Annotated in this window: 50 protein-coding genes and 1 pseudogene (2 of these 51 only partly in view); 29 read left to right on the top strand and 22 right to left on the bottom strand. The window is 67.0% G+C overall.

All coding sequences use genetic code 11. From position 1 onward, the window contains the following. The 3 genes in view from IE243_RS12660 to IE243_RS12650 are tightly spaced (at most 2 nt apart) and all read left to right on the top strand, a layout consistent with a single transcriptional unit that may run on beyond the window. Positions 1-467, top strand: partial view of a microcin C ABC transporter permease YejB gene (locus IE243_RS12660; RefSeq protein WP_191319750.1) — the 3' portion only. The gene continues 622 nt to the left of window position 1, outside the view; the window shows 467 of its 1,089 coding nt (coding positions 623-1,089); its start codon lies off the left edge, out of view; the stop codon is at positions 465-467. A gap of 2 nt (positions 468-469) precedes the next feature. Further along, positions 470-1,654, top strand: coding sequence for an ABC transporter permease (locus IE243_RS12655; RefSeq protein WP_191319749.1), 1,185 nt, complete (start codon positions 470-472; stop codon positions 1,652-1,654). After that, the gene (locus tag IE243_RS12650) at positions 1,651-3,303 is read left to right on the top strand and encodes an ABC transporter ATP-binding protein (protein ID WP_191319748.1); all 1,653 of its coding nucleotides are present in this window, start codon (positions 1,651-1,653) and stop codon (positions 3,301-3,303) included. Before IE243_RS12655 ends, IE243_RS12650 begins: the two co-directional genes overlap by 4 nt. Positions 3,304-3,328: 25 nt before the next feature. Here IE243_RS12650 and IE243_RS12645 read toward each other — a convergent pair whose 3' ends face one another. Further along, positions 3,329-5,611: a heavy metal translocating P-type ATPase gene (locus IE243_RS12645; protein ID WP_210319854.1), complete on the bottom strand. Its 2,283-nt coding sequence runs from the start codon at positions 5,609-5,611 to the stop codon at positions 3,329-3,331. A 96-nt stretch (positions 5,612-5,707) separates the two neighbouring features. Here IE243_RS12645 and IE243_RS12640 point away from each other — a divergent pair, with 96 nt between their 5' ends. The 4 genes from IE243_RS12640 (at position 5,708) to IE243_RS12625 (ending at position 9,194) form a co-directional block, all read left to right on the top strand. Beyond that, a complete protein-coding gene (locus IE243_RS12640; RefSeq protein ID WP_191319747.1) occupies positions 5,708-6,127 on the top strand; it encodes a MerR family transcriptional regulator in 420 nt (139 codons plus the stop codon). Positions 6,128-6,376: 249 nt separating this feature from the next. Next, the gene (locus IE243_RS12635) at positions 6,377-6,556 is read left to right on the top strand and encodes a hypothetical protein (RefSeq protein WP_191319746.1); all 180 of its coding nucleotides are present in this window, start codon (positions 6,377-6,379) and stop codon (positions 6,554-6,556) included. Between the two features lie 220 nt (positions 6,557-6,776). Next, on the top strand, positions 6,777-8,168 hold the full coding sequence (locus tag IE243_RS12630; protein ID WP_244643133.1) for a leucyl aminopeptidase family protein: 1,392 nt from the start codon (positions 6,777-6,779) through the stop codon (positions 8,166-8,168). A 93-nt stretch (positions 8,169-8,261) separates the two neighbouring features. Continuing rightward, the gene (locus IE243_RS12625) at positions 8,262-9,194 is read left to right on the top strand and encodes a C40 family peptidase (protein ID WP_191319744.1); all 933 of its coding nucleotides are present in this window, start codon (positions 8,262-8,264) and stop codon (positions 9,192-9,194) included. Positions 9,195-9,341: 147 nt separating this feature from the next. Here IE243_RS12625 and IE243_RS12620 read toward each other — a convergent pair whose 3' ends face one another. Continuing rightward, on the bottom strand, positions 9,342-10,415 hold the full coding sequence (locus tag IE243_RS12620; protein ID WP_191319743.1) for a BMP family lipoprotein: 1,074 nt from the start codon (positions 10,413-10,415) through the stop codon (positions 9,342-9,344). A 270-nt stretch (positions 10,416-10,685) separates the two neighbouring features. On the opposite strand from IE243_RS12620, the gene IE243_RS12615 reads away from it, so the two are divergent. Beyond that, on the top strand, positions 10,686-11,501 hold the full coding sequence (locus IE243_RS12615; RefSeq protein ID WP_191319742.1) for a HesA/MoeB/ThiF family protein: 816 nt from the start codon (positions 10,686-10,688) through the stop codon (positions 11,499-11,501). A gap of 19 nt (positions 11,502-11,520) precedes the next feature. On the opposite strand, the gene IE243_RS12610 is transcribed toward IE243_RS12615, so the two are convergent. The 7 genes and pseudogenes from IE243_RS12610 to IE243_RS12580 form a co-directional block, all read right to left on the bottom strand. Beyond that, the gene (locus IE243_RS12610; protein WP_191319741.1) at positions 11,521-11,934 is read right to left on the bottom strand and encodes a hypothetical protein; all 414 of its coding nucleotides are present in this window, start codon (positions 11,932-11,934) and stop codon (positions 11,521-11,523) included. Positions 11,935-12,199: 265 nt separating this feature from the next. Beyond that, complete coding sequence (gene pheT / locus IE243_RS12605) at positions 12,200-14,614, bottom strand: phenylalanine--tRNA ligase subunit beta (protein ID WP_191319740.1); 2,415 nt, start codon at positions 14,612-14,614, stop codon at positions 12,200-12,202. Between the two features lie 19 nt (positions 14,615-14,633). Then, positions 14,634-15,721, bottom strand: a pseudogene (gene pheS / locus IE243_RS12600) (phenylalanine--tRNA ligase subunit alpha). 286 nt (positions 15,722-16,007) lie between these two features. Continuing rightward, the gene (gene rplT / locus IE243_RS12595) at positions 16,008-16,370 is read right to left on the bottom strand and encodes a 50S ribosomal protein L20 (protein WP_191319739.1); all 363 of its coding nucleotides are present in this window, start codon (positions 16,368-16,370) and stop codon (positions 16,008-16,010) included. 43 nt (positions 16,371-16,413) lie between these two features. After that, positions 16,414-16,614: a 50S ribosomal protein L35 gene (gene rpmI / locus IE243_RS12590; RefSeq protein WP_191319738.1), complete on the bottom strand. Its 201-nt coding sequence runs from the start codon at positions 16,612-16,614 to the stop codon at positions 16,414-16,416. Positions 16,615-16,914: 300 nt separating this feature from the next. Beyond that, positions 16,915-17,439, bottom strand: coding sequence for a translation initiation factor IF-3 (gene infC / locus IE243_RS12585; RefSeq protein ID WP_244643131.1), 525 nt, complete (start codon positions 17,437-17,439; stop codon positions 16,915-16,917). Positions 17,440-17,650: 211 nt separating this feature from the next. Next, positions 17,651-18,856 carry a glycosyltransferase family 4 protein gene (locus IE243_RS12580; RefSeq protein WP_191319736.1) on the bottom strand — a complete coding sequence of 402 codons (1,206 nt, stop codon included), beginning with the start codon at positions 18,854-18,856 and terminating at the stop codon, positions 17,651-17,653. 402 nt (positions 18,857-19,258) lie between these two features. On the opposite strand from IE243_RS12580, the gene IE243_RS12575 reads away from it, so the two are divergent. Further along, positions 19,259-20,035 carry an alpha/beta hydrolase gene (locus IE243_RS12575; RefSeq protein ID WP_191319735.1) on the top strand — a complete coding sequence of 259 codons (777 nt, stop codon included), beginning with the start codon at positions 19,259-19,261 and terminating at the stop codon, positions 20,033-20,035. Positions 20,036-20,146: 111 nt separating this feature from the next. Here IE243_RS12575 and IE243_RS12570 read toward each other — a convergent pair whose 3' ends face one another. The 3 genes from IE243_RS12570 to IE243_RS12560 form a co-directional block, all read right to left on the bottom strand. Then, on the bottom strand, positions 20,147-20,398 hold the full coding sequence (locus IE243_RS12570) for a BQ00720 family protein (RefSeq protein ID WP_191319734.1): 252 nt from the start codon (positions 20,396-20,398) through the stop codon (positions 20,147-20,149). A gap of 170 nt (positions 20,399-20,568) precedes the next feature. Beyond that, positions 20,569-20,997: an Hsp20 family protein gene (locus IE243_RS12565; RefSeq protein ID WP_191319733.1), complete on the bottom strand. Its 429-nt coding sequence runs from the start codon at positions 20,995-20,997 to the stop codon at positions 20,569-20,571. A gap of 119 nt (positions 20,998-21,116) precedes the next feature. Next, positions 21,117-22,139 carry an NAD-dependent epimerase/dehydratase family protein gene (locus IE243_RS12560; protein WP_191319732.1) on the bottom strand — a complete coding sequence of 341 codons (1,023 nt, stop codon included), beginning with the start codon at positions 22,137-22,139 and terminating at the stop codon, positions 21,117-21,119. Between the two features lie 285 nt (positions 22,140-22,424). Here IE243_RS12560 and IE243_RS12555 point away from each other — a divergent pair, with 285 nt between their 5' ends. The 8 genes from IE243_RS12555 to phoB all read left to right on the top strand — a co-directional run bounded on the left by IE243_RS12555 (position 22,425) and on the right by phoB (position 31,294). Then, positions 22,425-23,516, top strand: coding sequence for a lysylphosphatidylglycerol synthase domain-containing protein (locus IE243_RS12555; protein WP_191319731.1), 1,092 nt, complete (start codon positions 22,425-22,427; stop codon positions 23,514-23,516). A 98-nt stretch (positions 23,517-23,614) separates the two neighbouring features. Continuing rightward, a complete protein-coding gene (locus IE243_RS12550; RefSeq protein ID WP_244643129.1) occupies positions 23,615-25,039 on the top strand; it encodes an ATP-binding protein in 1,425 nt (474 codons plus the stop codon). 274 nt (positions 25,040-25,313) lie between these two features. Beyond that, entirely contained in the window at positions 25,314-26,360 is a 1,047-nt protein-coding gene (pstS, locus tag IE243_RS12545; protein WP_280514596.1) for a phosphate ABC transporter substrate-binding protein PstS, read from the top strand. 204 nt (positions 26,361-26,564) lie between these two features. Beyond that, positions 26,565-27,536, top strand: coding sequence for a phosphate ABC transporter permease subunit PstC (gene pstC, locus IE243_RS12540; protein ID WP_191319795.1), 972 nt, complete (start codon positions 26,565-26,567; stop codon positions 27,534-27,536). Between the two features lie 4 nt (positions 27,537-27,540). Further along, a complete protein-coding gene (gene pstA / locus IE243_RS12535; protein ID WP_191319730.1) occupies positions 27,541-28,389 on the top strand; it encodes a phosphate ABC transporter permease PstA in 849 nt (282 codons plus the stop codon). A gap of 19 nt (positions 28,390-28,408) precedes the next feature. Further along, positions 28,409-29,254: a phosphate ABC transporter ATP-binding protein PstB gene (gene pstB / locus IE243_RS12530; RefSeq protein WP_191319794.1), complete on the top strand. Its 846-nt coding sequence runs from the start codon at positions 28,409-28,411 to the stop codon at positions 29,252-29,254. Between the two features lie 154 nt (positions 29,255-29,408). Continuing rightward, positions 29,409-30,119 carry a phosphate signaling complex protein PhoU gene (gene phoU / locus IE243_RS12525; RefSeq protein ID WP_191319729.1) on the top strand — a complete coding sequence of 237 codons (711 nt, stop codon included), beginning with the start codon at positions 29,409-29,411 and terminating at the stop codon, positions 30,117-30,119. A gap of 476 nt (positions 30,120-30,595) precedes the next feature. Beyond that, positions 30,596-31,294: a phosphate regulon transcriptional regulator PhoB gene (phoB, locus tag IE243_RS12520; protein ID WP_191319728.1), complete on the top strand. Its 699-nt coding sequence runs from the start codon at positions 30,596-30,598 to the stop codon at positions 31,292-31,294. A 369-nt stretch (positions 31,295-31,663) separates the two neighbouring features. On the opposite strand, the gene IE243_RS12515 is transcribed toward phoB, so the two are convergent. Then, a complete protein-coding gene (locus IE243_RS12515) occupies positions 31,664-32,227 on the bottom strand; it encodes a GcrA family cell cycle regulator (protein WP_191319727.1) in 564 nt (187 codons plus the stop codon). A 623-nt stretch (positions 32,228-32,850) separates the two neighbouring features. On the opposite strand from IE243_RS12515, the gene IE243_RS12510 reads away from it, so the two are divergent. The 3 genes from IE243_RS12510 to IE243_RS12500 all read left to right on the top strand — a co-directional run bounded on the left by IE243_RS12510 (position 32,851) and on the right by IE243_RS12500 (position 36,103). Next, a complete protein-coding gene (locus IE243_RS12510; RefSeq protein WP_191319726.1) occupies positions 32,851-34,053 on the top strand; it encodes an aspartate aminotransferase family protein in 1,203 nt (400 codons plus the stop codon). 74 nt (positions 34,054-34,127) lie between these two features. Continuing rightward, a complete protein-coding gene (argF, locus tag IE243_RS12505) occupies positions 34,128-35,069 on the top strand; it encodes an ornithine carbamoyltransferase (protein ID WP_244643128.1) in 942 nt (313 codons plus the stop codon). After that, on the top strand, positions 35,069-36,103 hold the full coding sequence (locus IE243_RS12500) for an Hsp33 family molecular chaperone (protein ID WP_191319724.1): 1,035 nt from the start codon (positions 35,069-35,071) through the stop codon (positions 36,101-36,103). The genes argF and IE243_RS12500 overlap by 1 nt, the downstream gene beginning before the upstream one ends. Positions 36,104-36,299: 196 nt before the next feature. Here the strand turns inward: IE243_RS12500 and argE are convergent, their stop codons facing one another. Both argE and apaG read right to left on the bottom strand, forming a co-directional pair. Beyond that, positions 36,300-37,448 carry an acetylornithine deacetylase gene (argE, locus tag IE243_RS12495; protein WP_280514595.1) on the bottom strand — a complete coding sequence of 383 codons (1,149 nt, stop codon included), beginning with the start codon at positions 37,446-37,448 and terminating at the stop codon, positions 36,300-36,302. A 200-nt stretch (positions 37,449-37,648) separates the two neighbouring features. Continuing rightward, entirely contained in the window at positions 37,649-38,056 is a 408-nt protein-coding gene (apaG, locus tag IE243_RS12490) for a Co2+/Mg2+ efflux facilitator ApaG/CorD (RefSeq protein WP_191319723.1), read from the bottom strand. A 650-nt stretch (positions 38,057-38,706) separates the two neighbouring features. On the opposite strand from apaG, the gene IE243_RS12485 reads away from it, so the two are divergent. Further along, complete coding sequence (locus IE243_RS12485) at positions 38,707-39,384, top strand: S24 family peptidase (RefSeq protein WP_191319722.1); 678 nt, start codon at positions 38,707-38,709, stop codon at positions 39,382-39,384. Between the two features lie 124 nt (positions 39,385-39,508). Here the strand turns inward: IE243_RS12485 and IE243_RS12480 are convergent, their stop codons facing one another. The 4 genes from IE243_RS12480 to IE243_RS12465 all read right to left on the bottom strand — a co-directional run bounded on the left by IE243_RS12480 (position 39,509) and on the right by IE243_RS12465 (position 44,594). Further along, positions 39,509-40,312 carry an enoyl-CoA hydratase/isomerase family protein gene (locus tag IE243_RS12480; protein WP_191319721.1) on the bottom strand — a complete coding sequence of 268 codons (804 nt, stop codon included), beginning with the start codon at positions 40,310-40,312 and terminating at the stop codon, positions 39,509-39,511. 414 nt (positions 40,313-40,726) lie between these two features. Next, positions 40,727-41,164 carry an FKBP-type peptidyl-prolyl cis-trans isomerase gene (locus IE243_RS12475; RefSeq protein WP_244643127.1) on the bottom strand — a complete coding sequence of 146 codons (438 nt, stop codon included), beginning with the start codon at positions 41,162-41,164 and terminating at the stop codon, positions 40,727-40,729. Between the two features lie 376 nt (positions 41,165-41,540). Continuing rightward, positions 41,541-43,292, bottom strand: a complete 1,752-nt coding sequence (locus IE243_RS12470; RefSeq protein WP_191319720.1) for a lysine--tRNA ligase — start codon at positions 43,290-43,292, stop codon at positions 41,541-41,543. Positions 43,293-43,631: 339 nt separating this feature from the next. Then, positions 43,632-44,594: a transporter substrate-binding domain-containing protein gene (locus IE243_RS12465; protein WP_244643126.1), complete on the bottom strand. Its 963-nt coding sequence runs from the start codon at positions 44,592-44,594 to the stop codon at positions 43,632-43,634. A 10-nt stretch (positions 44,595-44,604) separates the two neighbouring features. Here IE243_RS12465 and IE243_RS12460 point away from each other — a divergent pair, with 10 nt between their 5' ends. Beyond that, a complete protein-coding gene (locus tag IE243_RS12460) occupies positions 44,605-46,593 on the top strand; it encodes a glycosyltransferase (RefSeq protein ID WP_191319719.1) in 1,989 nt (662 codons plus the stop codon). Here IE243_RS12460 and IE243_RS12455 read toward each other — a convergent pair. Beyond that, a complete protein-coding gene (locus tag IE243_RS12455) occupies positions 46,538-47,140 on the bottom strand; it encodes an SCO family protein (RefSeq protein ID WP_191319718.1) in 603 nt (200 codons plus the stop codon). The two genes, IE243_RS12460 and IE243_RS12455, sit on opposite strands and share 56 nt — an antisense overlap. 304 nt (positions 47,141-47,444) lie before the next feature. On the opposite strand from IE243_RS12455, the gene hutX reads away from it, so the two are divergent. Together hutX and IE243_RS12445 are read left to right on the top strand one after the other, a co-directional pair. Beyond that, positions 47,445-47,954, top strand: coding sequence for a heme utilization cystosolic carrier protein HutX (gene hutX, locus IE243_RS12450; RefSeq protein ID WP_191319717.1), 510 nt, complete (start codon positions 47,445-47,447; stop codon positions 47,952-47,954). 150 nt (positions 47,955-48,104) lie between these two features. After that, positions 48,105-49,190: an acyltransferase family protein gene (locus IE243_RS12445; protein ID WP_191319716.1), complete on the top strand. Its 1,086-nt coding sequence runs from the start codon at positions 48,105-48,107 to the stop codon at positions 49,188-49,190. A 171-nt stretch (positions 49,191-49,361) separates the two neighbouring features. Here IE243_RS12445 and IE243_RS12440 read toward each other — a convergent pair whose 3' ends face one another. Both IE243_RS12440 and IE243_RS12435 read right to left on the bottom strand, forming a co-directional pair. Then, a complete protein-coding gene (locus IE243_RS12440) occupies positions 49,362-49,757 on the bottom strand; it encodes a response regulator (protein ID WP_191319715.1) in 396 nt (131 codons plus the stop codon). 359 nt (positions 49,758-50,116) lie between these two features. Beyond that, positions 50,117-51,331, bottom strand: a complete 1,215-nt coding sequence (locus IE243_RS12435; RefSeq protein WP_191319714.1) for an NADP-dependent isocitrate dehydrogenase — start codon at positions 51,329-51,331, stop codon at positions 50,117-50,119. A gap of 312 nt (positions 51,332-51,643) precedes the next feature. Between IE243_RS12435 and glk the strand changes: the two genes are divergently transcribed. The 5 genes from glk to rpsD form a co-directional block, all read left to right on the top strand. Further along, the gene (gene glk, locus IE243_RS12430) at positions 51,644-52,654 is read left to right on the top strand and encodes a glucokinase (RefSeq protein ID WP_191319713.1); all 1,011 of its coding nucleotides are present in this window, start codon (positions 51,644-51,646) and stop codon (positions 52,652-52,654) included. Between the two features lie 278 nt (positions 52,655-52,932). Beyond that, complete coding sequence (locus IE243_RS12425; protein ID WP_191319712.1) at positions 52,933-53,751, top strand: RNA methyltransferase; 819 nt, start codon at positions 52,933-52,935, stop codon at positions 53,749-53,751. A gap of 142 nt (positions 53,752-53,893) precedes the next feature. Beyond that, entirely contained in the window at positions 53,894-55,273 is a 1,380-nt protein-coding gene (locus tag IE243_RS12420; protein WP_191319711.1) for an alpha/beta hydrolase family protein, read from the top strand. Between the two features lie 88 nt (positions 55,274-55,361). Next, positions 55,362-56,222: a glutamate racemase gene (gene murI, locus IE243_RS12415; RefSeq protein ID WP_244643125.1), complete on the top strand. Its 861-nt coding sequence runs from the start codon at positions 55,362-55,364 to the stop codon at positions 56,220-56,222. A 274-nt stretch (positions 56,223-56,496) separates the two neighbouring features. After that, positions 56,497-56,634 carry the start of a 30S ribosomal protein S4 gene (rpsD, locus tag IE243_RS12410; RefSeq protein WP_132008979.1) on the top strand. Its footprint extends 480 nt past the window's final position, so the window shows 138 of its 618 coding nt (coding positions 1-138); its start codon is at positions 56,497-56,499; the stop codon falls past the right edge of the window.

Here is a 56,634-nt window from a genome sequence, read left to right as displayed (position 1 = left end):
GGGCGCAGCTCAGCCTGGCCGGCAAGGTCGCCGACTATTTTTGGCACCTCGTGCTGCCGATCACCTCCATGGCGCTCGGCGCGTTCGCGACCTCGACGCTGCTGACCCGCAACTCCTTCCTTGATGAAATCCGCAAGCAATATGTGCTCACCGCGCGGATGAAGGGGCTGACCGAGCGCCGGGTGCTTTACGGCCACGTGTTCCGCAACGCCATGCTGATCGTCATCGCCGGCCTGCCGGGCGCGTTCATCGGCGCCTTCTTCGCCGGCTCGCTGCTCATCGAGACCATCTTCTCGCTCGACGGTCTCGGCCTGCTGTCGTTCGAATCGATCATCAACCGCGATTATCCGACGGTGTTCGCCTCGCTCTACATCTTCTCGCTGCTCGGCCTGGTGGTGAACCTGATTTCCGACCTGACCTACGCCTGGATCGATCCGCGCATCGATTTCGCCGCGCGGGAGGCCTGAGCATGGCCAGCGCCGAATCCGTCGCCCCCGCCACCGCCGCGTCGCCGGTCACAGCGCCCGTCATCGTCGCGCCGTCGCTGCCGCGCGGCCGCTTCGTCAGCCTGTCGCCGCTCAACCGCCGGCGCCTGCGCAACTTCCGCGCCAACCGGCGCGGCTGGTGGTCGCTGTGGATTTTCCTTGTCCTGTTCGTGCTGACCCTGTGCGCCGAACTGATCGCCAACGACCGGCCGATTGTCGCCTCCTACAAGGGCGAACTGCTGTTTCCCGCCTTCGTGCACTATCCGGAGGAGAAGTTCGGCGGCTTCCTTGCGGTCACCGACTATCGCGACCCGACCATCGCCGATGAAATCAGGGCCCATGGCTGGATGATCTGGCCGCCGATCCGCTTTTCCTACAACACCCAGAACCTCAATCTGCCGACGCCCGCGCCATCGCCGCCCACCTGGTTGCTGAGCGAGGCGCAGTGCAAGGCGGCGGCGGAAAAGGTGGGGGGAACCTCGTGTCGCAGCCTTGAATGGAACTGGCTGGGCACGGACGATCAGGGCCGCGACGTGCTGGCGCGACTGATTTACGGCTTCCGCATCTCGGTGCTGTTCGGCCTGTCGCTGGCGGCGCTGTCATCGGTCATTGGCGTCGCCGCCGGCGCCGCGCAGGGCTTTTTCGGCGGCTGGACCGATCTGATTTTCCAGCGCTTCATCGAGATCTGGACGGCCATTCCCTCGCTGTATCTGCTCATCATCCTTTCAGCGGTGATTACCCCCAGCTTCTTCGTGCTGCTCGGCATCCTGCTGCTGTTCTCCTGGGTGGCGCTGGTGGGCGTGGTGCGGGCGGAGTTCCTGCGCGCCCGCAATCTGGAATATGTCCGCGCCGCCCGGGCGCTCGGCCTCGGCAACGGCCGCATCATGTTCCGCCACATGCTGCCCAACGCCATGGTGGCGACGCTGACCTTCCTGCCGTTCATCCTCAACGGGGCCATCACCACGCTGACCTCGCTGGACTTTCTGGGCTTTGGCCTGCCGCCCGGCTCGCCGTCGCTGGGCGAGATGCTGGCCCAGGGCAAGGGCAATCCCGAGGCGCCGTGGCTTGGCCTCTCCGGTTTCTTCGTCATCGCCCTGATGCTGTCGCTGCTGATCTTCGTCGGCGAGGCGGTGCGCGACGCCTTTGATCCGCGAAAGGCTCCGGCATGAACGCGCCCAACGCATCAACCGCCCCGCTGCTTCAGGTGCGCGGCCTCAGGACCGCCTTCCGTCAGGACGGTCAGACCAGCATGGCGGTCGACGGCGTCTCTTTTGATCTGGCGCGCGGCGAAACCCTGGCGCTGGTGGGCGAATCCGGTTCCGGCAAATCGGTCACCGCCATGTCGATCCTGCGGCTGCTGCCCTATCCGGCGGCCAGCCACCCGGGCGGCGAGGTGCTGTTTCGCGGCAAGGATCTGTTGAAGGCCAGTGACGCCGAACTGCGCGCCGTGCGCGGCAACGACATCACCATGGTGTTTCAGGAGCCGATGACCTCGCTCAACCCGCTGCATACGATCGAAAAGCAGGTTGGTGAAATCCTGGCGCTGCATAAAGGCCTGCGCGGCAAGGCGGCGCGCGCCCGCATCATCGAACTGCTGGAACTGGTGGGCATCCGCCAGCCGGCCGAACGGCTCTCCGCCTACCCGCACCAGTTGTCCGGCGGCCAGCGCCAGCGCGTCATGATCGCCATGGCCCTGGCCAATGAGCCAGACCTGCTGATCGCCGATGAGCCGACGACGGCCCTCGACGTCACCGTGCAGGCGCAGATCCTGGCGCTGCTCGCCGATCTGAAGCAGCGGCTGGGCATGGCCATGCTGTTCATCACCCACGACCTCGGCATTGTCCGGCGCATCGCCGACAATGTCTGCGTGATGACCGGCGGCCAGATCGTCGAACGCGGCCCTGTCGCCGAAGTGTTCGCCGCGCCGCAGCATCCTTACACCCGCAAACTGTTGCACGCCGAGCCGAAGGGGGAGGCCGCGCCAGTCGCCGCCAGCGCCCCGGTGGTGGTGGAGGCGGGACCGGTCAGGGTGTGGTTTCCGATCCGCAAGGGTTTTCTGCGCCGCGTCAGCGGGCACATCAAGGCGGTGGACGGGGTGTCGATCCGCCTGCGTCAGGGGGAAACCCTTGGCGTCGTTGGTGAATCCGGTTCTGGCAAGACCACGCTCGGCCTGGCGCTCCTGCGCCTCATCCAGTCGGATGGGCCGATCGTCGTCCTCGGTCAACGCATTGACGGCGTTGGCGCGCGCCAGCTTCGCCCGCTGCGCCAGCGCATGCAGGTGGTGTTTCAGGACCCCTACGGCTCCCTGTCGCCGCGCATGTCGGTGGCGGAAATCATCGCCGAGGGTCTGCTGGTGCAGCAGCCCGGCATGCCGCTGGCGGCCCAGCGCCAGAAGGTGGCGGAAGCCCTGCATGAGGTCGGCCTCGACCCGGCGACCATGGACCGCTACCCGCACGAATTCTCCGGCGGCCAGCGCCAGCGCATCGCCATCGCCCGGGCCATGGCGCTGGAGCCGTCATTCGTTATCCTCGACGAGCCGACCTCCGCCCTCGACATGTCGGTGCAGGCGCAGATCGTCGACCTGCTGCGCGATCTGCAACGGCGCAAGAACCTGTCGTACATCTTCATCAGCCACGACCTGAAGGTGGTGAAAGCCTTGGCCAACACCATCATGGTGATGCAGAACGGCGTGGTGGTGGAGCAGGGGGCGGCCAGCGACATCTTCGCCGCCCCAAAGACGGACTATACCCGGGCGCTGTTCGCGGCGGCGTTCAACATCGACGCTGCGCCGGCGGCGGACGGGGCAGGTCCAGGGTAGGCGAGGGGCGCGCACACGCGCGCGCTCACGCCTCCCGCAACCGCAGCAGGCGCAACGCATTGGCCGTGACCAGCACGGTCGCGCCGGTGTCGGCGAGGATGGCCATCCACAGCGGCGTCTCGCCGAACAGGGTGGTGACCAGGAACACGGCTTTCAGCCCCAGGGCGATCACCAGATTCTGGCGGATGTTGCCCATGCCGGCGCGGGCAAGGCGGATCAGGCTGGCGACGTCGCCAATGCGATTGCGCAACAGCGCCGCGTCGGCGGTTTCCAGCGCCACGTCCGTGCCGCCGCCCATGGCGACGCCGACCGAGGCGGCCGCCAGCGCCGGGGCGTCATTGATGCCGTCGCCGACCATCGCCACCGGGCCGGACCGTTGCAGGCGCTCGATGGCCGCCAGCTTGTCGCCCGGCAGCAGCTCCGCCTGAACCGCGAGGCCCAGCTTTGCGCCAATGGCGTCGGCGGTGCGGGTGTTATCGCCGGTCAGCATCACCGGCGTCACGCCAAGCGCCTTCAGCTCCGCGACGCCGGCGGCGGCGTCATCACGCGGCTCGTCGCGCAGGGCGATCACCGCCAGGGCCACGCCATCCTCGCTGACCACCACCACGGTCTTGCCGTCGGTCTCCAGCTGCGTCACAAGCGCGTCCGCGCTGGCGGGCAGGGCGCCCGCCTCGCGCGCCTGACGGGGCGAACCCACGCTCACCAGACCGCTGTCGAGCTGGCCGGAGACGCCCTTTCCGGCCGTCGCCGCGCTGCCGTCAAGCGTGCGCGGAATGGCGAGCCCGCGCGCTTCCGCTTCGGCGATGATGGCGAGCCCGAGCGGATGGCTTGAACCCATTTCCACAGCGGCTGCCTTTGCAAGAGCGGCATCGATCTGCGCCGCGTCGCCGCCGCCCAGCGGCGTCACGTCGGTCACCCGGGGCTCGCCGCGCGTCAGCGTTCCGGTCTTGTCGAAGGCGATGGTCCTGACATGGGCCAGCGTCTCCAGCGTCGCTCCGCCCTTGGCCAACAGGCCGCGCCGGGCGCCATTGGCGATGGCGGCGGCGATGGCGGCGGGAGTCGAGATCACCAGCGCGCACGGGCAGGCGATCAGCAGAACCGCCAGGCCGCGATAGATCCAGACATCCCACGGCTGACCCGCGAGCAGCGGCGGCAGCACGGCGACCAGCGCGGCGAATGCCATGGCGGCCGGGGTGTACCAGCGGCTGAAGCGGTTGATGAAGCGCTCGATCGGCGCCTTCTTCTCCTGCGCCTCCTCCACCATGGCGATAATGCGGGCGATGGTGTTGTCGGCGGCGGCGCTGGTAATGCGCACGCGCAATTCGCCTGTGAGATTGATGGCGCCAGCGTAGATTTTGTCGCCGGCGCGGCGGGTCACGGGCGTCGACTCGCCGGTGACCGGCGCCTCGTTCATGTCGGAAACGCCGCTGAGGATTTCGCCATCGGATGGGGCTCTGTCGCCGGGGCGCACCACCACCGCGTCGCCAACGGCCAGCGCGTCGACGCCCACCGTTTCCAGGGTCCCGTTCCGGTCGCGCAACGCCGTGCGCGGCACAACGTCGAGCAGCGCCGTGACGCCGGCCCGCGCCCGCCCGGCGGCGACGCCCTCCAGCATCTCGCCGATATTGAACAGGACGACGACGGCTGCGGCTTCCACCGACTCGCCGATCACCAGGGCGCCAACCGCGGCCACCACCAGCAGGGTTTCAATGGTGAACGGCGAACCGGTTATGGCCGCCGTCCAGGCCCGCCGGGCGATCGGCGCCACCGCGATGAGGGTTGCGACGCTCCAGATGGCGCGCGACCATTCGGGAACAATCCAGGCGACCACGAAGGCTGTTGCGACGATCAGCATGGCGAGAAGGGTCGGCCAGCTTCCCGCAGGCATCCACGCCGGCATGCGTCCTGCGAACCATGACGGCGCCGCCTCTGGCGCATGGCTGTGGCCGAAATGATCGTCACCATCATCATGGCGACCGTGATCGCCAGGGGAATGGGCGTGGGCGTGATCATGCGCATGGTCGTGATCGCCGCCGTCACAGCATGGCGCGTGGGCGCGTCCCGCGGCGCCCGCCGTGGCTCCGCCTGGCTCTGGCCGCGCCGCGTATCCCAGCCGTTTCAGCAGGGCCGCCACATCGGCGGCGCCTGGTTGCGCCTCACCCTGGATGGTCAGGCGTTGCAGGGCCACGTTCACGGCGACGTCGGTGACGCCCGGCAGTCGCTGCACAGCTGTCTCGATTTTCAGCGCGCAGGCGGCGCAGTCCATACCTTCAACGCGATAGCGCTGTGTGGCGGCGGGCGCATTCATGACGTCACCAGATGGTAATTTTCCACTGCCGACATCAAATAGGGTCTGTAGTCACTACAGGGTCAAGAGGCCTGGATGACGACGGGGATTCGGACAATGACCTGTTCAGACAGCGGCGCGTGGTCGATCGGCGAACTGGCGAAGCGCGTCGGCAGCAATGTGGAGACGGTGCGCTATTATGAGCGCATCGGCGTGATGCCGCCGCCCGCGCGCAGCGCCGCCAACTACCGCGTCTACAGTGACGCGCACCTGCGCCGGCTCAGCTTCGTGATGCGCGCCCGGCGCCTTGGCTTTTCGCTGGAGCAGGTGCGGGCGCTGCTGGAGTTGTCCGGTCAGGCCAGCCAGCCCTGCGCCGGCGTGCACGACATTGCGCGCGCCCATCGCGACGAGATCGATCGCAAGATCGCCGACCTTGTCGCCTTGCGCGCCGAACTGGACGCCTTGCTTTCGCACGCCCATACCGGCGCCATCGCCGAGTGCCGCATTATCGAGGCGCTGTCGCCGCACGTGACCTGAAGGCTGCTGCGATAACGCCGCGTTTACCATCCGCTGCAACGCATCGGGCGGTTTTGTGAACGGGCCGGCGGGCGTTGCATTTCTGTCAGCCGATTGATGGGAAAAGCAAAATATCGCCGTCACCTGCCCGGCGTTCACGGGGCGTCGGCCGGTAAGATTTGATTCAGGACAATCCTTAATCAGCGCGCAATGCGGCGTGGCTAGCGTTCCCGCCAGACTGGCAATGGCCAGCGTTTTCGGGGGAACCACATGATTTTGCGCGGTAGCCGTTCCAGCTCCCAGCCGCCGTCACGCCTCACTGCCTCGGTCATCGAGCAGTTGCTGATCGCCACCCTTATCGCCGTGGCGATCGTCACCGCCGTTGGCACCATCCGCAACAGCCTGCCCGTGGCCGTTCAGGGCGTCAGCGAAAGTTACGCGGCCCGCTAACCTGGCGCCGGATCGGGACGTCGGCGCCGGCCACAGCGCCAGCGCCAGCCAGAATGATTGTGCGGCCGCGCGCCGTGGACATAAGATGATCGGAAAGGGCGCTTCCTGACCCCGGTCACGGAAACGCTCCAGACCTTTGATGTGGCGCCGCCCCGTTCGCAAAAGCCTCCGCTGCTCTTGCTGGAATGGTTTCGGGCCACGGCAGCCAGGGATCGTTTGCGTGCCACTTCAACTGTTGCTTGCGCCCGAAGCTGCGGCGCTTCCTGTCTGGTTCGTCACCGCTTCCACCTGGACGGACATCGCTGCTGGTCTGCCCGCCAGCGCCAGGGCGTTCGCTGCGGCGCAGGACTTTACCGGCGCCGCCGGCAAGGGGTTGCTGCTGCCCGGGCCGGACGGGGCGATCTGCGCCGCTGTCTTTGGCGTGGAAGATGAAGGCGCCCGCCATATCGATCCCTTCCTTGCCGGCTCGCTGTATGCGTTGCTGCCGGGGGGGACGTGGCGTTTCGCCAACGCGCCGCGCGATCCGCAGCTGGCCGTTCTGGCCATGGCGCTCGCCGGCTACGCCTTCAACCGCTACAAAACCGCTGCCAGGACCAGGGACGTGGCGCTGGTGATACCGGACGGCGTCGACGCCGCTGAGATCGGCCGCATCGTCGATGGCGTTTTCCTGGCGCGCGACCTCATCAACACGCCGGCCAACGATTTGACGCCCGCCGACATGGAGCGGGCCGTGCTCAACCTCGCGGCGCGTTTCGGCGCCCAGGTTTCCGTCGTCACCGGCAACGAGCTGCTGATCCAGAATTATCCGTTGATCCATGCGGTTGGCCGCGCCTCGGAAACGGCGCCGCGCATCATCGACATGGTCTGGGGCGAAGCCGGCGCGCCGAAGGTGACGCTGGTGGGCAAGGGCGTCAGCTTCGACACTGGCGGCCTCGACATCAAGCCGTCGTCGGCCATGCTGCTGATGAAGAAGGACATGGGCGGCGCGGCGGCGGCGCTGGCGGCGGCGCAGATGATCATGGCGGCCAATTTGCCAGTGCGGCTGCGGGTCATCATCCCCGCCGTCGAAAATTCCATTTCCGCCAATGCTTTCCGCCCCGGCGACGTGCTGCCGAGCCGTAAGGGCCTCACCGTGGAGATTGGCAACACCGACGCCGAGGGCCGGCTGATTCTCGCTGACGCCTTGACGCTGGCCGATGATGACGCCCCCGAGCTGCTGTTCGATTACGCCACGCTCACCGGCGCCGCCCGCGTCGCCACCGGGCCTGATCTGCCGCCGTTCTACACCCGCGACGAGACCCTGGCCGCCGACATCGCCCAGACTGGCGACGCGGTGAACGATCCGGTGTGGCGCCTGCCGTTGTGGGGGGCTTACGAGCGGCTGCTGGATTCGAAGATCGCCGACGTCAATCACGTGTCCAGCGGACCATTCGCCGGATCGATCACGGCGGCGCTGTTCCTTGGCCGCTTCGTTTCGCAGGCTGGCGCCTGGGCGCACTTCGACATCTATGGCTGGACGCCGTCGGCGCGGCCGGGACGCCCGGAAGGCGGCGAGGCCCAGGCGGCGCGCCTGACCTATGCCCTGGTGCGCGCCCGGTATGGCCAGGGTTAGGGGGCGTTTCCGGCGCAACCCGGCGCGCCGCGAACATGCCCTGGCGGCTTCGTTCACCGAGACCGCCTTTTGCCCCGAGTGGTGGAGTTGCCGATGAGCGCCCGTGATCCCCGCCTGACCCCGGCGCGTCCCGATCTGGCCGCAGAATCCCTGCGTGGCGAAATCCCCGCGCCGCGATACGCCGCCCCGCGCCGCATGGTGGTGCGCGCCTATGCGGCCAGCGTCCGCCGCGCCCCGCGTCGCGATGCGCCGCTGGACACCGAAGCGCTGCATGGCGAGGCGGTGGATGTCTATGACATGGACGACGAAGGCTGGGCCTGGGGGCAACTGCTTGTCGATGGCTATGTCGGCTACCTGCCGGCCGACGACCTGATCGCGGCGGAGGCGGCGCCGACCCATCGCGTCGTCGCGCCGCGCACCTTCATCTATCCGGTTCCCGACATCAAGGCGCCGCCCCTTGGCGCGCTGCCGCTGGCCGCGTCGGTGACGGGCGTCGCCGCAGCCGCCGGGGCCGAAGCGATGGCGAAGTCGGCTGTCGCCGGAGCGGCCGCAGCGCGTTTCGTGCGTCTTGCGCAAGGAAACACGCAAGGAAACGCTCAAGAGGGCGGCTATGTCTACGCCGCGCATCTGGCGCTCCAGACGGCGCAAGCTGGCGGCGATCACGCCTCTGTGGCGGAAAAGCTGGTGGGCGCGCCCTATCTGTGGGGCGGGCGCAGTTCATTGGGGCTGGACTGCTCGGCCCTCGTGCAGCTTTCGCTGCTGACTGTGGGCAAGACCTGCCCGCGTGACAGCGACATGCAGGCGGCGGAAGTTGGCGCGGCGCTGCCGGCGGAGGCGCTTGAGGCGCTGACCCGGGGTGATCTCGTGTTCTGGCGCGGCCATGTCGGCATGATGCTGGACCAGCGCACGCTGGTTCACGCCAACGGGCATCACATGCAGGTTGCCATCGAACCGCTGGCCGCCGCCATTGCCCGCATCGCCGACGCCGGCGGCGGCCCGGTGACGGCCCTGCGCGCCGTCAGTTGAAGCGGCCTGACGAAAGGCGCGTTACAGGCGCCGGCGGGGCGACGGCAATGCGCCAGCGCTCCGGATCTGTCGCCGGCAGGGGGCGGACCGTTGAACGGCGGCCGGAACCTGGCAGCTTTCCTTCCTGACGCGTTATCTCACCGCGCCTTACTGCGTGCGTTGCGGCGTCGGGCAGCGTCCCTCGGCGGTCATGCCCGGAACCACCAGCGCGCCGGTGATGATGGCGGCGACATTGTCCTGCAGAGCCGCGCGCACATCCGGCGGCGTCGGAGGCGCGACGGCGTCGTTCAGGCGCAGCGCGACGCCGCCTTCTTTCAGCCCGACGCTCACGGCGCCCGCCGTCCAGTTGCTTCCGGCAGAGGCCTCCAGCGCCGACAGGATAACGGCGTCATAGCGACGCGCCTGCATGGCCAGCACATTGCCCGGGAACAGGCTGAGGGCGTTGCTGTTGCGCACGACGCCAAGGGCGCCCAGATCGCGCACCGTCTCCATGGCGCCGGCGCCGGCCGCGCCCGCGGGGGTGATAATGATGCTGGCGCCGCGATCTATCTGCCCGCGGGCCAGCTCCGCGCCGCGCCGCGCTTCCAGTTTCGGCTCAACGTCGGCGCTCTCCAGATCCGGGAACAGCAGGGCGTTGGGGTTCGCGGTCACCAGCCCCTGGGCGGTCGCGCACAGGGCCGGCCGGCGCTCGTTGGCCGCAGGGCCGCCAACAAAGCCGACATGCCCTTCGCCCGCGAGACGGCCAGCCAGCCAGGCGGCCAGCCAGCCGGTTTCGTTGTCGCGGAACGTGATCGCGCGAATGTTGGCGCCATTGGCCGCCCCGCCGATGAGCGTGAAGCGGTTATCAGGAAACTCCTTCGCCACCTGCTCAAGGGCGGCGCCGACATTGGCGCCGACGACAACGACCGTCCGGCGCCCCTGGGCGAGATTGCGCATCGCTTCCGTCGCCTTGGACGCCGCTGAGGCCACCAGATCGGCCCTTCGCCCGCTGACTCCGTACAGGCGCATCGCCTCCTGGACGCCCGCCAGCGGCTCGGCGCCGCTGACGCCGTCATCGACCACAAGAATGCCGGCGGGCGGCGCAGGCGGCGGGGATGACGCCGGCGGCGCCGGAGGAGGCGTAGCCGGCGAGGCCGGAGGAGCGGGCTGCTGGGCTGCCGCCGACTGGGCGTGGGCCAGCATCATGGTCGCGGCCAGCACAAGGGCGCTGTTCCGGAGCATGGCGATTGTTCTGCGCCGGAATGGTTCTGAATGCGGCGCCTGCGACGCGCGGTTGTCATGCCTGGTCATCGTGCGCATCTTAACGCTCCCGCCGGAGCACGCCAGACTGTTGTCGGGGATGTGCGGCGCCAATGCGGTGGAGCGGGGCGCGCTGGCGTCAGGCGCCGCGACAGCATTTCCTGTAAGGAGGCGTCGCGCGCCATATCCCCGCGCCGCGGACGCCTGAGCGCCTTCAGGCTGCGCAGAATTGCGCCGGAGACAGGAGAGACCATGTTCGACGCCGATGAGGTTGAGCGCTACGCCCGTCATCTGGTGCTGCGCGATATCGGCGGCCCGGGGCAGGCGCGGCTGAAGCAGGCCCGCGTGCTGGTGGTGGGCGCTGGCGGCCTCGGCGCGCCGCTGGTGCAGTATCTCGCCGCTTCCGGCGTTGGAACCATTGGCGTCGTCGATGACGACGTGGTGTCGCTGTCAAATCTGCAACGTCAGGTGCTGTTCGCCACGGCGGACGTGGGCCGGCCCAAAGTGACAGCGGCTGTGGACGCGGCGGCGCGGCTGAATCCGCATGTCAAGGTCGTGCCCCTCGAGCAGCGCCTCGACGCCGCCAACGCCCGCGATCTGGTTGAAGCCTGGGACGTGGTGGCGGAAGGCTCCGACAATTTCGATACGCGTTACGCCGTTTCAGACGCCTGCTTTTACGAAAAGAAGCCGGTCGTGATGGGCGCGCTTGGCATGTTCGACGGCTCGGTGACGACAATTCGCGCCCATGAATCCGGCGGGGACGGCAATCCCAACCCCACCTGGCGCTGCCTGTTTCCGCAACAGCCGCCGGCGGATCTGGTTCCCACCTGCGCCCAGGCTGGCGTTCTGGGGGCGGTGACCGGAGTGATCGGCTCGCTGATGGCTGTGGAAGTGATTCGCGCCATCACCGGTTTCGGCGACAGCCTTGTCGGCCGTCTGTTGACGTTCGACGCCGCGCGCATGCGCTTCCGCGATCTTGCCTATGGTTGGGACCCGGAAAATCCGCTGTCAGGCAAGGGAGCTGACAGGAAGAACCGCACGGGGGCTGACGCTCCGGCGCGGTCGTGAAAGACAACCGGAACCGGGCTCACCGTCCCCGCAACGAATGTCCGCTGATAATCGATTCCGGCACCGAGAATGTTGCGGAGGCCCGGCCATATCTGCTGCGGCCGCCACGGTGGCTGCGCCCGTAACGGTTGCTGCGTCTGCTGTAACGGTTTTCCGCCTTGCCGGCGGTTTCCGCTTTTCCGTCGCCGTCGGTTGAAACCTCTTGCGAGACCATGGGCGCGCCGTGCCGGCGTTCAGGGCCGAAGCTGGCGAGGCAGGCGTTGTAGGCGAGGGCTTCCTTGAAGCGCTCGCAATCATCAATGGATTTGGGGGCGCTGGCCGGTTTCGTCCTTGGGCTTGCCTCTGCTGGGCCCGCGAAGCCGGCGAAGAAAAATGTCATCGCGGCTGCAAGCAGCGCCGCCATGCCCATCGACCAGAATTCAGTTCTCCGCACGGGCCCGTATCTCCGCAGATGAGGCGACATACTGGGTCGCTGCCGTTGATCCGGCAAGCCTGTCCCTGAAGTCGCTTCGCCCGAACTGGCGGTCGCGGCCGCCGGGGCCGGGAAATTCCGGTGATGCCGGCGAACAGAGGCGGATTCACGGCTCACACTGGAGCTATCAATCCGTCGCGACCATCAGCTGGCGAGCGCTTGCCCCGATCCACCGGACCGCTTCGCGATTCAATGGATCGGGACCGCCCTCAACCAAACCCGCCAGTTATGTCCGCAGGATGGCGCCGGCGCGCTTCGCTGCTGCGGCGACGATCTTCGCAGACACGTCCTCGATGTCCGCGTCGGTCAGCGTCCGGTCCTTCGGCTGCAGGGTCACCGACAGGGCGACCGACTTCTTGCCGGGGTCGACGCGTTCGCCTTCGTAGATGTCGAAGACGCTGACATCGACGATCAGATTGCGTTCGGCGCCCGCAACCGCTTTCGTCAGATCGCCAGCGGCGACGCCCGCGTCGACGACGAAAGCGAAGTCGCGGCTCAACGGCTGCAGGTCAGCCAGCGCCAGCTTCGGCCGGGCGCGGGTGGCCTTGGCCTTCGCTGCTGGCAGGGCGCTGAGGTTGATCTCGAACGCCGCCAGCGGCCCCTTGACGTCAAGCGCCTTCAGCGTCGCCGGGTGCAACTCGCCGAACCAGCCGATCACGGCTTTCGGGCCGAACTGCAGGGTGGCCGAGCGGCCCGGGTGCAGCCACGCGGGGCCACCGGGAACAATCTGCGCGCCGGCGGTGGAAACGCCAAGCGCCGTCAGCAAGGCGAACACGTCGGCCTTGACGTCGAACACGCTCACCGGCTTCGCGTCGCCCTCCCAGCTGCGCCCGGCGCCGGCAATGCCGGCGGTTCCGCGCCGCACGCCGGCGGCGACCATCGACTGACCCTCCGGCGCGTCAGAGGCGAAGGTCTGGCCAGCTTCGAACAGCGCCACATCCGGGAAGCCCCGGTCGGCGTTGCGCTGGGCCGCCGCCAGCAGGCCTGGAATCAGGCTCGGGCGCATGTCGGACATGTCGGCGGCGATCGGGTTGGCCAGCTTCAGCTCCGGCTGGCCGCCGCCAAAGGCCACGGCTTCCTTTTCGGAGATGAAGGAATAGGTCACAGCCTCCACCAGGCCGCGCGAGGCCAGCAGGCGACGTGCGGTGCGGGTGCGACGCTGCAGCGGCGTCAGCACGCCGATGGTCAGCCCGCCGGGGCGCGGCAGCGGCGTCGATTCCACCCGGTCGATGCCGGCGATGCGGACGATCTCCTCCACCAGGTCGGCCTTGCCCTCCACGTCGGCGCGCCATGATGGCGGCGTGACCTGGATGACGTCGCCCTCGCCGGCGACGGCGAAGCCGAGCGCGACCAGAATGGCGCGCATCTCGTCGCGCGGCAGGATCAGGCCGGTGAGGCGCTGCACTTCGCTGAACGGAAAATCGATGACGCGCGCCGCATCCGGAATGGCGCCGGCCAGCGTCACGTCGCTGGCCTCGCCGCCGCACAATTCCTGCACCAGACGGGTGGCCATCTCCATGCCCGGCAAGGTGAAGGCCGGATCGACGCCCCGCTCGAAGCGGAAGCGGGCGTCGGAAATCAGCCCGAGCTTGCGGCCGGTGCGGGCGATGTTGAGCGTGTCCCACAAAGCGGATTCGATCAGCACGTCGGTGGTGGCGTCCGAGACGCCCGAGTGCTCGCCGCCCATGACGCCGGCCAGCGACTCAACGCCGTTGTCGTCGGCGATCACCACCATGTCGGCGTCGAGTTTGTAGGTCTTGCCGTCGAGCGCCAGCAGTTCCTCGCCGTCCTGGGCGCGACGGATGACCAGGTCGCCCTTCACCTTGCCGGCGTCAAAGACATGCAGTGGCCGGTTGCGGTCGAAGGTCATGTAATTGGTGATGTCGACCAGCGCGTTGATGGGGCGCAGGCCGATCTCGCGCAGGCGCTTCTGCAGCCACTCGGGCGAGGGGCCATTCTTCACGCCGCGCACCAGCCGCAGGGCGAATGCGGGGCACAGGGCGGCGTCGTCAAGCGCGATGCGCACGCCAACCGGATTGGCGCCTGTCCCGGCCACGGGGGCGACAGCCGGCGTCTTCACCTTGCCGAGGCCGGCGGCGGCGAGATCGCGGGCGATGCCGGCGAGGCCCAGCGCGTCGGCGCGATTCGGCGTGACCGAGATTTCGATGACCGGATCGTCGAGGCCGGCCCAGACGGCGAACGGCTGTCCCACCGGCGCGTCTTCCGGCAATTCGATGATGCCGTCATGGTCTTCCGACAGCTCCAGCTCGAAGGCAGAGCACAGCATGCCCCGGCTTTCGACGCCGCGAATGACGCCGACAGACAGGGTGATGTCCTTGGCGGGGACATATGTGCCGGGCGGCGCGAACACCGACTTCAGGCCGGTGCGCGCGTTGGGCGCGCCGCACACCACCTGGATGGGCGCGCCGGAGCCGTCATCGACCATGCACACCCGCAGCTTGTCGGCGTTCGGATGTTTCTCGGCCGAGATCACATGAGCGATGCGATAGGCCGCCAGTTCGGCGGCGCGGTCGCGCACGCCTTCCACTTCAAGGCCGACCTGGGTAAGCGCTTCGGCGATGCGATCGGTGGAAGCGTCCGTGTCGAGGTGATCCCTGAGCCAGGAAAGGGGGAATTTCATCGTCAGTCTCCGGTGACGCTCAGGAGGACAGGCCGCCGGCCAGCGACGGCAGATCGAGGGGGCGGAAGCCATAGTGCTCCAGCCAGCGCACGTCGGCCTCGAAGAAGGGGCGCAGGTCCGGCATGCCGTACTTCAGCATGGCGATGCGATCGATGCCCATGCCCCAGGCAAAACCCTGGTATTCGTCGGGATCGATGCCGCAATTGCGCAGCACGTTGGGATGCACCATGCCGCAGCCCAGAATCTCCAGCCAGTCGTCGCCCTCGCCGAAGCGGATTTCGCCGCCCTTGCGCGAGCACTGGATGTCGACCTCCGCCGAGGGTTCGGTGAAGGGGAAGAACGACGGGCGGAAGCGCATCTTGACGCTGTCCACCTCGAAGAACGCCTTGCAGAATTCCTCCAGCACCCATTTCAGGTGGCCCATGTTGGCGACCTTGTCGATCACCAGTCCCTCCACGAATCGGTGCGGTAGGTGCGGCCGGGGCAGATGACGCGGATCGGCGGCTTCACGCTCTGCATGGTGCGGATCTGCACCGGCGAGGTGTGGGTGCGCAGCAGCTTGCGCTTGCCGTCGGCGCCTTCCGGCAGGAAGAAGGTGTCGTGCATCTCACGCGCCGGGTGACCTTCCGGGAAGTTCAGGGCGGTGAAATTGTAGAAGTCGGTTTCGATGTCCGGCCCTTCGGCGACGGCGAAGCCCATGTCGGCGAAGATGGCGGTGAGTTCGTCCACCACCTGGCTGATCGGATGCAGGCGGCCCCGGCTCTGCGGCGCCTCGCGCAGCGGCAGCGTGACGTCGAGCCGCTCGGCTTCGAGGCGGGCGGTGAGGGCGATGGCGGCCAGTTCTTCCTTGCGGGCGGCCAGGGCGCCCTGCACGCGGTCGCGCAGGCCGTTGATCAGCGGCCCTTTTTCCTTGCGCTCCTCGGGGGACATGGCGCCGAGGGTCTTCAGCAGCTCGGATATGCGCCCCTTCTTGCCCAGCGCCGCCACGCGGATGGCCTCGATGGCGGCCTCATCTGCCGCGCCGGCGACGTCCGCCGTCAGGCTCTGTTCAAGCGCGGCGAGATCGGAAGCAGGATCGGTTGAAGAACTGGCGTTGGGATCGGTCATTACGGCCTCGCAGGCTCCGGGCCAGCCAGTCCGCCTGTTCGCAATGGCGGGCCGTGATCTGGCGGAGCGGATTATCGCGTCAGGAAAGCGCGTCAAACCAGGGAGACAGGGCAAAATTCCGTTTCAGCGTGAACGGATCCTGCTCTGGAACAGTCGGGCCGCGCGCCGCGAAAAGCGTTACGCGGGTCCCTGACATGCGACAGCGCCGCGACGGTCTTGCGACCGTCCGGCGCTGCTGCCTCGGTAAAGCTGGGAAGAGGGCGTCCGGTCCGGACGCCTCCGCCGATCAGGCCGCGGGAAGCGCAGCCTTGGCCTGGTCCACGATGGCCTTGAAAGCGGCCGGCTCGCGGATGGCCAGATCGGACAGCACCTTGCGGTCGATCTCAACGCCGGCCTTGCCGAGGCCGTCGATAAAGCGGCTGTAGGTCAGGCCATGTTCACGCACGGCGGCGTTCAGGCGCTGGATCCAGAGCGCGCGGAAGGTGCGCTTCTTGTTCTTGCGGTCGCGATACGCGTACTGCATCGAGCGATCGACAGCCGCCTTGGCGGTGCGGATCGTATTTTTACGGCGGCCGTAGAAGCCCTTGGCTGCCTTGAGAACTTTTTTATGCTTGGCGTGGGCGGTCACGCCGCGCTTGACGCGGGCCATGTTGGATCTCCTGGGAACCTGTCAAAGATGCTGGCGGAATAGATCAGTGGTTGGGGAGGAAGAACTTCTTGATGTTCTTCGCGTCGCCCTCGAACAGCACGGTGGTGCCGCGCTGGTTGCGGATCTGCTTGTTGGTCCGCTTGATCATTCCGTGGCGCTTGCCGGCCTGAGCCGCAATCACCTTGCCGGTTCCGGTGATCTTGAAGCGCTTTTTCGCGCCCGACTTGGTCTTCAGCTTGGGCATTTGGCTCTCCTCAACGCGAGAGAGGCGGCGAACCGCCCCTGAACTCATGGGATTTTCATGAGCTTTCACGAACCGCCACGGCAGCCCTTTACAAGCCGGTCGGTCCGAATGAAGCGTGGCTTATGGCAGAAACGGCGCGCGGCCACAAGACCGGCGGGCGCGTCGAAACGTCCTTGCCCACAATCCGGGTCAATTTCGTCGCCACAGGACGTGGAGCCGGCTCCAGGCCGCGCAAAAGAAAACCGGCCAGACCGGGTGGTCTGGCCGGAAACATGCGCAGGATTTGCCTGGCGGGGCGCGTCAGTTACGCGGCGCCAGCACCATGATCATCTGGCGGCCTTCGAGCTGCGGCTCGCTTTCCACCTTGGCGATCTCGGCGGTTTCGTTCTTGACGCGGACGAGCAGGCGGTAGCCGATGTCCTGGTGGGCCATTTCACGACCGCGGAAGCGCAGGGTCACCTTGACCTTGTCGCCCTCCTCGAAGAAGCGGCGCACCGCCTTCATCTTGGTTTCGTAGTCGTGCTCGTCGATGCCCGGCCGCAGCTTCACTTCCTTGACTTCGACGGTCTTCTGCTTCTTGCGCGCCTCGGCCTGCTTTTTCTGCTCGAGGAACTTGAAGCGGCCGAGATCAAGGATCTTGCACACCGGCGGCGTGGAATTGGGCGCGATCTCTACCAGATCAAGACCGGCTTCCTCGGCGATGTTGAGCGCGTCAAAAAACGACACGACGCCACGGTTCTGCCCGGTGTCATCAATGAGCTGGACTTCGCGGACGCCGCGAATGTCGCGGTTGGCGCGGGGCCCTTCCTTCTGTGGGGCCTGCATGGATCGCATTGGGCGACGAATGGCGGTCTTCTCCTCTAACTGCGCGCTGGAATGTGCGAGCATCGCCGGACGGCGGCGTTCGCCTGCGCGCAAATATAACCTGAGGCCGGGACATTCGCAGAATGCGCCGGCAAGTCAAGGCGCCAGCGCGATCCGTTCGCCGCGAGGGCTTCGGCCCCTGTTCGCCAGACGTTCGCGCCACTGGCGGCGCTCAGCCTGGCCGCGCTCCCGCCAGGGCGGCCACGTAGGCGTCCAGGGTGGCGTTGACCATGGCTTCCAAGGAAAAGTGCTGCTCCACGTGCATGCGGGCGCGGCGGGTCATGCCTTCCAGAGCGCTGGCGCCCATGGTCAGGGCCGCGCCGACAGCCTCGGCCAGGGCGTTGGCGTCGCCAGGGGGCACCACCCAGCCGGTGCGCTCGGCCGCCGGCACGCGCGGCGGGTAGAGCACGGTTTCCGGCACGGCGCCGAGATCGGAAACAATCACCGGCGTTCCCAGGGCCTGCGCTTCCACCGCGACGCGGCCAAAGGCCTCCGGCTCGGTGGAGGGCACGGTCACGACCGCCGCCGCCAGCAGCGCCGCAGGCATGTCGGTGCAATGGCCAACGCGGTGCGCCACGCCCTGCAGGCCCAGCTTGTTGATCATGCCGTCCAGCTCGCGCACATAGGATTCGCGCCCCTGGGGGTCGCCGGCCAGCACGAAGGCGACGTCGCGCAGACCGTTGTCGACCAGCTTCTTCGCCGCTTCGATGAGGATCTTCTGTCCCTTCCAGCTGGTCAGCCGGGCGGCCAGCAGCACGATGCGTTCATGCGGCGGCAACTTCCACGCCTTGCGCAGCGCCTCGACCCGTTCAGCCGGCACGGAGCGGGCCGAGAAGGCGTTGAGATTGGTGCCGCGGTGAATGACGCGGATGCGCGGACGGGCCTGCGGATAGGCCGAGCAGATCAGGTCGGCGGTGTAGTGCGAGTTGGCGATGACCACGTCGCCGCGCGCCATGACGGAATTGTACTGGACCTTGACGGGCGATTTGCCCGAATAGCTGCCGTGATAGGTGGTGACGAACGGCAGGCCAAGCGCCCGGGTCGCCGCCAGCGCCACCCAGGCTGGAGCCCGCGAGCGGGCGTGCACCAGCGAGACGCCCTCGTCCAGGCAGATGCGCATCAGCTTGCGCGCGTTCAGCGCCATGGCGACCGGATTCTTGGTGCGGGCCGGGAAGGGGATCCAGATGCCGCCTTCAGCCTGGAGTTCGCCGACAAGCCGGCCGCCTTCCGTCGCCACCAGCGCCCGGGCGCCGCAGCGCGCCAGGCCAGCGGCGATGTCCACCGCCGTGCGCTCGGCGCCGCCAGCATCCAGCTCAGGAACGATCTGGAGAATGGTGCGGCCTGCGAGGGCGTGCGCGGTGGTGGGAAAATGATTCATTAACGGACCGGCGTCGTGACGTGAAAATCGGATATGGCGCGCTGGACCTGCGTCAGGACAGGCGGATTGCACGGGCCATGATGCCGCAAAAATGTTAACCGATCGGAAGTTGTCCGATTCTCATTCGGAAATCGGACAACTTTCCGATTCTTTCCGATTCGTCTTCTGAATGAATGCCCCGCCTGGTTCCGGCGCCGGGATATAATCCCGGCCATATTCTCATGGAGGTTGGCGCATGCGCCCCCGGGGGATTTTCGCGGCTTTCCGGCAAGGTGGACGCTGCCCCCAAGGCGTATGGCTGCGCGAACGTCCGTGCGAATCCGGCGCCCGCGAAAAAGTTTGGTTTCCACGCACTCGCCTTTTGTTCCAGAACCCCAGGGCTCACGCAAAGAGAGGATGGCCATGACCGTAGAAGCCCCTGAATTTCTTGAGGCGGGCCAGGGCGACGCCGCCCGCCGCATTGCTTTCCGGCGCCGCGCCGGCTCCGGTCCGACGGTGATCTGGCTTGGCGGATTTCGCTCGGACATGCTGGCCACCAAGGCCAGCGCCCTCGACGCCGCCGCCGAAGCCGCTGGCGCGGCCTTCCTGCGTTTCGATTATGGCGGTCATGGGGAATCTGGCGGTCGCTTCGAGGATCTGTGCATCTCCACCTGGCTCGAAGACGCCCTGGCGGTCATCAGCCAGTTTGGCGGTGAGCGGCCGGTGCTGGTGGGTTCGTCCATGGGCGGATGGATCGCCCTGCTGGTCGCCCGCGAAATGGCGCGCCAGGGCCGGGCGCCAGGCGCCATGGCGCTGATCGCCCCAGCAGTCGACTTCACCGAGAAACTGATGTGGCCGTCGATGCCGGAGGACGCGCGCCAGGCGGTGATCCGCGACGGCGTCTGGCTACGGCCGTCCGAATACTCCGACGAACCCTATCCGATCACCCGCAAGCTGATCGAGGACGGCGCCCGGCACAGCATGCTCGACGCGCCCATTGATCCGGGTTGCCCGGTGCATATCCTGCAGGGCATGCAGGATCCGGACGTGCCATGGCGGCACGCCAGGCATGTGTTCGAGGCATTGCCCAGCGTGAGCGTCAACCTGACCTTCATCAAGGATGGCGATCACCGCCTGTCGCGGCCGGAAGACATCGCCCTGTTGACGCGGGTGGTCGACGCCCTGCGCAGCCGCGTCTGACAGGGAAGGGCCGTTGCGAACGTCATCGCCCGGGCCGCCAGGCCCGGGCGCGCGTTCAGGTCCGCCGCGTTTTCCTGACGCAAAGTGGCGGCCACTTTGCCTGAAAACGCTTCAGTGCAGGCTCACTGGCGTGAGATCGTTGGCCCAGGCGTTGGCGAGGGCGGCGTCGCGCGTGTCGGTGACGAGGATCGGCGTGCCGTCGCCGGCCAGCAGCGCGAACAGCTCCATGCCGGGCTGCAGGGCCGGGGCCTGCGGGAACAGGCTCTTCACGTCTTCCGAGCGGATGGCGCGCACATAGGCGAGGCCGTTGGCGGCCTCCAGGCCGGTGTTTTCCGGGCTGTTGTCAAATTCGTGTCTGGTCATGGCTGTCCTCCTGTGCGCCCCCATTCCGGGCGACGCTGGTGCATGACCGCAGGCGCCATTGTCGCTGTGGCCATGGTCGGCCGGCCACAATGGCCCGGCCGGAGCATGCGCTTTGGAAATGGTTTTCCGCGGCGCATGAAGGGGTTGCGGCTTCGGGGCTGTCCCGGGGATCAGTCCCGCGCCGCGATGTCGATGCGACGGACGACGCGCTGGGCGTCGGGCCGCGCCACATCGACGGAAAGAAGCCCGTTGGAAAGGTCCGCTCCGAGCACCTCCATGCCGTCGGCCAGCAGGAACGACCGCTGGAACTGCCGCGCGGCGATGCCCCTGTGCAGGAACACCCGCGACTTGTCCTCAAGCTGCCTTCCCCTGATCACCAGCTGGTTCTCCTCCAGGGTGATTTCAAGCTGGTCGCGCGTGAAGCCGGCGACCGCAAGCGTGATGCGCAGACGTTCCGGATCGACGTCGCCGCGCTGGAGACGCTCGATATTGTATGGCGGATAGCCGTCCGTCGCAGCCTTGGCGGCCCGGTCCAGCGCCTGCTCGATCTCGTCGAACCCCAGCAGGAACGGGTGGGAAAATGGTGATGTTCGCGTCATGTAGCGAAGCCCTTTCAAAGGCGCCTCGTGGATTGACCCGCTTTCTGCGGCGTCAAGGCTGATTTAGGGAGTGAGCGGGGCAGTTTCAAGCAGGGCGCCGGGGGCCGCGCCGGGGGCGCTCAATCGCCGGCCATCGCCATTCGCCGCAACCCTTCGGCGAGCGAGAGCGGCGGCGTCCAGCCGCTGCGCGCCAGCACCGGATTCATGTCGATTTCAAAGGAATCGATCAGGCTTTCGGCCATGCCGCCGCGCCCGGCCATGGTCAACGCCCGCCGCAGCAGCGCGGGCGGGCAGGGGACGAGGCGCGGCTTCCGGCCCATGGCGGCGCCGAGGAGGCGGACGAAATCCGGCGTGGACGGCGTTTGCGCGTCCGCCAGGGTCCAGGCGGCGACCATCCCGGCCGGCGGCGGGTTGTCCAGTGCGTGGGCGATGAACGAGGTCAGGTTCTCCAGCCCCAGAAACGAGCGGCAATTGTCGATGGAGGCGAATGGCAGCGGCAGACCGCGCCGCACCGCGCCCATCAGGGCCCGGATATTGGCGGTGGGGTTGGGGCCATGCACCACCGCCGGCCGCACGATGCTGACGGCAAGGCCCAGTTCCGGCGCGAGGCGGCGCAAGCCTTCCTCTGCGTCGGCCTTGCTGAGCGCATAGGCGCCGGTTGGCGCAAGCGGCGAGTCGCTGCTGAACGGCTGGCCGGGTTGCGTCAGGTGGCCGTGTACATATGACGTGCTGGCGAAAATCATCTGGCGAACCCCGGCTTCGGCCGCAGCGCGCGCCAGGGCGAGCGTCGGCGCCGTGTTGTGGGCGCGATAGAGGGTCAGCGCCTCCGCTTCATCGCTGATGGCCCGGTGAGCCCGGCCCGCCAGATGCACCAGGGCGTCGCAGCCGTGCAAGGCTTCGATCAGGGTTTCTCCGGGCTCCCGGGCGGTCAGGGACAGATCGCCGATCTCAACGACGCGTGTTCCGGCGATGGATGCGGCCTGCCCGGGCGTCGCGGCCCTGTGCAGCAGCACGAGTCTGCGGCCTTGCTCCGCCAGGACCGGCGCGCAGAAGCGGCCGATAAAGCCGCTGGCGCCGGTCAGGGCGACGACGCGAGCCGGGCGGGGGCCAGCGTGGCGAGGGGCGGGGGCGTTGGCGTTCATCACCAAGGGATGGGGGGCGGGGCGCTGGAAATCAACCGGGGCGGGTGCAATGGCCGCGCGCGGAAATCTTGTGCCCAGGCTTTTCCCTCATCCATGTGGGGGCGGTTGAAATTCTGACGCAGGGCTGAAATATGCCAGGTGTAGGAAATGTGAGCGGCGTCCGGCTTCTGTCGCCCGCAGCGGTCGCCATGGGCGGTTCGCGCCCGATGCAGCCTGTCGTCTGACTGTTTCGTCCGCGGCGCGTCGATGGATTTTCCGATGGTCACGGCGGATTGAAGGGTTCTGATGACAGGGAGCACGAAACGCAGTTCCGAGGCGGCCGGGGTCGACGGGCCGGTTGCGGAAATCGGGCCGCCTGACGTCGCATTCGGAGAGCCATCCGCCCGCAAGAGCCGCTGGTCGTGGATCGGTCTTGTCGCCAGCGTGGCGATTTTCGTCGCGTCCGCCTTTGTGCTGTGGCGGACGGCGCACACCATCAGCGCAGCCGATGTGTTTGCCGCCCTGGGGCGCGTTTCGGGTGGCCAGCTCGGGCTGGCCATGCTGCTGGTCGCGGTCAGCTACCTGCTGCTGACCGGCTATGATTTCCTGGCCCTGCGCCAGATGCGCGTCAAAGTTCCATACCGGACGACCGCGCTGGCGTCGTTCACCAGTTATGCGGTCAGTTTCACGCTCGGTTTTCCGCTGCTGACCTCCGGCACGGTGCGTTACTGGATTTACGCGCCGCACGGCGTGCGGGCCCCGCAGATCGCCAGCCTCACGGTGATCGCCGGCATCACTTTCTGGCTGGGCATGGGCGTGGTGCTCGCCTGGAGTCTGATGACCCAGGCCGGGGCGATTTCGCTGCTGGCGCACACCAGCATTTTCATCAACCAGCTTGTCGGTCTGCTCACGGCCTGCGCGGTCATCGGCTATCTGGTCTGGGTGTCGTTGAAGCACCGCTATGTGGCGGTGAAGGGCTGGCGGCTGGAGTTGCCTGGCCTCAGGCTGTCGCTGGGGCAGATGGCCCTTGGCGCCGGCGACGCCTGCGCCGCGGCGGGCGTGCTGTTCGTGCTGCTGCCTGATGGCCATGGCGTGAACTTCGCCACCTTCCTCGCCATCTATGTCTGCGCCTGCATGCTCGGCATCGTCAGTCATGCGCCGGGCGGCATCGGCGTGTTCGAGGCCACCATGCTGGTGGCGTTGTCGTCGCTGCCGGGCTCGCAGGTGCTGGGCGCGCTGTTGCTGTTCCGGCTCTGTTATTATCTGCTGCCCTTCCTGCTCGCGCTGGCGTTGCTGGGGGGCTATGAGATTGTCAAACGATTGAAATCCGGCCGTGACAACCTGTGCGATGATTCTGGCGGCGCGGCTGGGTCTGAGCTGCGCCGGGAGGCGCCGTAAATCCGGTCAGCAGGGCCCGCGCCAGACCCAGCCCGTCAAACCCCGCTCAGGATCGGGTTTTGCTTCACGGTCAGATGACAGATCCCGGGACAGGTCCGATGACATCCGAAGTCGCCAGGGTGGCTCATGAACAGGCGTATGGAGCCGCAGGCCGGGGTGCGCGCGGACTGATGGCGTTGCGCGCGGCCCGCGCCGTGGCGCGCCTTCTGGCGCCTGTCTGCCTGGGGCTGGCTGGCGGGCTGGCGCTGGCCGCGGCCGGCGCGGGCGCCGCGCATGGCCCGGCCTGGCCGTGGGTGGCGCTGGCCGGCGTCGCGTTCTGGTTGCTGCAGTTCGTGCTCGGCCGGACGCTGCAACAGGCGGTCGCGGGCGGCGGCATCGGCCCGGCCCGGTTGACGCCAGTTGGCGGGGCGGCCGATCTGGCCCTGTCGGCCGTGGTGTCGGCTTTTCCCGATCCGTGCGTCGCGGTGGACCGTCGCGGCGTGGTGCTGGCGGTTTCGCCGCCAGCGGCGCGACTGTTCCCGCACCTTGCCACTGGTCGCCCCATGTCTTTCGCGCTGCGCGCGCCCGAGTTCGTGGAGGCGCTTGAGGCGGTGTTGAACGGCGGCGCTGGCCGGACCGTGCTGGTGACCCAGCGGGTGCCGGTGGAGCGCTCGTTCGAGATCGCGGCGGCGCCGCTCGACGCGGATCGCCGGCGGGGCGCCCTTGTGGTTCTGCGCGACCTGACGGACCAGTTGCGCGTCGAACAGATGCGGGTCGACTTCATCGCCAACGCCAGCCATGAGCTGCGCACGCCGCTGGCGACGGTTCTCGGTTTTATCGAGACTCTCCAGGGGCCGGCGCGCAATGACGCCGCGGCGCGCGAACGTTTTCTCGTCATCATGCGCGACCAGTCCCTGCGCATGAAGCGGCTGATCGACGACCTGCTGTCGCTGTCGCGCATTGAGGGCCGCGCGCACCATGCTCCCTCCGCGCCCGTGGATTTGGCCGATGTGGCGCGGCAGATCACCGGCGCCCTGCGGCCGATGGCGACGGACGCAGCCGTTGAAATCAGCCTGAGCGCGCCTGACGGGCCGGTGATTGTGCCTGGCGATCGCGACGAGTTGCTGCGGGTGGTGGAGAACCTCGTCGAAAACGCTGTGAAATATGGCGACAGCGGCAAGCGGGTGGCGATCGCCGTGACGACGCGCGCGATGTCAGGGGATGTCAGGGGCGCCAGCGCCAGGGCGGGGGACAGCGCGCGTGAGCCGGACGAAGCGCGGACGGAGGCCCCTTCAGAGGCTGTGATTGAGGTGCGTGACTTCGGCGCCGGCATACCAGCCGAACACGTGCCGCGCCTGACGGAGCGGTTTTACCGGGTCGACGCGCAGGCCAGTCGGGGCAAGGGCGGTTCTGGCCTGGGCCTGGCGATCGTCAAGCACATCGTCAATCGTCATCGCGGCCGGCTGACGATCGAGAGCGCGCCGGGCGAGGGGGCGACGTTCCGGGTCGTGCTGCCGCTTGCGCACGCCCGTCAGACAGATTGAAGCAGCCGTGCGACCAGGGTCAGGGGGCGCCAGATGCTTCAGGGGACCCGCCGCCGGGTCGGGTCCGTCTGGCGCGCGCCTTGCGCGCCGCTTTTTGTGACAGTCACCTCCCCAAAGGGATTAATGTACTGATAGTCATGGGTTTCCAGATGTCATACAAGCGTCATGGCAGGGGCCTAAACAGGCCGCGTTGACCGGGGTGGAGCATCTTCCCGCGGGTCAGCCGCGTCCCGGTCAGGGACGCAGGACGGTTGGACAACCCTGGAGACGTACCGTGAAATTCAAATCGCTTGCCGTTGCCGCCGGCATGGCCATTGCGGCGCTTGCGATGCCTGCCGCTGCGCGCGCCGACATTTCCGGCGCTGGCGCCAGCTTTCCGTTCCCGGTTTACGCCAAGTGGGCGGATGCCTGGAACAAGGAGACCGGCAAGAAGCTGAATTACCAGTCGATCGGCTCTGGCGGCGGCATCAAGCAGATTCGCGCCCGCACCGTGACCTTCGGCGCCACCGATGCGCCGCTGAAGGGCCCGGAGCTTGAGAAGGACGGCCTCGTCCAGTTCCCGATGGTGATGGGCGGCATCGTGCCGGTGATCAACGTCGAAGGCGTCAAGAGCGGCGAGCTGGTGCTCGACGGCCCGACCCTGGCGAAGATCTTCCTTGGCGAAGTGAAGACCTGGGACGACGCCGCCATCAAGGCGCTCAATCCCGATCTGAAGCTGCCCTCCACCGCGATCGCCGTCGTGCGCCGCTCGGACGGCTCCGGCACCACCTTCAACTTCACCGATTATCTCGGCAAGGTCAGCGCTGACTGGAAATCGAAGGTTGGCTCCGCCACCGCCGTCGAATGGCCTGTCGGCCTCGGCGCCAAGGGCAACGAAGGCGTCGCCGCCAACGTCGGCCAGACCAAGGGCTCGATCGGCTACGTCGAATACGCCTACGCGAAGGAAAACAACATCGCCTTCGCCCGCATGAAGAACAAGGCCGGCAAGGTCGTCAGCCCGGAGGTGAAGAGCTTCCAGGCCGCCGCCGCCAATGCTGACTGGTCGTCGGCTCCGGGCTTCGGCGTGATCCTCACCGATGAGCCGGGCGACGGTTCGTGGCCGATCACCGCCGCCACCTTCATCCTGATGCACAAGAAGCCGAACGACCCGGCCGCCGCCGCCGAAGCCCTGCAGTTCTTCGAGTGGGCCTTCGAGAAGGGCGGCCCGATGGCCGAGCAGCTGATCTACATCCCGATGCCGGCCAGCGTGGTGAAGCAGGTGCGCGACGCCTGGAGCGCCATCACCGGCGCCGACGGCAAGCCGCTCGCGATCGCGAAGTAAGCCGCCAGGGCGCGCCGACCGGGCGTCCGGCCAGATATCTGGCCGGACCCACATTTTGCTTCCCCGGACCGGGGAGGGGGGCGCAGGAGCGCTGGCGGGCCGTCAGGCGGCGCCGGCGCCAGACATGTCGCCGGTCTGGGCCGGCCGACCGGTGCAAGAGGCAAATCGGGGCTATTGATGGCTGACACCTCATTTTCAGGAGCCATGGCCGGGGCCGCGCAGGCGGCGCCAGGGCGAACGGCGGTCCTGCGCAAGTTCAGGCTGGGCAACCTGCTGTTTCTCAACCTTACGCGCGCCGCCGCCGTGCTGGTGCTCGTGCTGCTCGGCGGGGTCATGCTCGCCCTGATCGAAGGCGCCTCGCCGGCCCTTCGTGAATTCGGCTTCGGTTTCATCACGTCGCAGTCGTGGAACCCGGTCACCGAGAAATTCGGCGCTCTTGCGCCCGTCTACGGCACCATCGTCACGTCGCTGATCGCCATGCTGATCGCCGTGCCGGTGGGGCTTGGCATCGCCATCTTCCTCACCGAGCTGTGCCCGACGCCGCTGCGCCGGCCGATCGGCATCGCCATCGAGCTGCTGGCAGGCATTCCCTCAATCATCTACGGCATCTGGGGTCTGTTCGTCTTCGCGCCCTTCCTGCAGACGACGGTGCAGCCGTTCCTGATCTCCGTGTTCGGCCCCATCCCGCTGCTGAACGCGGTGTTCGCCGGCCCGCCCTACGGCATCGGCATACTCACCGCCGGCCTGATCCTCGCGATCATGGTGCTGCCGTTCATCACCTCGATCGCCCGCGACGTCTTCTCCACCGTCCCGCCGGTGTTGAAGGAAGCCGCCTACGGCATCGGCTGCACCCGTTGGGAAGTGGTGAAGAACGTCGTTCTGCCCTTCACCCGCGTTGGCGTCATCGGCGGCGTCATGCTGGGTCTGGGCCGCGCCCTCGGCGAGACCATGGCGGTGACCTTCGTCATCGGCAACGCCCACAAGATTTCCGCATCGATCCTGGCGCCGGGCACGACGATCTCGGCGACCATCGCCAATGAATTTACCGAGGCTGTCGGAGACATTTATACGTCTTCGCTGATCGCCCTTGGCCTGCTGCTTTTCGTCATTACCTTCATCGTGCTCGCCATCGCGCGCTACATGCTGCTGCGCCTTGAAATGAAGGGCGGGAAATAAGCCAATGAGCAACGCCAATCCCTTCTATGGCCGTCGCAAGAGCCGCTCCAACCTGATGATGGGCCTGTGCATGGCCGCATCGCTGTTCGGCCTGGCCTGGCTGGTGCTGATCCTGGCCGCCCTGATCTGGAACGGCTTCAGCGGCCTGTCGCTGGACGTGTTCACCCAGAACACCCCGCCGCCCGGTTCGGCCGGCGGCCTGCTCAACGCGATCATTGGCAGCCTGATCATGACCGTGCTGGGCGTCGTGATCGGCACGCCCATCGGCATCCTGGCCGGCACCTACATGGCCGAGTACGGCGCTCATGGAAAACTGTCGCTGGTGGTTCGCTTCATCAACGACATCCTGCTCAGCGCTCCGTCCATCGTCATCGGCCTCTTCGTCTACGAGGTGATGGTGGTGCGCATGGGCCACTTCTCCGGCTTCGCCGGCGCGGTCGCCCTGTCGATCATCGTCATTCCGGTGGTGGTGCGCACCACGGAGGACATGCTGAACCTGGTGCCCAACCAGTTGCGTGAAGCGGCTTCGGCCCTTGGCATGCCGCGTCACCTGGTGATCCGCCGCATCGCCTACCGCGCCGCCCGCGCCGGCATGGTCACCGGCGTGCTGCTCGCCATCGCCCGCGTCTCCGGCGAGACGGCTCCGCTGCTGTTCACCGCGCTGAACAACCAGTTCGGCGGCGCCAACCTCAACGGCCCGATGGCCAGCCTGCCTGTGGTGATCTTCCAGTTCGCCCTGTCGCCTTACAAGGACTGGCAGCAGCTTGCCTGGACCGGCGCCCTGATCATCACCCTGTCGGTGCTCACCCTCTCCATCCTGGCGCGCGTCATCGCGTCCAGGAGCCGCCAGTGAACGGAGGCCGCCCATGAACATGACCGTCGCACAATCCGCCGCCGTGTCGTCGGCGCGCCCCACGCAGCCTGCCGGAGCCAAACGCCAGATGCCCCACGTCCCGGAAAACGCGAACGAGAAGATCTCGGTCCGCAACCTCAAGTTCTATTACGGCGACACGCTGGCGCTGAAAGGCATCTCGCTGCCGCTGTACGAACGCAAGGTCACCGCCTTCATCGGACCGTCAGGCTGCGGCAAGTCCACGCTGCTGCGCATTCTCAACCGCATGTATGACCTGTATCCGGGCCAGCGCGCCGACGGAGAGGTTTTGCTCGACGGCGAAAATATCCTGTCGCCGAAGCAGGACAAGAACCTGCTGCGCTCGCGGGTCGGCATGGTGTTCCAGAAGCCGACGCCGTTCCCGATGACCATCTATGACAACATCGCCTTCGGCGTGCGGCTTTACGAGAAGCTCTCGAAAGCCGAGATGGATGAGCGGGTCGAGTCGTCGCTGCGTCGCGCCGCCCTGTGGAACGAGGTGAAGGACAAGCTGCACGCCAGCGGCCAGAGCCTCTCCGGCGGCCAGCAGCAGCGGCTGTGCATCGCCCGCACCGTCGCCATCAAGCCGGAGGTGATCCTGCTGGACGAGCCGTGTTCGGCGCTTGATCCGATTTCGACCGCCAAGATCGAGGAGCTGATCGACGAGCTGAAGGCCGAGTACACGATCGCCATCGTCACCCATAACATGCAGCAGGCGGCGCGCTGTTCCGAGTACACCGCCTTCATGTATCTGGGCGAACTGGTGGAATTCGACGAGACCTCGCGCATCTTCACCACCCCATCCGACCAGCGGACGCAGGACTACATCACCGGTCGCTTCGGCTGACGGGCGCCTGTCCGCGCCGCCGCCGCCGCAGGCGATGGCCGGCCGCTGATGAACAGCAACATGACGCGGAGGCGAGGGCGACGCCGCCCCCTCCGCCAGAACAGCACAGGACGTCGCCGCCAGCCGGCGGTTGATGGTCCAGGGAGATAAAGCCATGGCCGAACATATCGTTTCCGCCTATGACGCCGAACTCGCCGCCCTGCGCAATCGCGTGGTCGAAATGGGCGGCATCGCCGAGAAAATGCTGGATGACGCGACCCGCGCGCTGGTGCGCCGCGACGCCGAACTGGCCCAGTCGGTCATCAACGCCGACGTCCGCCTCGACAATCTCCAGCGTGAGATCGAGGAAAACGCCATTCTCACCATCGCCAAGCGCCAGCCGATGGCGGTGGACCTGCGCGAGATCATCTCGGCGATCCGCGTCGCCGGCGACGTCGAGCGGATCGGCGACCTGGCCAAGAACATCGCCAAGCGCGCTGTGGCCATCAGCGGCCAGATGCAGCCGACCCGCATCGTTGTTGGCGTCGAACACATGAGCGACCTGGTGCAGGAGCAGCTCAAGGACGTGCTCGACGGCTTCACCCAGCAGAACGTCAACGTCGCCATCGACGTCTGGAAGCGCGACGGTGAAATCGACGCGCTGTACACGTCGCTGTTCCGTGAGTTGCTGACCTACATGATGGAAGATCCGCGCAATATCGGCTTCTGCACCCACATGCTGTTCTGCGCCAAGAACATCGAACGCATCGGCGACCACACCACCAATATCGCCGAGACCATTTATTACCTCGTCACCGGCAATCCGCTGGTTAGCGAGCGCCCGAAGAACGATGACACCAGCTTCGCCCGCGTCGGCGAGGGCTGACGTCAGGACCCGGTGAGCCTGGATCTGGCTCCCGCGCCGGCGGTTCGTCTGCCGGCCGCCCGTCCGCCCGCGCGGACTGATCCAGGGCGCCCGCCGGTTTTGCTGGCGGCGCGTCGCGGCGGATTTCCGCGAGGCGTAATTGCTTCGCATCAGGGAAATGCGCTGGTTGAAGATGGTGGAGCGTTTTCTGCAGTGGCGCCGCATGCGTCAGGAAAGCGCGTCAAACCAGAGAGACAGGGCATAACCCCGGCAATGGGCCGGACCTGCCCCCATTGGACCCCGCATGGCCGCAAGGGCGAAAGCAGATCCGCAAGCCCCATCGGGCGCACCTGGTGTGACGGAGCATCGCCCTGACGTCCTGTTCCGGAGCATTTTCTGGCCGAAGGCATGGCTTGCCTCGTCCCGGAGAGGCTCCGGCGCCGTGTGGTTGGCCGCCGGGCGTGCGCGAGACGCTGCGCCGGGGCGTGGAGTGGAATATGGCGACGCGCATTCTGATCGTTGAAGACGAGGAATCCCTTTCCCTGCTGCTGCGTTATAACCTCGAAGCCGAGGGCTACGTGGTCGATAGCGTGGCGCGCGGCGATGAAGCCGAAGTGCGCTTGCAGGAGGCCCCACCGGATCTGGCGTTGCTGGACTGGATGTTGCCGGGGCTTTCCGGCATTGAGCTGTGCCGCCGTCTGCGCCAGCGCGAGGAAACAGCGCGCCTGCCGGTGATCATGCTCACGGCCCGGGGCGAAGAGGCGGAGCGCATCCGCGGCCTCGCCACCGGCGCCGATGACTATGTGGTCAAGCCATTTTCAGTGCCGGAGTTGCTGGCCCGCGTTCGCGCCCTGCTACGCCGCGCCAAGCCTGGCCATGTGGCCGCCCTGCTGACCGCCGGCGATATCGAGCTGGACCGGGAAACCCGCCGTGTGCGGCGCTCGGATCGCGAACTGCATCTGGGACCCACCGAATTCCGCCTGCTGGAATTCCTGATGCAGAGTCCCGGCCGGGTGTTCACCCGCGAGCAACTGCTCGACAGCGTCTGGGGCCGCGACGTCTATATCGACGAACGCACCGTGGACGTGCATGTGGGGCGGCTGCGCAAGGCCATCAACCGGCCGCGCCAGCCCGATCCGATCCGCACCGTTCGCGGGGCTGGCTATTCATTCGACGAAACCTTCGCCCGCTCCTGAGCATGCGTGCTGTTGGGTGGAGGGGTTTTCCGGTAAAATGAAAGCTCACGTGCGTCAGGAAAACGCGTCAGATCAGAACGATCGGGAGAATTTTCGTTTCGGTGTGAACGGAGTTGCCTGAGCCTTGCCCCAAGAAACAGCGCCCGCCATGTCAAAACCCGCCGTTGCCGGCGGGTTTTCTTTGCGCCGGGCGCCGGGCCGCGATCCTCATGCCAGGCTCAGGTGGGCCTGACATATCGGGCCCTGCAGACCCATGGGCGCTTGATGAAAACCGGCTCCGACTTTTGTCGAAAATTCTTCAGCCAAAAAAGCAAATGCCCGCGACAGGCGCGGGCATCGGATCGCTCAGTGGTTGAAGCCGCCGCCAGCTCAGTTGCTGCGGCGATCGCGGCGCCGCTCCGGCGGCTGGTAGGCGATGCGGCTGTGGAAGGTGCAATAGGGAATGCCAGGCGTCGTACGATTGCCGCAGAAACAGAAATCCGCCGAGGTCGGATCGCCCATGGGCCAGCGACACATGTTCTCGCGCAGCTCCATGATGGTGACGCGCTGGGATTCTGGCGCGGCGATCGCCGGAGACGTCGCGACAGCTGCGACAGCGGCCGGCGCGGGCATCCCCTGAGGGCGTTCAGGCGCGACGGCGACGGCTGCGAGCGCCGTATTGCCCTGCACCAGCGGGATGCTGGCGGTGGCCCGCGCATTTGTCGTTGCGGCGCGCGGCGCTGCGACGGAAACGCTCTTGCGCGGCTTCTGCGCGCCGCCCGAGGTGGATTTTGCCCGGCCTGACAGGCCAAGACGATGGACCTTGCCAATCACCGCGTTACGCGTCACTCCGCCCATGGCGGTGGCGATCTGGCTGGCGCTGAGCCCTTCCGACCAGAGCTTCTTCAGCAGTTCGACGCGTTCGTCGCTCCAGCCGCTTCCAGCTTCGCTCATCCGTTCCTCCGCACCAAATTCGTTCATGCAGAAAATCTGCGTAAACGCGCTGAACTGGTTCAGCTACGCAAAACATCAATCCGTCAGGGTAACGGCGCCACGATATGTCGTGGGATATGTCCCGGACCATACAAGATGGCGGGACGAGGCTTCAACCGCAGCAGTCCGCTCCCCACCGTTTTCCCCAGGAACATGATCAAAACGAGTCCGTGATCATATTTTTTCAACGATTTAGCAGAGGTGGGGCGCTGGACGGGCGGTTGCCGCTGGATAACACATATGCGGCTCGGGACACCCCACCATTGTCGCGTGACTGTTGCACGCGGACGTCATGATCCGCCGCCGGGCCGCCCGCGCGAAGGGCGTCGCAGGCCCGGACTCGGCGCAGAACCGGGAGCCTGTCTGGCGTTCCGATGTAAATGCATCCTGTAATTGACAGAATTGTCGCCCGGCATAAAATACAGCCGGTGCCGCCCTTCGACAGGGCGGCACTTTGATTTTCATGGACGTTTGGCTTCGGGCGCTGGCGCCTCCGGTCTGGCGTTCGCAGGCGCGACGCAGCCTGACGGCGAATACGGCAAAGTTGATGTCGGGGCCGGCGTCGCCATCAGGGAGTGCGGTCAGTGACGTCGCCGCTGTTGCCAACTTTTGCGCGTGTGGATCTTCAGTTCGAGCAGGGCCAGGGCGTCTGGCTGACGACGCGCGATGGCGAGCGATATCTCGACTTCGGCTCCGGCATCGCCGTGAACTCGCTCGGTCACGCCCATCCACACCTGGTGGAGGCTCTGACCCGGCAGGCCGGCAAGCTCTGGCACACCTCCAACCTGTTCCGGATTCCGGAAGGCGAGCGGCTGGCGCAGCGGCTGGTCGACAACTCCTTCGCGGATCAGGTGTTCTACACCAACTCTGGCGCCGAGGCGCTGGAGTGCGCCATCAAGATGGCCCGCAAGTATCACGCGACCAACGGCCAGCCCGAGCGCTACCGCATCATCACCTTCGAGGGCGCGTTCCATGGCCGCACCCTCGCGACCATCGCCGCCGGCGGCCAGGCCAAATATCTGGAAGGCTTTGGCCCCAAAGTGGATGGCTTTGATCAGGTGAAGGTGGATGACGCCGAAGCGCTGAAGGCCGCCATCGGCCCCGCCACCGCCGCCATCCTCATCGAGCCCGTGCAGGGCGAGGGCGGCGTGCGGGTTGTGCCGCCGGCCAAACTGCGCGAGCTGCGCAAGCTGTGCGATGAGCACGGCCTGCTGCTGATCCTTGACGAAGTGCAGACCGGCGTCGGCCGCACCGGCAAGCTGTTCGCCCATGAATGGTCCGGGGTCACGCCTGACATCATGGCCATCGCCAAGGGCATCGGCGGCGGGTTCCCGCTCGGCGCCTGCCTGTCGACCCTGGAGGCCGGCAAAGGCATGACCGCCGGCACGCACGGCACCACCTTCGGCGGCAATCCGCTGGCGGTGGCTGTCGGCAACGCCGTGCTCGACGTGGTGCTGGCTCCGGGGTTTCTGGATCACATCAACCAGATCGGCCTGCTGCTGCGCCAGCGTCTTGCCGAACTGCGCGACCGCTTCCCCCACATCATCGCCGAAGTGCGCGGCGAGGGGCTGCTGCTGGGCCTGAAGCTGAATGTGCCCAACACCGATTTCGCAGCCGCGGCGCTCGATGAAAGACTCATCCTGGTCGGCGCTGGCGACAATACAGTCCGGCTGTTGCCGCCGCTGACGATTACTGAGGATGAGGTGCGGGAAGGCCTGGCCCGGCTTGAAGCCGTGGCGGGGCGTTTGCAGCGCGAGGTGCGCGGCGCCGCGGCGGGAGCGGCGTGATGAATGCGCGTTTCGGGACGGAGCCGGTCAGCGGCCCTGTCAGTTTGTCACCGGAGTTATTGAAGGATCAGAATTTGTCGGCTTCGTCGCAGCAGCGGCGCAACTTCCTCGACCTCACCGATTTCACCGGTGAGCAGTTGCGCCATGTTCTTGAGATCAGCAAGCGCCTGAAGGCGGCGCGTCGCCGGGGCGAGCGCTCCGACTTCCGCCCGCTGACCGGCAAAACCCTGGCGATGATCTTCGACAAGCCGTCGACGCGAACCCGCGTGTCCTTCGATCTCGCCATGCGCGAGCTGGGTGGCGAAACCATCATGCTGACGGGCGCGGAGATGCAGCTCGGGCGCGGCGAGACCATCGCCGACACGGCCCGCGTCATGTCGCGCTATGTCGACGCCATCATGATCCGCATCCTCGACCACGCCGCCATGACCGAGCTGGCCGAATACGCCAGCGTGCCGGTCATCAACGGCCTCAGCAAGCTGTCGCATCCCTGCCAGATCATGGCTGATCTGCTGACGTTCGAGGAACGGCTCGGGCCGATCACCGGCCGCAAGGTGGCGTGGACCGGCGACGGCAACAATGTGCTGGCCTCGTGGATTCATGCGGCGGCGCTCCTCGACTTCGAGATCGCCGTGGCGGCGCCGAAGGACCTTGGCCCGGCGCCTGAGGTGCTCGCGTTCGCCCGCGCCAGCGGCGCGAAGCTGAGCCTCATCGACGACCCGCGTGAGGCGGTCCGCGGCGCCGAGGCCGTCATCACCGACTGCTGGGTCTCCATGGGCGATGAGGAAAGCGAGGCGCAGCGCCAGAAGCTCCTGCAGCCCTACCAGGTCAATGCGGAGCTGATGGCGGCGGCGGCGAAGGACGCCATCTTCATGCACTGCCTGCCGGCCCATCGCGGTGAGGAAGTCACCGACGAGGTGATGGACGGCCCGCAGTCCGTGGTGTTCGACGAGGCGGAAAACCGTCTGCACGCCCAGAAGGGCGTCCTGGCCTGGTGCCTGGGCGCGGCTGAGTGATGGCCGGCGCGGAAGCGGCCGGTTCCCACGCTGGCGACGACCTGTCCCTGCCGTTCGCGGTCGAGGCTCTGGACGTGCGCGGTCGCGTCGTCCGGCTCGGCCCGGCGCTCGACGCCGTGCTGGCCCGCCATGACTATCCGCCAGCGGTGTCCCGCGTCGTCGGCGAGGCCATGGCGTTGACCGTGTTGCTGGGCTCGGCCCTGAAGCTCGAGGGCCGCTTCCAGTTACAGACCCGCTCCTCCGGCGCGATCAACATGATTGTCGTGGATTTCGACGCGCCGGACCAGGTGCGCGCCTGCGCCCGCTTCGATGCGGAAGCCGTCGCCGCGGCCTCGGCCGCCGGCGAGACGGCGACGGGCGCGCTGCTTGGCAAGGGCCATCTGGCCATGACCATCGACCAGGGCAGCCACGCCAGCCGCTATCAGGGCATCGTGCCGCTGGAAGGCCAGAGCCTGGAGGAGTGCGCCCATACCTATTTCCAGCAGTCGGAGCAGATCCCGACCCTGGTGCGGCTTGCGGTTGGCGAGGAAATGACCTCGCAATCGCCAACCGGGCGGTTCTACCGGGCTGGCGGACTGATGGTGCAGTTCATGCCCCATTCGGTTGACCGTCTGCGTCAGGCCGATCTGTCGCCCGGCGACGCCCCCGCGGGCCATCAGATCGCCGCCGGCGTCGAGGATGAGGCCTGGAACGAGGCCCGCATGCTGGCCGAGACCACCGAGGCGCACGAACTGCTCGACCCCCTACTGCCCAGCGAGCAGTTGCTGTACCGGCTGTATCACGAGCGCGGCGTGCGGGTATTTCCAGCCCAGCCGGTGCGCGAGGCCTGCCAGTGCTCGCGCGAGCGCATTATGGGCATGCTCACCGGCTTCAGCCGGCAGGAGCGCGCCGACATGGTCGGCGATGATGGCCGCATCGGCGTGACCTGTGAATTCTGCTCGCGTCACTATGATCTGGATCCCGGACAGGTGGAGGCGGAGATCGCCGCCGCCGCCCTGGCGGACTCAGGCGAGGGCGGCGACCGCGAGCGGTGAGCCTGTTCCCGAACGTGGTTTCACCGGCGCGGCCTTGTCGCGCCGGTTTTTTGTTGGCTGTTCCTGGCCGGCTACGGCGCGCGCTCCGGCGAGAGCGCTTCCGGTGAAAGACGGTTCACCGAAAGCGCTCGATCGCTTTGACTGGACGTATCTTCTTTACGAAAGGCGGAGTCCGCTTTTCTTGAAGATGCCCGCGTCAGACGCCCAGGGCCTGGACAAGACGGCGGACGAAGGCAGTTCCGTTCTCCAACTCCGCGAGGGTGATGAACTCGTCGGCCTGGTGAGCCTGGTCGATGGAGCCAGGGCCGCAGACCACGGTGGCGACGCCGCCATTCTGGAAGTGTCCGGCTTCGGTGGCGAAGGACACCGTCGTGGTGTGATTGCGCCCCGCCAGACGCAGCGCCAGTTGCTCGGCGGCGGAGCCGGGCTTCGGCGCCAGGTGCGGCACGGCCACGTCGCAGATGGTGTCGATGCTGGCTTCCGGCGCGCCCAGGCGCATGCGCGGCAGCACGTCCGTTTCGGCGAAAGCGGCCAGTTCATCCATCACATCGCGATGGCTGTGACCGGGCAGGCCGCGAAACTCCCACAGGAAGCTGCAATCGCGCGCGATGATGTTGCGCGCCGTGCCGCCATGAATGGCGCCGACCTGAAGGGTCGAGCAGGGCGGATCGAACAGGCCGGTGGGATCGCCAGCCGTGGCGAACTGCTCCTGCCGGCGCGCCAGCCAATGGATCAGCTCGGCCGCCGCCATCACCGCATTGGCGCCGTGCGCCGGCTGTGAGGAGTGGCCTTCCTTGCCTGTGATGCGGGTGGTCAGCGACACCACGGATTTGTGGGCGGTGACCACGTCCATCCCCGTGGGCTCGCCAACGATGGCGACGCCAGGGCGCGGCAGATCCACGCCCATGCGCCCCACCGCGTCGACCACCCCAAGGCAGGACACCTCCTCGTCATAGGACAGCAGGATATGGATGGGCGTCGCCAGCCGGGCCGCGAGCATCTCGGGAACCAGCGCCAGCACAATGGCGACGAAGCCCTTCATGTCGACGGCGCCGCGTCCATAGGCGCGCCCGTCCGCCACGCGCAGCCGCCAGGGATCGCTGGTCCAGGCCTGGCCGGCCACCGGCACCACGTCCGTATGGCCTGACAGCAACACGCCGCCGTCCTGCGCCGGGCCGATGCTGGCGAACAGCGCGGCCTTTTCACCCGTTGCATCGGGGATGTGCACGGAAGCCACGCCCAACTGCGTCAGCCAGGCTTCGACAAAGGCGATGAGCTCCAGGTTGGAGCGGTGGCTCTCCGTATTGAAGGCGACCAGTCGCTCCAGCATGGCGAGAGGCGTCACATTGGCTCCTGACGGTTCCGGGCAGGTCGCCAGTCCAGACGGCGCCTGCTCCCGTTATCCTGTTCGATGCGCCGGCAAGTCTGGCTGGCGGTCTTGCCGGCAAAGTCTATCCGGAACGGCCGATCTGGCCAGGGTTGCCGAACCGCGAGCGGGCGTTCTTGCCGCAAGGCCCTCACGCCAGCCGCCGGCCAGAAAAGCTGTCAGTGGATGATGCGCGCCACGCCGGCGCGAATGGCGTAGGGACTGTCCAGCACGAAGGTGGGAATGGTCACCTCGAACCGTTCGCCAGCAGCGTCAATCATGGCGTAGCTGCCGCTCATTACGCCATGCGGCGTGCGCAGGGGGCAGCCGCTGGTGTAGGTGTAGGCGTCGCCGGGCGCGATATGAGGCTGCTCGCCGACAACGCCGGGGCCGGTGACAGCCTCCACCGCGCCGTCGCCATCAACGATGCGCCAGGTGCGGGCCCGCAACTGCACCGGGCGCGGCCCGAGATTGGCGATCTGCACCGTGTACGCCCAGAAATAATCGCCATGTCCCGGTGAGGACTGGTCCTCCAGGAAGCTGGGCGTCACGGTGACTTCAATGTCGTGGGTCAGTGCCTGGTACATGGCGCGCTCCGCTCGCAAACGCACATCACACGAGGGGTGGCGGCGCCGCCCTGCCGGGCGATGTCGCCTTACGTGGCTAACCTGTCTCATGAGCCAACGCGTCTCGTGAGACCATATCATTCCGCCGGCTGGTTGTGGCCAGCCGCATGGTCACGGCGCCGGCTTTCTCATCCAGCCTGTCTGCTCCATCCAGACTTTAACCAGGTTCATGGCCTTTCCCAAGAATGGCTTTTCCAAGAATGCCTTTTCGGAGAATCGGCGTCCTTCAGCCCGCCGTCAATGGCGTCGAAAGGAGAACCTGAGAGACGCCGCCTGGTTATCTTGTCGTAAGGCGAAAAAGGGAATAAATTCTTTGGCATAGGACGGTCGCGCTCACGGCCGCGCCGGGTATGGACGCTGATGGGTCCGTCAGCCGGAGAGGCAGGGAAAGCCTGTTGCAAGGAAATGCCCGTGACCGGGAAGAGTTTGTTGCAGCGAGGAGCCTGTTGACGGAGCGCCGCGAGGCCGGCGGCTCGTGGGAAAGGCGGCTTTTGCCAGCGCCTGGCAGGCGTTGACGTTCAGAGGACATGGCGCGCCAGCAGCGTCGCGCCCTGGATCAGGATCGCGCCCTGGCGCGAAGCACGCGCGCCGGAGGTGTTCAGGAGGCAGCCATGCTGTCACATCAGCAGATCTGGCAGGCGATTGACGGGCTGGCGAAGCGCCATGGCCTGTCGGCGTCAGGCCTCGCCCGGCGCGCCGGGCTTGACCCCACCACATTCAACCGCTCCAAGCGCATCGCCACGGACGGCCGCCTGCGCTGGCCATCGACGGAATCGGTCGCCAAGGTGCTCGACGCCACTGGCGCCTCGATTCACGAGTTCCTGACGCTGGTGGGAGGGGAGCCGTCCGTCGCGGACGCCGGGCAAACGCCACAGACAGGCTCGGGTCCGCCGCCGGCGCGGCCGCGCGGCATCCCGTTGATCGGCATGGCCCAGGCCGGCCAGGGCGGTTATTACGACGATTCCGGCTATCCTGTTGGCTCCGGCTTCGATGAGGTGATCTTCCCGCGCGCCGGCGACGGATCCCTGTATGGCCTCAAGGTCGCCGGCGATTCCATGCTGCCGGTGTATCGCGATGGCGACGTCATCGTCGTCGATCCGGCGGCGACCGTGCACAAGGGCGACCGCGTCGTCGCCCGCACCCGCGACGGCGAGGTCATGGCCAAGGAACTGGCCGCCCGCACGGCCCGGCTGGTGCGGCTGCGTTCGCTCAACCCCGAACACGCCGAGCGGGAGATCGCGCTGAAAGACCTCGACTGGATCGCCCGCATCGTCTGGGCCAGCCAGTAACTGGCTCTGCGCCGGTCCGGAAGCCTTGGCGGGTCAGGGGCCAAGGCTCAGGGGCCAGGACTCAGGGGCCAGGACCCGCTGTGCGCCGCCGCGAGACCGGCGAGCCGCTGGCGTCCGGCGATGCTCAACACCCCCTGAAGACAGGCGGGCGCTTTTCGAGGAAGGCGTTGATCGCCTCCTCGTTGTCTTCGGTCATTGAGGCCAGGATATACTGGTCATTGTCCATATGGGCGGTCAGGCGGTTCAGGGCGGTTGCCTGTTCTGTGATGGTGCGTTTCGCCATGCGCATGCCAATCGGCGGCAGGGCGGCGGCTTTGCGCGCCCAGCGCATCGCGGCGTCGAGGGCCTGGCCATCTTCCGTCATGTCGTCGATCAGGCCCCATTCAAGCGCCTGGGGCGCATGGACCCGCTCGCCGAACAGGATCAGTTGCTTGGCCCGGGATGGTCCGAGGAGGTTCAGGATGCGGGGCGCGGCGTTCCAGTTGAGGTTCCAGCCGAGGGGGATTTCGGGAAGGCGCATGTGGGCGCCGCGACCGGCAATACGGAAGTCGCATGAAACCGCCAGCGCCAGCGCGCCGCCAAGGCAAAAGCCCTCAATGGCGACGATGGTGACCTGATCGAGGTTCTCCCACGCCGCGCATGTGGTGGGGGCGAGGCGCAGCAACTCGCGCTTTTCCAGCAGCGGCGCCGTCCGGCGGGCTTGGTGGTCGGGGTCGGACAGATCTGCCCCTGAAGAAAACACCGGATCGCCGGTAAGGATCACCGCGCTGGTGTGAAAATCGTCGCGTAACCGCAACGCCGCCTCACGCAACGCCTCGATAGCTTTCACGGACAGGGCGTTGATGCGATCGCCCCGGCGCAGGGTCACCGTGGCGACGCGGTCTTCAAAAGTGACGCTGACCGGACCGATTTCGAATGGCGTGGACATGAAATTCCTCCCGTGTCGCCGCCGTTTCTGGCGGTCTTCAGGGACGGAGACTAGAGCGCTTTCCGACCAGACGGAATCGTCTGGTCGATCAGAATTCGCACAAAACAAGGGAAACTGGCGCAATTCCCGATCCATGTAGATCGGGAATTGCTCCAGTTGAACGAATTCAACATTTGCACCCACCTTCACATCATGCAGCGCCTGTTTCGGTGACAGGCGCAGCCATGCAATTACGACAAAAGTGAAGGGCGCCTTTCTGGAGCCGGCGCGGCGCGGGGATAGCCAGAAAACACCAGGGGCGATCCTTGCGGATCGCCCCTGGTGAAGCCCGGGCGACGTTTGGGCCTTGCAGGTCGCGGATGCGTCAGCATCTTCGCGACCTGGCGTCAGGCACGCCGGATTCTGAAAGGTCGCTCAGCGAACGCCAAGCAGCTCCACGTCGAAAATCAGCGTTGCGTTCGGCGGAATGACGCCGCCAGCGCCACGGGCGCCGTAACCAAGCTCGGCCGGGATGGTCAGGATGCGCTTGCCGCCCACCTTCATGCCGGCGACGCCCTCGTCCCAGCCGCGAATGACCTGGCCGCCGCCGAGGCCGAACTCGAACGGCTGGTTGCGGTCGCGCGAGGAGTCGAACTTCTTGCCGGGCTTGCCGTTGTTATCCAGCCAGCCGGTGTAGTGCACCTTGACCTGCTGGCCGGCCTTGGCCACGGGGCCGGTTCCAACGACTTCGTCCTTGTACTTCAGGCCGGAGGGAAGGGTGGTGGTTTCGGCGGCGGATACGCTTGCGGTCATGGCGAGAACTGCTGCTCCTGCGAGAGGGATCAGGGTGCGGGAAATCATCGAACGGAACATGCCGTGGGCTTCCTTTATAGTGTTTTCCAGCGAAGCGGGCGCCGCTTCGCATCAAGAAAGCACGTCAAACCAGACAGATAGGGCCGGTTCCCGTTCAGGATGAACGGAGCTTGCCCTGGCGTGCGCTTCATCGAAGCGACGGTCGTCGCAGAGATTAGCGGCATCCGTGTCGAAATTGCGATGGTCTGAGGCCAGGAATGGCGACAGAACAGGCCGCCGCCATCGCATGTCCACAGGCAGTCGCAAGGCGGGGCTCTGGCGTCAGGGCATTTCCGGTGAAACCCGGTTCGCCGGCAATGTCCTGACATTTTGAATGAAGGCGCTTTCCTGATGCGAAGCGGACGCCGGCTTCGCCGCAGAGCGCTCCAGTCTGTCGTCAGCCGGCCTTGCCAGCGGCGCGGGCCGCCAGGAAAGCCTCATGATCGGCAATGAGCTGACCGTCGAGGCCCTTGCGGATCAGCTCCAGGGTCCCCGGGACGCCCAGGATCGCGGCGAACGAACCGAAACGGGGGCCGCGCTCCTCGCCGAGCAGGATCTGGTAAAGGGCGTTGAACCAGGCGCCCGAGACGCCGGGGCGCTCCGGCGTCGCCCCCTTGGCTTTGAAATCCTGATAGTCGGGCACGGTGCGGCCGACCTCATAAACCACGTCCTGGATCTGGCCCGCGTCGGCGTTGGCTGGCAGGGCGGCGAGACGCTCCGCCAGATCTTCCAGCGCCTTGCGCTCACTGTCAGACGGCGGGCGATAGGTTTTCGCCGGCTTGACGAAGTCCTGGAAATTCCGCACCGCGTAGCCCAGCAGGCTGTCGAGGCGCGGGTGGGTTTGTGGCGCGGCGCTGGGCGCATAGCGCTTCAGGAACTGCCACAGGCCTTCCTTGGTCTCGGCGTTGGCGACCGCGGCGAGATTGAGCAGCAGGCCGAAGGAAATCTGCGTCGGACGCGGCGCATTCTCGCCGGTTTCCGCGCCAGCCTGGGTGACGGCTTCCGGCGCTGGCGGATTGCCGCCGTGGATGTGGTGCACCGGGTTGCCGAGGCGCTGCTTCGCGTCCTGCCGCGCATAGGCGTCAAGAAACGACAGGTATTCGTCGACATTGCGCGGGATGACGTCGAAATGCAGCCGCTTGGCCTCGCGCGGACGGGCGAACATGAACAGCGCCAGACTTTCCGGCGCGCCATAGGTCAGCCAGTCCTCGATGGTCAGGCCATTGCCCTTCGACTTGGAGATCTTCTGTCCCTTTTCGTCGAGGAACAGTTCGTAATTGAAGCCTTCCGGCGGTTGGGCGCCGAGGGCGCGGGCGATCTGGCCCGACAGCTTCACCGAGTCGATCAGGTCCTTGCCGGCCATTTCGTAATCGACGCCCAGGGCCGTCCAGCGCATTGCCCAGTCCGGCTTCCACTGCAGCTTGGCGTGGCCGTCGAGGGCCGACGTCTCGAAGCGTTCGCCGCTCTCCGGATCGCGCCAGACCAGGGTGGCGCTGTCGGCCCGCACCTCATCGATGGGAACCTGCATCACATGGCCGGTGACCGGATGGATCGGCAGGAATGGCGAATAGGTGCTGGCGCGTTCGGCGCGCAGCGACGGCAGCATCACCTTCATCACCGCGTCATAGCGCGCCAGCACCAGACGCAGCGTGTCGTTGAAGCGGCCGGACTTGTAGCACTCCGTCGCCGACAGGAATTCGTATTCGAAGCCGAAGCTGTCGAGGAAGGCGCGCAGCCGGGCGTTGTTGTGCTGTCCAAAGCTCTCATGCGTGCCGAATGGATCGGGGACCTGGGTCAGCGGCTTGTTGAGATGCTGCGCCAGCAGGTCGCCGTTCGGCACATTGTCCGGAACCTTGCGCAGGCCGTCCATGTCGTCGGAGAAGGCGACGAGACGCGTCGGCACGGAATCATTGGTCAGCAGGCGAAAGGCGTTGCGCACCATGGTGGTGCGGGCCACTTCGCCGAACGTGCCGATGTGCGGCAGGCCAGAGGGGCCATAGCCGGTCTCGAACAGCACGTAACCCTTGTCTTTGCCAGCTTTCACCGCGGCTTCGCGGCGCGCAACGAGCTTGCGCGCTTCTTCGAACGGCCAGGCGGAGGACGTCTGGGCGGCCTCCACGAGTTGCGGGTCGAAAGCGGACGTGGTCATGGAACTGCGACTCTTTTCAAAATGTTTTGCCGGCATGGCCGGCGTCATGTCAGGGCCAGATCCGGTCATGACGGATGTGATCTGTCCCTGTGCTGTTGAACTGGCGCGCTTTGCTGAAAAACGCTGCCGGCGCCGGCTTCCGGTCCAGGCTGATCGGAAACCGCTCCAGGTTTTCCTGGTTTGACCGAATTCTGATCGACCAGCTGATTTTGTCTGGTCGGAAAACGTTCTCGCAAGGACGGCGCCGGCAATGCCTTCAATGTGACCGGCGAAGCGCCGCGTCAAGGCTGGCGACCGCCTGCAGATGGCCTTCCCGCTCCCGGACGTGCGAAAAACCGTTCAGAAAAAGCTGACGGGAAAGTAACGCAGGTACAGCTCGTCGTAGCGTCCGTCGCTCCACATCTGTTGCAGGGCGTAGTCAAAGGCGCGTTGCAACGCGGCGTCGTTGCGGCGGACGATGAAGCCGACGCCCTCGCCAAAAAACGCGTCCGAAAGGTAAGGGCCGCCGGTGAAGCCACAGCAATTGCCGGACAGGCTGCCGTCCTGCCACAGCGCCATGCCCAACCCGTCGCCGAATACATAGGGGACCTCGCCGGCCCGCAGCGCCGCGCCAGCCGCCGGCAGGTCGGGATAGGCCTTCAGCGGCGAAGCCGGAAAATTGGCTTTCAGCCAGGCTTCATGGGCCGAGCCGGCGACCACGCCGATGGTTTTGCCTGCAAAATCCTTCTCCCCCGGCCCTGGCGAAGCAGCGCCGTTCTTTATCATGAACCGCCCCGGAAACCGCATGTAGGGCCGGGTGACGGTGAAGCGCTCCAGCAACCCGGGCGTGGCTGGAATGGCGGCGATGACCACATCGCCCTTGCCCGCGGCCAGAGCGTCCAGCAACGTGTCGAAGCGGCGCGTCTGAATGGTGCAGGCGACGCCGAGGCGATCGCAGGCGGCCCGGGCAAGATCGACAGTGAACCCGGTGGGACGGTTGTCGTCGCCGACGAAATTCAGCGGCGGGAAGCTGTCATCGGTCAGAATGCGGATGGTCCCGGCGCCGCTCATGTCGGGACGTTCCAGCCGGGAGTTGGGATTGCCAAACATGGGAATGCGCACGGCGGGCCGTGAACTGGCCGCAGCGGGCGCGTTGGCTGCCGGCGCCGCCGTCGCTGGCCCAGACGCTGCTGGTTCACCTGCTGTCGGCCCGGCGATCGCCGCCGTCGCCAGCAATGAGGCGATGGCAAGGGCGATGGTTGCGACGATGACAATATGCACGTTATGATTGAACATCGTCCGCAACAACGCAACGCTCCTCATCCGGTGCTCCATGCGCGCAGCCACGGTTCTCCAGCGGCGACGTCTGACGCGGGTGCTTCCCGCGAATGATGATGGCGTCCCCGCGACGGTGCAAGACGATGGCGGCGCCGCGCCGGCGTTTTTCCCGGTGAGCGCGGCTTTGCCGCCGCAGCTTGCCTTTCTCGGCAGTCACGGCCTGACCCACGCCGCTCTGGGTCAGGCGGCGGAACTGGCGCGACGCTGGGGCGCCCCGCCAGAGCAGGCCCTGTTCGCCGCCGGCCTGATGGAGCCTCACGCCTATTATCGCGCGCTGGCTCTGGAGCTGGGCGCGCCCTTCGCGGCGGACGCCCTGCGGCGCGGGGGCCTGAGGCTGGGCGGCGACGTCAGCTATCCAGAGAGCATCGCCGCTGGCGTCGCTCCGGCGCTTGATGGCGATGGCCGCCGTCTGTTTGTGCTGGCGCCCCGGGGGGCGATGCTGGCCAGCCTGTTGAGCGGCCGCATGGAAGCGACCAACGCCGTTATCGTCACGCCGGAGGCGCTGGAACGGGCGGTGATGCGTCGCCACGCGCCCGCCATTGCCCATGATGCTGGCCACGCGTTGGCTGATGCGCGGCCAGACCTCTCCTGTCGCGAGGGGGTGAGCCGCGGCCAGGCGCTGGCCCTGGCCGTCGCCTTGCCGGTCGCCGCGCTGCTGGGGGCGTTGGCGCCAGCCGTCGCCGCGGCGTTGTTCGCCGCCGTGTTCCTCAGCCACGCCATCGTCCGGCTGGCGGCGACCTTCGCCGGATCGGCCAATGCGCCAGGCGCGCGCATGGTCCCGTCGCTGGCCGACGCTGACCTTCCGGTATTCACGGTTATTGTCCCGGTTTATGGCGAAGCCAACATGGCCGGCCACATCGTGCAATCGCTGGAGCGGCTGGATTACCCGCGCGCCCGTCTTGATGTGAAAATCGTCGTGGAGGCGGAAGACCACGCCACGCGGGTCGCCTTCATCGCGCTGCAGCCGCCGTCCTGGATCAGCATCATTGTGGCCCCGCCCGGCGAGCCCCGCACCAAACCGCGAGCCCTCAACGTGGCGTTGGCCACAGCGCGGGGCGAATTCACCACCATTTACGACGCCGAGGATGCGCCAGATCCCGACCAGTTGCGCAAGGCTGTGACGGTCTTCCGCGCGGCGTCGCCGGATATCGCCTGCCTGCAGGCGCGCCTCGCCATCGACAACAGCGCCGACGGCTGGCTGCCCGCCTGCTTCGCGCTGGAATACGCGGCGCTGTTCGACGTGATCAATCCGGGGCTGGCCCGGCTTGGTCTGCCGGTTCCGCTCGGCGGCACTTCCAACCATTTCCGCACCGTTGCGCTCCGGCAGGTCCAGGGTTGGGACGCCTGGAACGTCACCGAGGACGCCGATCTCGGTCTGCGTCTGGCGCGGGCCGGCTGGGGCGTCGCTGACCTGGATTCGGTCACCCTGGAAGAAGCGCCGGTGCAGTTGCGCGCCTGGCTGGCGCAACGCACCCGTTGGCTGAAGGGCTGGATGCAGGTGGCTATCACCCACAGTCGCGCGCCGGGGCAGGTCGTGCGCGAGCTTGGCTGCCTGGGGGCCTGGGCCGCCGCCGCCCAATGCGCCGGGGTGGTGCTCAGCGCCCTCGGGTTTCCGTTGTTCGTTCTGGGCGTGGCCGCCCAGCTGGTTTCCGGCGCGTTGCTGTCGCTGGACGGCTGGCAGGCGCGGCTCGGGGCGGCTTCGGCAACTGCGGTGGCGCTGGCGGGGCTGGTCTCCGGCGTCGCACCGCTGGTCGTGGGCGCGCGGCGACGAAAACTGGCGCCCGTGCTGGTGCTCGCGCCGCTGCTGCCATTCTATTACGCGCTGGTCTCGCTGGCCGCATGGCGCGCCCTGGCCGAGCAGATCCGCAGCCCGGCGCGATGGAACAAGACCCGCCACGGGGTGGCGCGCTCGTCCCGCTCGGGGCGGCTCACATATATTGGCGGAACTCCTTCGCCGCTTCGGCGGGCGGACGCTTCAGATTGAAGCCGCCGACAAACTGGCCCTTGCGATCCATCAGATAGACCATCGCCGTGTGGTCCATGGTGTATTCGCCGCCCTTTTGCTCCACCTTGCGGGCGTAGACGCGGAACGCGCGCGCGACGGCGTCAATCTGCTCCTGCGAACCGGTCAGGCCGATGATGCGCGGATCAAAGCTGCCCAGATAATCCTTCATGACGCCCTGGTTGTCGCGGGCCGGATCGACGGTGATGAACACCGCCCGCGCCTTCGTGTCCTTGCCCAGCGCCTCCAGCATCTGCGAGACCTCATAGAGGGTCGAGGGGCAGATGTCGGGGCAATGGGTGAAGCCGAAGAACAGCAGATAAGGCGCGCCGCGCAGGGTCGCGTCGGTGACCGTATTGCCGTTCTGGTCGGTCAGGGAGAAGGGCGCTCCAACGCCCGGGGACGCGGCTCCGCCCTGGATCTGGCGCCAGGCGAACAGACCGCCGGCCAGCACGGCGAGGCCAAGCACAAACACGCCAAGGGTCAGGGCGAGCCGGCGGGAGGGGCCGCTGGAGGGGGCGGAAGACATCGCTTTGCTCCTGTTTCCTGTGCTCCGGACGCGTCCACGCGTTGGATGGAGCTGGATGGCCGCTCATGCCGGCTCACCTGAAGGTTTCAGTATGAACAGATCCGGCCCGGGCGTCCGCATCACGCGACCATGCTTTAACCGCCCCGGGGCGCCAGGTCATCCGCCATGGACGGGACATGACGTCGCCGTACGCTGGAACCGTTCCAGAACAAACAGTTCGCGCGCTGGCGTCGCCTGTGCCACATGGGCCGGAGAGGTGGGCCCAGGCAGACGGGGCGGCCGCCTGATGAGGAAGGACGCGGGAATGACGGATGTGAATGCTGACACGATTGCGGCGCTCCGGGCGGAGATCGCCGAAAAACCCGACGGCGTGCTGGAAGCGCTGGCTGAGCGTCATCACGCGACGATGAAAACTGTCTTCGCGGCCCTGCCGGACGGTCAGGCAACGCCGGTTCCCGCCAGCCGCTTCGAGGAGCTGTGGGCCGACCTCGCCGCCTGGGGCGACGTCACCTTCATTGTTCACACCCGCGACGGCGTGTTCGAGACCAAGGCGCCGGTGCCCCCGGGCTCCCATGGCCGCGGCTATTTCAACATCCACGGCGACAGCCCCCTGGGCGGCCACATCCGCGCCGACCGCTGCGATTCCATCTGGTTCGTTGACCGGCCGTTCTTCGGCCGTCGCTCCTGCTCGCTGGTGTTCATCAACACTGATGGCGAGGCCATGTTCAAGGTGTTTGTTGGTCGCGACGCCCAGCGTGAATTGAACCCGCAGCAGGTCGCCCGTTTTGAGGCATTGCGCGCCAACCTGGCCTGAACTGGCTGGAACTGTGTGAATTTCGGGCGATCTGATGCGCATCAGGTCGCCTTTTTTGGGCCGCTGTGGCCTGAAGGCCATGATTCGCCAATTGTCACCGCATCAGGATAATTCTAATTAGAACTATTCCGGGTTGCGGGGCTCAGAACTATGGTGAAGCAGGAAAATCTGCCGCTGACGTCATTGCGTGGCGTCGCGGCGCTGTGGGTCGTGGCCCACCATCTCGTCCTGCGTTTCGTCGACCACGGCGTTTCCACCCCTGACCGGTTTTTGTTTCCGGGCGGGGTCGCTGTCGACATCTTCTTCATTCTCAGCGGTCTGGTGATGGCGGCGACCTACCGCGACCTGAGCCCGTCCGGCATTCCCGGCTTCATGATCCGGCGGGTCTTCCGCATCTATCCGCTGCATCTGTTCGTCATGGCGGGCCTGATCTGCGTGGCGATCCTGCTGCTTCTCACCGGCTATCCGAGGCCGCCTGGATATGACTGGACGCGGTTGCCCGGGGCCTTGCTGCTGTTGCAGCCGTTCCGAGACCAGCCGCTGACCTGGAACGTCGCGAGCTGGTCGGTCGGCGTCGAGATGGCCTGCTATCTGGCGTTTCCGCTAGTCCTGCCGCTGATGCGGGCGTTGCCGCGCGTGGCCATCGCGCTGCTGGTCGTGGCCCTCGGCGTCATCGAGTTCCTGGTGTTGAGCCGCGTCGGCGCGGTGGTGGCGGGCGGCGGCGCGGTGGCGCGGGGTTTCGCCGGCTTTACCTTCGGCATGGCCATCGCCTTCAGCCTGCGGGACGCCCGCCTGCCGCAATGGGCCCAGAACCTGCTGGAGCCCGTCGCCATCGCCGCCATTGTCGCCGCGCTGGCCGCCGGCCGGCCGGAACTGACGCCAATGTTTGGCGCCGGTCTCATCGCGCTGCTGTTCACCGGCCGTGGCCCGGTCGCCGCCCTGTTCGAAGCGGCGCCGCTGCACTGGCTCGGCAAGGTGTCCTACTCGCTCTATCTGGTGCATTTGCCGGTGATTGGCGTGTTCGCCATGGCGCCGAAGAGCGCGTGGCTGCTGGGCGCCGTTGGCCCCGTGTTCTGGTCCGTGCTGGCCACGGCGCTGGTGCTGGCCGTGTCGCATGTCTGCTGGCTGCTGATCGAGGAGCCGGCGCGCCGCTACGGCGCCCGCCTTGCCCGTGGCCAGCGTCTGACGGTGGAGGCTCCCGCGCCGCGCGGTCCGGAGGCTGCGGGCGCCGCCTGACGCCAGAAACCGGTCAGCCCGGGTCTGGCGGACGAGTTTTGTAAAGCTCTGGCGACGCATGGCGTTTCCTGCAAGGACGCGCGTCAGACGGGTTTGAGCCCTGCCGATCGCGGATGCGTCCGCGCCTTGCAAGCGGGGCGCCTGAAAGCCGGCGCGTCATGGGAATACAGGTTAAACGCGCGCGGCCCGCGCCCGCTGCAGCGCGCCTGCGACGGCGTTGGCCAGATCGCGGAAAGGGAAGGGTTTGCCGAGCACGGCGACCAGCGGATTTCCGGCGAGCTCGGCCTCCAGATCCTGGGCGCCGTAGCCGGTAATGAAAATCACCGGAAGTCCGGGAAAACGCGCGAGGCAGGCGGCGTAGAACGCCTGGCCGGTGGTGTCCGGCAGGCCCACGTCCGAAACCAGCAGGTCGATGTGCGCGCCTTCCAGCAACGACAGCGCCTCCGCCCCCGTCGGGGCCTCCAGCACCGTGCAGCCCGCTTCCTCCAGCATGTCCAGGGTTGTCATCCGCACGAACATCTCGTCTTCGAGCAGAAGCACGACGGGCGATGGCGTGGGGGCGTTCATGCGCGGCGGCCCGGCGACGGGGGCATTGCCGGGCTGGCGTGGGCCGGCCGGCCGGCGATGACCGGATGCTGTCGCAATATCTCGTCCGTATGCACGGCGCGCCTTCCCTGAGCAGACGCAGCCTGACCGGGTGACATTTGATCAGGCTGGCGTTTTCACGTCACGTTGATCCGTCCGGTTTTAACGGAAAGCGCCGGCGGCGGAAAGGCGTCGTCGCTCCCGCCGGGGCAAACGCCTCCGTGCGTGGAGCGGATAACAAAAAACGCGGCGAATGATCGCCGCGTTTTCAGGAGCTTCAGCCCCGACCCAAGCCTCCAGGAAGCAGGCCCCAGAAGCAGGTCTTGCGAAAGCGACAGGCCTCAGGCGGCCATCGCCTTCTTCAGGTTCTCGTCAATCTTGTCGAGGAAGCCGGTGGTCGACAGCCACTTCTGGTCGGCGCCGACCAGCAGGGCGAGGTCCTTGGTCATGTAGCCGGCCTCGACAGTGTCGACGCAGACCTTCTCGAGGGTCGCGGCGAACTTCGCCAGCTCGGCGTTGTTGTCCAGCTTGGCGCGATGGGCGAGGCCGCGCGTCCAGGCGAAGATCGAGGCGATGGAGTTGGTCGAGGTCTCCTTGCCCTTCTGGTGCTCGCGGTAGTGGCGGGTCACGGTGCCGTGGGCGGCTTCCGACTCGACGGTCTTGCCATCGGGGGTCATCAGCACCGAGGTCATCAGGCCGAGCGAGCCGAAGCCCTGGGCCACGATGTCGGACTGCACGTCGCCGTCGTAGTTCTTGCAGGCCCAGACGTAACCGCCGGACCACTTGAGGGCCGAGGCGACCATGTCGTCGATCAGGCGATGTTCATAGGTGATGCCGAGGGCGTCGAAGCGCTCCTTGAACTCGGCGTCGAACACTTCCTGGAACAGGTCCTTGAAGCGGCCGTCATAGGCCTTGAGGATGGTGTTCTTGGTCGACAGGTACACGGGATACTTACGGGCCAGGCCGTAGTTGAACGAGGCGCGGGCGAAGTCGCGGATCGAATCGTCCAGGTTGTACATGGCCATCGCCACGCCCGAACCCGGGGCCTTGAACACTTCCTTCTCGATCACCTGGCCGTCTTCGCCGACGAACTTGATGGTCAGCGTGCCCTTGCCGGGGAATTTGAAGTCAGTGGCGCGATACTGGTCGCCGAAAGCATGGCGGCCGACGACGATCGGCTGGGTCCAGCCCGGCACCAGGCGCGGCACGTTCTTGCAGATGATCGGCTCGCGGAAGATCACGCCGCCGAGGATGTTGCGGATGGTGCCGTTCGGCGATTTCCACATTTCCTTCAGGCCGAATTCCTCGACGCGCGCCTCATCGGGGGTGATGGTGGCGCACTTCACGCCGACGCCGTGCTTCTTGATCGCCTCGGCGGCGTCAATGGTCACCTGGTCGTTGGTGGCGTCGCGGTGCTCAACCCCGAGGTCGAAATACAGCAGATCGATGTCGAGGTAGGGGTGGATCAGCTTGTCCTTGATCTGCTGCCAGATGATCCGGGTCATCTCGTCGCCATCAAGCTCGACGACGGGGTTGGCTACCTTGATCTTTGCCATCGACTCTGTCCTCGCGGATTGTTCGGTCGTCACATTCTGCGCGTCCGGCCGTGGCCAGCGCGCCTCCCGCTGGGCTTTCTGGGCGATTTCCTGTCTGGCTGCAATGTCTGATCGCTTCAAAAGCACGCAAATCGGAAAAACCCGGCGTCTGGCGCGGCGGAAATACGGGCGCCCGCATGGTCCCCCGGCAATCTGGCGCGACGGATGCGCGCGGTTGTCGCCAGATGGGGGCAGTCGGCGCGGTTGCAAATGTGGCGCCTGTTGAACCAACATCACTCCAGCGCGTTGAACATGGCAACGGAAGGACGCCGGATGGCATCAACAGTGGTCCTGGCCGATATCGGCGGCACCAACGCCCGGTTTGCGTTGGCCGGCGGCGGCGGCGCGGGGGAGGTGGCGCGCTTCGCGGTCGCTGACTACGCAAGTTTTGACGACGCGATGGAGCATTTCCTCGAGATGCGGCGGGCGGTCGCCGATCACCCGATCGCCGCCGCCATCGCCATCGCCGGCCCGGTGTCGCGCGGCGCCGGCAGCCTCACCAACAGCCACTGGCGTTTCAGCGAGGCGGACATCTCCCGTCGCTTCGGCATCCCGCACGTGCGCCTGCTCAATGATTTTGAGGCGCTGGCCTGGGGGCTGCCGCTGCTGCGCCCCGAGCACCTGACCCGCATCGTCGGCCGGCATCCGACGACAGGTTTCGCTGCTTCGCGGCCGTCGGGCGGGCCAACGCCTGGCAGCAACGGGCGCCTCGTGGCCGTGGGGCCAGGAACCGGGCTCGGCGTCGCCTGCCACGATCCGGAAGGCGCCGGCCTGGTGCTCGCCTCGGAGGGGGGGCACGTCAACGCGCCGTCGTGGAGCGCCCGCATCGACGCGATCATTGACTGGCTGCGGTCCGATCTGGGCCATGTTTCCGTGGAGCGGATGGTGTCGGGCCAGGGGCTTGAGAACACCTACCGGGCGGTCGCGGCGCTGGAGGGCATGCCGGCGCGTCAGGAGGATGCAGCGGCGATCACGGCGGCGGCGCTGGACCGGAGCGACCCCGTCGCCATCGAGACTGTCGAGATTTTCTGCGCCATGCTTGGAGAGGCGGCGGGGAACTATGCGCTGTCCTTCGGCGCTTCCGGCGGCGTTTATATTGCCGGCGGCATCGCGCCGCGCATTATCGATCTGCTGCAGGCGTCCGAATTCCGTGAGCGCTTCGTCGCCAAGGGGCGGTTTCGCGTCTGGCTGGAGCCGGTTCCGACCTGGCTCGTCTCTCACCCCAATCCAACCTTCCTGGGCCTCGAGGCGGTGGCGACCCGCATTGTGGGGGAGAGTCACTGAGGCTTTGCCAGGGTTTTGCCGGACATGAGCCTGATCCGCATGGGCGCAGCGCGTTGAACACGGGTTGCGCGGCGGCGCCAGTCTGTTGCACATGGCCGGGACGTTCTGGACGGCGCAACCGCGGCCTTGCCTGAAAGCGGGCGGCCGACATTCGTCTGAATGTTTCAGGCCGAATGGTAGACGTGAAGATGGCGCGACGCCCGGGTTCGGGCGGGTGCGGCGCCGGAACGGGGCGGTCGCCGCCGTCCACGGGTTCATTCGGGCAAAGTTGGAAGCCAATGGCTGGAACAGATCACACCCGCCCACTGATCGAAGGCGGCCCCGTCATTATTCTGGTGCGGCCGCAACTCGGCCAGAACATCGGCATGGCCGCGCGCGCCATGGCCAATTTTGGCCTTGGCCGCATGCGGCTGGTGGCTCCGCGCGACGGCTGGCCGCAGGAGGACGCCTTCGCGGCCGCCTCTGGCGCCGTGCATGTGCTGGAGAACGCGCAGCTGTTTCCCGATCTGGAGTCGGCTGTCGCTGACTGTAATCACGTCTATGCCTGCACGGCCCGCGAGCGGGGGCAGGCCAAGGACGTGATCGGCGCCGACGTGGCCGCCGCGCGCGCCTCGGCGGCCATGACCGCGCAGGAGACGGTCGCCATCGTCTTCGGTCCGGAACGCAGTGGCCTGGAAAACGACGAGGTCGGCGTCGCCGACACCATCATCACATTCCCGGTCAATCCCGGATTCGCGTCGCTCAACCTCGCCCAGTCGGTGTTGCTGGTGGGCTATGAATGGTTCCGCACGGCGCATATGGCGGCCCCGGCGCCGGTCGTGCCGAAATCGCCGCCGGCGCGGCGGGAATCCGTGCTGTCGTTTTTCGAGTTCCTGAAACAGGAGCTTGATCATGTCGGCTTCTTCGCGCCGGCTGAAAAACGCCCGGTCATGACGCGCAACATGCTCAATATCTTCCACCGCCTGACGATGACCGAGCAGGACGTGCGCACCCTGCGCGGCGCCATCGCGGCGCTGGTCACTGGCCGGCGCGGCGTGCGGCCGCCAAAGGCGTTGCGCCGCGCCGCCAGCGACGATAACGGAATGCCGCCGGTCTGAGCGGCCGGTGGTCACGCGGCGGGGCCGGAAACGCGTCATGACGCGGCGCGGCCTTCAGTCCGCGCATAAAATGTTATAAATCATGGAATTGGAGCATGGCTCCAGTTCCGGCCGATCGTATTTTGTCCGCTTGTGAAATCAGATGGGTGTCGCCGCGATGTCAGCAATACTGGCCGTTCTGCTCCGCAACGCCGCCGCTCCGGCGCGGCGGGCCGCCCGCCGCTCAACCCAGCTGTGCCGCCGCGCGGCGGGCTTTCCCCGTCAGGCGCTGCTGGCGGCAGGCCTGACGGCGGCGGTTGTGGCCGCGCCGCTGGCCAGCGCGCCGGCGCTCGCCATGGGCGCTCCCGGCCAGCCAAAGACCGGCCCAGGCGGCGCTGACTACGCGATCGCCGCCACGGATATCGAAAAGAAGGTTTTTGGCGAGGGCAATGGCCGCGCCCTGGCTTTCTTCCCCATGGGCGCAGCGGCAAAGCCGCGCCCGGTGGTGGTGTTTCTCCACGCGCCCGGCGCCATTTCCCCATCCTGGTATGGGGCCTGGCTGGAGCATCTGGCGCGGCGCGGCAATGTGGTGATCTATCCGCTGTATGAAGAAACCGTCGGCGCCGTTCCCTATGACGAGATGACCGGCGAGGCCCTGAAAGGCGTGCGCGCTGCGCTGGCCGGGATCGCCGCCATGCCGGACGTGAAGGCCGACGTCAGCGGCCTCAGTTTCCTGGGGCACTCCGGCGGCGCGATCATCGCCGCCAATCTGGCCGCCCTGTCCGGCCGGGATGAGTTGCCGCCCGCCCGCCTGCTGTTCGGCGCCATGCCGGCGCGGGGCGGGGCCGAAAAGATCTTCGCGCCGCCGTTGGCGAACCTGGCGTCGATTCCGCCAAAGGCCGTCGCGGTCATGCTGGTTGGCGACCGTGATTCCGTGGCTGGCGATCGCGGCGCCCGCCAGATCCTGACCGCCGCCGGGCACCTGGGCCAGGACCACCGGCTGATCGCCAGGGCGGGTTCTGACAATCACGGTCTGCCGGCCGTGTTCTACAGCCACCATGCGGCCGTGGCGCCCAATGAAGAGTGGGATCTTGCCAAAATCCCCGGCGCCGCGCCGGCTTCGGCGAATCCCGCCGCCCCTGGCGCCAGGCCGGCCGCGGGCAAGGCGGCCGAAGGCGCCCCGAAGCTGACGCCGCAGGAGGCGCGCCAGCAGCGCGAGGAGCAGCGCAAGCGCAACGCCGCCCTGTGGCGCGTCGGTTATGAAGAGCGCCGGGGCCTGGCCGGCTTCGAGGGGCGCACGGTGGGCGCGGGCAACTACGCCATCTGGAAGATCTATGATCTGGCCATGGATACGGTGACGGCGGGCGGGGACGCCATGACCCTGAAGCGCGATCCGAAGCTGTATGACATGGGCCTGTGGAGCGATGGCTGGCCGCTCCGGCGCCTGAGCGTCGAGACGCCGAAGCCTGTAGTCCACAAGGATGCCCAGGAAGTCTCCCAGGGCGCCCCGGCGGCAGGCGGCGCGCCCCGCGGCGCCCGCTGAAGCGGCGTCCGGTCAGGCGGAATTAACCAGCGGGCGTTAAGCTGGCTGGGCGCCATGGATCCGGCGCATGGGCCACAGGAGACGGAGCATGTCCGGGCCGGTTGTGCTGGTGTTTGACTCAGGGTTGGGCGGGCTTACGGTCTATCGCGAGATCGTCCGGGCCGCTCCGGCCGCCCGCTTTGTCTACGTGGCGGATGACGCGGTGTTCCCTTACGGCGCATTGACGCCCGAGGCGCTGGTGGCCCGCGTCAATGACGTCATGGACGCGGAGATCGCCCGCTGGCGGCCGGACATCGTTGTCATCGCCTGTCACACCGCCTCCACCCTGGTGCTGCCGCACCTGCGGGCCCGCCATGCGATTCCCTTTGTCGGCACGGTGCCGGCCATCAAGCCGGCGGTTTCTGCCTCGCGCAGCCGCATGATCTCGGTGCTGGCGACGCCAGGCACGGTGGCGCGCGACTATACCCGCGACCTGGTCCGCACCTGGGCCGGAGATTGCGCCGTGGCGCTGGTCGGCTCGCGCCGTCTGGCGACCCTGGCCGAGCAGGCGATGGCGGGGGAGGCGATCGCCGACAGCGACATCCAGGCCGAACTGGCGCCGTGCTTCAATGTCAGCGCCGATGGCGCCCGGCGCACGGACGCGGTGGTGCTGGCCTGCACACATTATCCCCTGCTGCTGGAGCATTTCCGGGCGCTGGCCCCCTGGCCCGTCGACTGGATCGATCCGGCGCTGGCCATTGCCCGCCGCACCGTCGATCTGCTGGGGCAGGCCGGGTTCGACGTGATGGCGGGACAGGCCGCCGCGCCGGCGGAGATGGTGCTCACAGGCGGCGCCCGGCTCAATCCGGCCTTGCGGGCGGCTCTGGGAGATTTCGGCCTTCAGCGCATCCAGATCGCGCCGGTTGAAAGCGCGTCGGCGCGGCCTGCGCCGGCGGCGCGGACCGGCTGACCACAGGTTGTCGGGGAGCGGTCAGGGCCGCGGTTTGACACGGCCGCCGTCACCTTGTATCTGAGGCGGCGTTGCGCGGGTCCATTTGGGCCCGCGTGACTTTTTAACCGGTCGCCGGATGGGCGTGAAGCTTGGTTCCGGCGTCCTGGCGCTCCCGTGGTCCCTGCGGTTCTTCCCGCACCGGATCTGTCGGCCCGAACGGGCAGAGGAGGGCGCGTCCCTGGTTTTTGTCTTGCGCGGCTCCTGAAAGGGGCCGGCGCGAAGGGATTGCGACATGTCGAAGAGGCTTGCTTCCAAGCATAAAATTGACCGCCGTATGGGTCAGAACATCTGGGGACGCCCGAAGTCCCCGGTGAACCGCCGCGAATACGGCCCTGGCCAGCACGGCCAGCGCCGCAAGGGCAAGATTTCT

This window comes from Camelimonas fluminis, assembly GCF_014656355.1.
Classification (GTDB): domain Bacteria; phylum Pseudomonadota; class Alphaproteobacteria; order Rhizobiales; family Beijerinckiaceae; genus Camelimonas; species Camelimonas fluminis.
The sequence above is the reverse complement of the archived record's forward strand: the minus strand, read 5'-3'. Positions and strand labels throughout refer to the sequence as shown.

Coding starts and splice junctions, on each gene's coding strand:
- IE243_RS12655 (WP_191319749.1), top strand. CDS start 470: ATGGCCAGCGCCGAATCCGTCGCCCCCGCCACCGCCGCGTCGCCGGTC.
- IE243_RS12650 (WP_191319748.1), top strand. CDS start 1,651: ATGAACGCGCCCAACGCATCAACCGCCCCGCTGCTTCAGGTGCGCGGC.
- IE243_RS12645 (WP_210319854.1), bottom strand. CDS start 5,611: ATGAATGCGCCCGCCGCCACACAGCGCTATCGCGTTGAAGGTATGGAC.
- IE243_RS12640 (WP_191319747.1), top strand. CDS start 5,708: ATGACCTGTTCAGACAGCGGCGCGTGGTCGATCGGCGAACTGGCGAAG.
- IE243_RS12635 (WP_191319746.1), top strand. CDS start 6,377: ATGATTTTGCGCGGTAGCCGTTCCAGCTCCCAGCCGCCGTCACGCCTC.
- IE243_RS12625 (WP_191319744.1), top strand. CDS start 8,262: ATGAGCGCCCGTGATCCCCGCCTGACCCCGGCGCGTCCCGATCTGGCC.
- IE243_RS12620 (WP_191319743.1), bottom strand. CDS start 10,415: ATGCTCCGGAACAGCGCCCTTGTGCTGGCCGCGACCATGATGCTGGCC.
- IE243_RS12615 (WP_191319742.1), top strand. CDS start 10,686: ATGTTCGACGCCGATGAGGTTGAGCGCTACGCCCGTCATCTGGTGCTG.
- pheT (WP_191319740.1), bottom strand. CDS start 14,614: ATGAAATTCCCCCTTTCCTGGCTCAGGGATCACCTCGACACGGACGCT.
- rplT (WP_191319739.1), bottom strand. CDS start 16,370: ATGGCCCGCGTCAAGCGCGGCGTGACCGCCCACGCCAAGCATAAAAAA.
- rpmI (WP_191319738.1), bottom strand. CDS start 16,614: ATGCCCAAGCTGAAGACCAAGTCGGGCGCGAAAAAGCGCTTCAAGATC.
- infC (WP_244643131.1), bottom strand. CDS start 17,439: ATGCAGGCCCCACAGAAGGAAGGGCCCCGCGCCAACCGCGACATTCGC.
- IE243_RS12580 (WP_191319736.1), bottom strand. CDS start 18,856: ATGAATCATTTTCCCACCACCGCGCACGCCCTCGCAGGCCGCACCATT.
- IE243_RS12575 (WP_191319735.1), top strand. CDS start 19,259: ATGACCGTAGAAGCCCCTGAATTTCTTGAGGCGGGCCAGGGCGACGCC.
- IE243_RS12570 (WP_191319734.1), bottom strand. CDS start 20,398: ATGACCAGACACGAATTTGACAACAGCCCGGAAAACACCGGCCTGGAG.
- IE243_RS12565 (WP_191319733.1), bottom strand. CDS start 20,997: ATGACGCGAACATCACCATTTTCCCACCCGTTCCTGCTGGGGTTCGAC.
- IE243_RS12560 (WP_191319732.1), bottom strand. CDS start 22,139: ATGAACGCCAACGCCCCCGCCCCTCGCCACGCTGGCCCCCGCCCGGCT.
- IE243_RS12555 (WP_191319731.1), top strand. CDS start 22,425: ATGACAGGGAGCACGAAACGCAGTTCCGAGGCGGCCGGGGTCGACGGG.
- IE243_RS12550 (WP_244643129.1), top strand. CDS start 23,615: ATGACATCCGAAGTCGCCAGGGTGGCTCATGAACAGGCGTATGGAGCC.
- pstC (WP_191319795.1), top strand. CDS start 26,565: ATGGCCGGGGCCGCGCAGGCGGCGCCAGGGCGAACGGCGGTCCTGCGC.
- pstA (WP_191319730.1), top strand. CDS start 27,541: ATGAGCAACGCCAATCCCTTCTATGGCCGTCGCAAGAGCCGCTCCAAC.
- pstB (WP_191319794.1), top strand. CDS start 28,409: ATGACCGTCGCACAATCCGCCGCCGTGTCGTCGGCGCGCCCCACGCAG.
- phoU (WP_191319729.1), top strand. CDS start 29,409: ATGGCCGAACATATCGTTTCCGCCTATGACGCCGAACTCGCCGCCCTG.
- phoB (WP_191319728.1), top strand. CDS start 30,596: ATGGCGACGCGCATTCTGATCGTTGAAGACGAGGAATCCCTTTCCCTG.
- IE243_RS12515 (WP_191319727.1), bottom strand. CDS start 32,227: ATGAGCGAAGCTGGAAGCGGCTGGAGCGACGAACGCGTCGAACTGCTG.
- IE243_RS12500 (WP_191319724.1), top strand. CDS start 35,069: ATGGCCGGCGCGGAAGCGGCCGGTTCCCACGCTGGCGACGACCTGTCC.
- apaG (WP_191319723.1), bottom strand. CDS start 38,056: ATGTACCAGGCACTGACCCACGACATTGAAGTCACCGTGACGCCCAGC.
- IE243_RS12485 (WP_191319722.1), top strand. CDS start 38,707: ATGCTGTCACATCAGCAGATCTGGCAGGCGATTGACGGGCTGGCGAAG.
- IE243_RS12480 (WP_191319721.1), bottom strand. CDS start 40,312: ATGTCCACGCCATTCGAAATCGGTCCGGTCAGCGTCACTTTTGAAGAC.
- IE243_RS12475 (WP_244643127.1), bottom strand. CDS start 41,164: ATGTTCCGTTCGATGATTTCCCGCACCCTGATCCCTCTCGCAGGAGCA.
- IE243_RS12470 (WP_191319720.1), bottom strand. CDS start 43,292: ATGACCACGTCCGCTTTCGACCCGCAACTCGTGGAGGCCGCCCAGACG.
- IE243_RS12465 (WP_244643126.1), bottom strand. CDS start 44,594: ATGAGGAGCGTTGCGTTGTTGCGGACGATGTTCAATCATAACGTGCAT.
- IE243_RS12460 (WP_191319719.1), top strand. CDS start 44,605: ATGCGCGCAGCCACGGTTCTCCAGCGGCGACGTCTGACGCGGGTGCTT.
- IE243_RS12455 (WP_191319718.1), bottom strand. CDS start 47,140: ATGTCTTCCGCCCCCTCCAGCGGCCCCTCCCGCCGGCTCGCCCTGACC.
- hutX (WP_191319717.1), top strand. CDS start 47,445: ATGACGGATGTGAATGCTGACACGATTGCGGCGCTCCGGGCGGAGATC.
- IE243_RS12445 (WP_191319716.1), top strand. CDS start 48,105: ATGGTGAAGCAGGAAAATCTGCCGCTGACGTCATTGCGTGGCGTCGCG.
- IE243_RS12440 (WP_191319715.1), bottom strand. CDS start 49,757: ATGAACGCCCCCACGCCATCGCCCGTCGTGCTTCTGCTCGAAGACGAG.
- IE243_RS12435 (WP_191319714.1), bottom strand. CDS start 51,331: ATGGCAAAGATCAAGGTAGCCAACCCCGTCGTCGAGCTTGATGGCGAC.
- glk (WP_191319713.1), top strand. CDS start 51,644: ATGGCATCAACAGTGGTCCTGGCCGATATCGGCGGCACCAACGCCCGG.
- IE243_RS12425 (WP_191319712.1), top strand. CDS start 52,933: ATGGCTGGAACAGATCACACCCGCCCACTGATCGAAGGCGGCCCCGTC.
- IE243_RS12420 (WP_191319711.1), top strand. CDS start 53,894: ATGGGTGTCGCCGCGATGTCAGCAATACTGGCCGTTCTGCTCCGCAAC.
- murI (WP_244643125.1), top strand. CDS start 55,362: ATGTCCGGGCCGGTTGTGCTGGTGTTTGACTCAGGGTTGGGCGGGCTT.